The organism is Collinsella sp. CLA-JM-H32 (genome assembly GCF_040098165.1).
In the GTDB taxonomy this organism is placed as follows: Bacteria; Actinomycetota; Coriobacteriia; order Coriobacteriales; family Coriobacteriaceae; genus Collinsella.
Genome location: NZ_JBBNMZ010000014.1, coordinates 1 through 44,900 on the forward strand (window position 1 = coordinate 1; position 44,900 = coordinate 44,900).

Here is a 44,900-nt window from a genome sequence, read left to right on the forward strand (position 1 = left end):
CTAGTTGCGCGGTTTGGTAAAACTGCGCAGCCCTAGAGTTGACGTAAGCCCTCTTCCAGGCCGGTCTTGCTGTCGGTCTTCTCGTCGCGCATCTTGATGACGCGGGCGGGGACACCGGCCACGACGGCGCCGGCGGGGACGTCGTCGACGCATACGGCGCCGGCGGCAACAACAGCGCCCTTGCCCACGCGTACGCCCTCCAGGACCACGGCGTTGGCGCCGATCATGACGTCGTCTTCGATGATGACGGGCGTGGCGCTTGCGGGCTCAACGACGCCTGCCAACACGGTTCCAGCGCCGATGTGGCAGTTCTTGCCCACGGTGGCGCGGCCGCCCAGCACAGCGCCCATGTCGATCATGGAGCCTTCGCCAATGACGGAGCCGATGTTGATGATGGCGCCCATCATGATGACGGCGCGATCGCCAATCTCGACACGGTCGCGGATGATCGCGCCCGGCTCGATGCGGGCGTTGATACCCTTGAGGTCGAGCATGGGCACGGCGGAGTTGCGACAGTCGTTCTCTACGTCGTAGTAGTCGATGGAGTCGGCGTTGGCGTCGAGGATTGCCTTGAGCTCATCCCAGTCACCAAAGACGGTCTTGCCACGACGACCGCCGTAGACGTGCGCATTGCCCCACTGGACCTTCATGCCCGGCTTTTCGCGCACGTACAGTTTGACGGGCGTTTTCTTGGGCGCGGTTGCGATGTAGTTGATAATCTCCTGTGCATCCATCTCGGCTGCATTACTCATTTGCTGTCTCTCCTTTGAGTGGATCCGGTTGATACCTGGTTAGGCAAACATGACCTGGTCGAACGTATAGAAGCCAGGCTCGCGGGTGACGAGCTTCTGCGCGGCTGCCAGGGCGCCGTTGACGAAGATCTGACGGCTCGTGGCGCGGTGCGCGAGCGTGACCTCCTCGTCCTGGCCGAAAAAGCTTACCTCGTGCACGCCGGCGACGGTGCCGCCGCGCAGCGAGTGCATGCCGATCTCCTTGGGGTCGCGCGCGCCGCACATGCCCTCGCGGCCATAGACGGGGTGGTAGCCTGCCTCGGGCTCGGCTTCGACGACGGCGTCGAGCAACAACTTGGCAGTGCCGCTGGGGGCGTCGACCTTTTGATTATGGTGCGTCTCGACGATTTCGCAGTCAAAGCCGGGCAGCTCGCGCGTGGCCTGGGCAACCAGATGGCGCAGGGCGGCGATACCGATAGAGTAGTTGCCCGAGTGCATAACACGGGCGTTCTGACCCAGCTCGCGCAGGCGATCCACCTGCTCGGGCGTATAGCCCGTGGTGCCGGAAACGAGTGCGGCACCCGTGCGCTCGACATAGGCGACAACGGCATCGAAGGCCACGACGTTCGAGAAGTCGATGATTACATCGGCGGCCGGTGCGCTCTCGAGCTCGGACAAGTCGAAGCCGATCTGGGCGACGATGTCAAAAACGGGCTCTCCAGCGGTGTTGACAATGCCCTCGGCGGTGGTGCGGATGAGCGAGCCCATGCGGCCCGTTCCCATAATGACGGTCTTAATCAAGCAGACCAGCTCCTTTCAGAGCATCGGTAAGTGCGGAGCGCGTGTCGTCTGCCATGGGGCACAGCGGCATGCGGTAGTTTGCCTCGATCATACCCATCTGGGCGAGTGCTTCCTTGACGGGGATGGGGTTGACCTCGCTAAAGAGGGCATTGATGAGCGGCTGGCCGGCAATCTGGATATCGCGGGCGCGCTCCACGTCGCCGTCCAGATAGGCGCGGCACATGTCGTGCACGAGCTGCGGCTGAACGTCGGCCCACACGCTGATGGTGCCCGAAGCGCCCAGGCTCATGAGCGGCACGGTGAGGGCGTCCTCGCCCGAGTACATGCGGAAGTCGTCGGACAGCAGGTGGGCGATCTTGGCCGCGTAGGCGACGTTGCCCGAGGCTTCCTTAATACCCATGATGTTGGGATGTGCGGCCAGGCGCTCTACGTTGCGCTCGCTGATGCCGCAGCCGCAACGGCCGGGGATGTTGTACAGGATGCAGGGGATGTCCACGGCATCGGCGACGGTCTTAAAGTGCTGGTAGATGCCCTCTTCGTTGGACTTGTTGTAGTAGGGTGTAATGAGCAGCAGGCCGTCGGCGCCCAGGCCCTGGTAGGTGAGCGACTTGGTGAGCATGGTCTGCGTGGAGTTGGAGCCCGAGCCGGCGATGACGGGGATGCGTCCTGCAACTTGCTTGACCACTGCGGCGACAACGGAGTTGTCCTCGTCGTCGGTCATCGTGGCGCTCTCGCCGGTGGTGCCCAGGGTGAGGATGGCGTCGGTGCCGTTTTGCAGGTGGAAATCGATAAGGCGCTCGAGTGCGTCAAAGTCGACGCTGCCGTCCTTTTTAAACGGCGTAACAAGGGCGACGATTGAGCCCTCGAGATTGCGGATGTCCATGTTCTTCTCCTTCGCGTCCGCGATCTGGATGCGTTTGTTCCATTGAGCGGCGACTATCAGGCGCTCGTCTTGGGCGCGACGGCGGGCACTTTCGGCGCGCGACTTGGCCAGCAGCTCTCGGCCGCTCGGCAGCACGTCGAGCGTGGCAAAATAATCGCCCGGGCGCTCGGCGCGGCGGATGAGGTCTGCCGAGCCATCGGGGCGCAACAGGACCTCGGCGGAGCGCAGGCGGCCGTTGTAGTTGTAGCCCATAGAGTGGCCATGCGCGCCGGTGTCGTGAATCACGAGCAGGTCGCCCATGTCGATATGCGGAAGCTCGCGGTCGATGGCGAACTTGTCGTTGTTCTCGCACAGATTGCCCGTGATGTCGTAGGTGTCCGTGACGGGCGCTGTGGTCTTGTCGTCGCCACCCGGCTGGCCCATCACCGTAATGTGGTGGTAGGCGCCATACATGGCAGGACGAATCAGATCGACGGCGCTTGCGTCCACGCCGATATAGTCCTTGTAGATCTGCTTCTCGTGGATGGCCTTGGTGACCAGGCATCCGTAGGGGCCCATCATAAAGCGACCCATCTCGGTGCAGATCGCCACATCGCCCATGCCGGCGGGGACCAGAATCTCGTCGTAGGCTGCGTGTACGCCCTCACCGATGGCGTGAATGTCGTTAGCCTGCTGCTCGGGCAGGTAGGGGATACCCACACCGCCGGACAGATTGATGAAGGCGACATGTGCGCCGGTCTCGCGCTCCAAGCGCACGGCAAGCTCAAAGAGGATGCGCGCAAGCTTGGGGTAGTAGTCGTTGGTGACGGTGTTGCTGGCAAGGAATGCGTGGATGCCAAAGTCCTCGGCGCCCTTGGTCTTGAGCATGCGGAACGCCTCGAAGAGTTGTTCGGTGGTCATGCCGTATTTGGAGTCGCCCGGGTTGTCCATGATGCCGTTGGAAAGCTGGAACAGGCCGCCCGGATTAAAACGGCAACTGACCGTCTTGGGGATGGGGCCTGCGACACGCTCAAAGAACTCGATGTGGCTGATGTCGTCAAAGTTGACGATGGCACCCAGCTTGTCGGCGAGCTCAAAATCCGCCGCCGGCGTGTCGTTGGACGAGAACATGATGTCGTGTCCCGTGATGCCCAGCGAGCGGGCAATCATGAGCTCGGTATAGCTCGAGCAATCACAGCCGCAGCCGTATTCGTTGAGAATGGAGATGAGCGCCGGGTTGGGATTGGCCTTGACGGCAAAGTACTCCTTAAAGCCCGGGTTCCATGCAAAGGCGTCGCGCACCTCTTGCATGTTGCGGCGGATGCCTGCCTCGTCGTATAGATGAAACGGCGTGGGGAACTGCTCGACGATATGCTCGAGTGTCTCCTTGTCCACAAACGGCTGCTTGGCCGCATATGCCTCGTTGGGGGTCAATGCCATGTCCCGTAAACCTCGCTATCCAGACGGCGCCATCTGCGCATCGAATCCGCATAGCGTGGACCCAATGTCCGGATAGCGCTCCCGCATTGCTGCAGACAGTCCTGTGGGTGTTTCCCACAGGCCCACCAGGTTGTTCGTGCCCGAAAAGCCCAGTTCGGCGGGTTTCGCCTCCCCACGGGGTCAAAGCCTGCCGGCTCGCCCGCGGTTCTTCGTGCCCGCGCCTCTATCAAGTGGTAACGACCCTACCACGTTGCACTTTACCAAACAAGAGTATTCGTATATAACGTTTAAAAAATGCAGGGATATGCTGGAAACAAGTGCGCCACAATCCTGTATCACAATAAATTGCAACAGATGTGCCTCACGAAGGGATCCTCTATGACCGAGCTCCAAGAACTCCGTCGCTATCGCCGCGATCTCCATCGCATTCCGGAGCTCGATTTCGATCTTCCGCAGACTATCGCCTATATCGAGGGCGTGCTGGCACCGCTCACCTGCGAAGTGACCCATCCGTGCCCCAGCTGCGTCTGTGCTTTCTTCGACGCCGGCGTTGATGCCGCGCATGCCACGGCGATTCGCGCCGATATGGATGCGCTGCCCATCGCGGAGGCGACGGGAGCGGCCTTTGCCTCGACCCATCCCGGCAAGATGCACGCTTGCGGACATGATGGACACATGGCCATGGCACTTGCCGCCGCGACGTATGTCGACCGTACGATTCGCGAGCAGTCGGGCGCCATTAGGCGCAACGTTCTCTTTGTGTTCCAGCCGGCCGAGGAAACGACCGGTGGTGCCAAGACGGTATGCGAGAGCGGTGTGTTCGAGCGCTATGGGGCTGATCGCATTTTTGGCTTCCATGTGTGGCCCGATCTGCCTGCCGGCACGTTGGCGAGTTGTTCCGGTCCGCTGCTGGCGCGTTCGAGTGAGACACACATTCATATTCACGGGACGAGCATCCATATCGCTAAGACCTATGGCGTTCCGGTCGAGGAGTCGCACGATGCGGCGCTGGCGGCAGCGAAGTTTTTGGTTGCCGAGCGCGGGCTGATGGATGAGCTGGGTGCCGATGAGCCCTGCATTGGCAAGTTCGGCCTGCTGCAGGCAGGCACCGTCTGCAATGCGGTGGCGGGGGAGGCCCATGTTGCTGGTAGCTTGCGCGTGTTTACAGACGCTATGTTCGACCGTGCGCGCGAGGGCGTGCGCCGTGTGCTCGACGAAGCGTGCACCGCAACGGGCTGCACGTATGATCTCGACTTCGCCGAGGGCTATCCACCGGTCGATAACGACCCCGAGTTGTTTGCCAGCGTCGCGCCTGCCTTGCCCGGGCTGCAGCTTGTGGAGGAACCGCTGCTGATCGCCGAGGATTTCGCGTTCTATCAACGCCATCTGCCGGGCGTGTTTTTCCTGCTGGGCACGGGTATGCCAGAGGACCAAGACAACCCGAGTGATTCGGATGGCTGTCCCGCCTATGCCACAAGCGCTCTGCATACCGATAGCATGCTCTTCGACGAGGAAATCCTTCTCAAAGGCCTCGACGTCTACAAACGATTGCTTTTGCTTGACTAAGGCGCAAAGGACTATTTGTTCTAGAAAACACGAACAAACGTACGATATAATAGAGATGTAAGTCTATAGAAACGTTTGACGTTACTAACGTAAGGCGATACTATGATTGCATCGTATAAAGATGAGGATACCGAACGCTTTGCCATGGGTGTGCGGGTCAGGAGGTTCGTGCCCTTTGAGCGTGTTGCGTTGAGGAAGATTCGCCAACTGCAGGTTTGTGCTTCGCTTGATGATCTTCGCGTTCCACCGGGCAACCGCCTGGAAGCTTTGAAGGGCGATCGTGCCGGTCAATATAGCATCCGTGTTAACGAGCGCTATCGGGTCTGTTTTGAGTGGAGACAGGAGATGGCTTGGAATGTCGAAATCGTCGATTATCACAAGTGATGAGACTTCGGCCGATTTGCTGTCGCCGGTGACTCCTGGTGAGCTTCTCAAAGAGGAGTTTCTTGTTCCCATGGGCATTTCTCAATATCGCCTTGCGAAAGAGACTGGGATTCCGGCTCAGCGTATCGGGCAGATTGTCTTGGGAAAACGTCGCGTGACGGCCGACACCGACCTCCGTCTTTGCCGTTATTTTGGCCTGACGGATGGTTATTGGCTGCGCGCTCAGGTGGCGTTTGACCTTGAGGCCGAGAAAAGGCGGATCGAACCGGAACTCGACAAGATCGTTCCTGTTCAGCAGGCTATCGCACTGTAGTGCTCAAAGATGATGGGGGTGGCGCGGCGATGAGGCGACGCCGACAGTCTGCCGTATATAGTCCGGGTGGATGCGGGTGCGGTTTGCTGCTGCTTCCGGTCATCGCTGTGGGCATTGGCGTGATGTTTGTGCTTGCTGGGCTGGCTACGGCGGCACTCGTACTGTTTATCACTGCTATCGGCGTGACGATTTGGCTTTATCGCAGTCGTGAGCAGCGCCGCGCCGACGGTAAGACCAATGTAGGATGGATTGCCTTTTTGGTCATCGCCTACCTGCTGAGCATCAGCTATTTGGCCTTCTTTATTCTGTTGCTTGTGAGCACCTTTACCGGGGAATCCGTCACGGTGGGTTGATGCACTGCCAGCAGACGGTTGCGCAAAGTGCGTTTGCTCGGCGTTTGGATAACTGCATTGGCCGTTTACCGCAGCCTTAGCTCTCAGCTAATGAATTCAAGTTTAATCCTTCCTACGATGTGCTGTGTGCCGGCACGGTAGCCGGATCGTAGGAAGGATGCATGATGAAAAAGCTTGAAAACGAAGTGCTGCTGAGCCGTCGCGCTGCACTGGGCGCATTCGCCACCGTCGCCTTGGGGACTGCCGGTCTTCTTACCGGTTGTGGTAGCGATAAGGTGACCGTCACCGAGGACGCTGGCGATGGCGACAAGAGGGAAGAGGCGAAGAAGGAAGAGCAGTCTACGACTGACCTGGCGGTTGGTGCGACGGTGACCACGGCTGCCGGTCTTTCCGTCGTTGTCGATTCCGTCCAGCCCGGCCTCACAAATTATGACGGTTCGACCATGACGGGCATTCACGTCACGTACGTCAACAATGGTGATGAGGGCGCAGATTACAACATCTACGACTGGAAGGGCGAGGACGCCAACGGCGCTCAGCAGAATCAGGGTTACTACAGCGAGGGCTCCGATGAGCTGCAGTCTGGTACCCTTGCCGCTGGTGGCTCTGTGGCGGGCAATATCTACTTTGATGGCGATATCAAGAAGGCACTGTATTTTGCCAACATGTTTGATAAGTCTGCCACTGCAAGCTGGGTGTTGGCCTAGCATGTCGCTACCGTTGCGCCGTATGGGAGGTGAAGTCGTATGCCCGATAAAAAGCTGACTGACGAGTTACTCAATGAGCTTCTCGACGCGCCAAACATCGATGGCTATATCAAAGAACACGACTTTGCCGCCCCGTCGCTTTCGAACTACCTGAAGCAGCTACTGCAGGAAAAGGGCTTGGAGCGCTCGCGCGTGGTTCGTATGGCCGATCTCAATGAGACCTTTGGCTATCAGATTTTTACCGGTGCGCGGCATCCGAGCCGCAATAAGGTGCTGCAGATTGCCTTTGCGATGGCGCTGACGCTCAAAGAGACTAACCGTGCGCTGACGGCTGCCGGGGTAAGCGTCCTTAACTGCAAGGACCGCCGCGATGCGATTATCATCTTTTGCATCGATCGCGGGTGCAGCCTCCAAAAGGTCAACGAGGAGCTGTATCGCTTTGGCGAGGAGACGGTGAGTTAGCGGCTGATATCTGAGCCGGCGGAGCTGCCGAACAACGATGCAAACGAACGGGGCGCAGATGCCATGGGGTGTCTGCGCCCTGCGCTATGATGGAGGCTATGGATACTCAGAGCCCAACATATTCCGATGACGAGCTGACCGCAGCGCTTGCCGAGCACCTGGCGTCGCTCGATTGCGACGACAGCTATCGCATGGAGCGTGTACTTAAGCGCTCGTCCGTTGAAACAACCGAGCTCGTGTACTTTGAAGGAACCGGCGGTGGTTCGCTCGGTCCCTTTGTTCGTAAACGCATCGATGCTTCGGCTCAAATCGGCGGGGCATACGAGCGTCTGTTTGCCGCTCAGCGGGCAGGCAGGCGTTTTGAGCACCTGCCCAGAATCGTCGATTGTCGTCGTGTGGGCGACGAGCTCAACGTGGTTATGGAATACATCGAAGGGGAGACACTCGGGGCGCTGGTGGACCGTCTGGGAGCCACCCCCGATTATGCGCGTGAATTGTATCCTGCCCTATGCGATGCCGTGGGCGAGCTCCATGCCGGTTTTGCAATGGTGGGGGAGACGTCGGCGCCGGTGATCCATCGCGACCTCAAGCCGTCGAATATCATCGTGACAGGTGCCAACTATACGCCTGATGACGGCCTGACATTTTCATCGCTGGTGATTATCGACCTGGGGATCGCGCGCGTATGGCGCGATGGCGCCGATGCCGACACCGTCAAGTTTGGGACACGGCCCTATGCGCCGCCCGAGCAGTATGGGTTTGGGCAGACGAGTGTGCGCAGCGACGTCTACGCACTTGGCGCTCTGTTGTTCTTCTGCTTGACGGGAGTCGACCCTAAACCAGGGCTCGACATGCGCGAGCAATGTGAGGCATGCGGCATTCCCACTCCACTTGCCGATGCCGTCTGCATGTCGATGGCGCTCGACCCGGCCAAGCGTTTTGCGAGCGCGGAAGCGTTGGGACGGGCGACGCGCGCGGCATACGATCTAAGTCGCCCCGTGCGGCCTCCTGCGCCTGTGCTTGTCCGTACTCCGGCCTCGGAGACGGTGTTGACGCCCCAAGGGCTCCAGAACCCCACAGGGCTTCCTAGGCCTGCCGCCTCCACTGCATGCGGTCTGCTCTCTCGCGTTCCGGAGTCTCTGGGGCGCATTTGGAATACGCTCGTCTGCTTCTCGCTGCTTGTGTTCTTTGCCGGAAGTCACTTTGCCGTCTTTCACCCCACCGGAGCAAACCAAAGCTACCCGACGTGGCTTCTCATAATCGAGTATTTTTTCTTTGTCGATGGCCTTATGGTGCTTATGCATTTTGCGCTGCTCGATAAGCGCCGTCTTCGTCGGCGATTCGCACTGCTCGACAGCTATCGCGGCAAGAAGCTCGCGAAACTCTGGCTCAAGGCATTGGGTGTGCTGCTCCTATGCATGATCGTCATAGTCGCGGTTGCCAATGCGACCGGCGTCGTCGATACCTCCGCTACCTAAAAGAAAAGGGCCCCATTGGGGCCCTTTGCAGTTGCACTTAGATGCGGTTCATCTGAGCGGCGACTTTGTTGTACCAGTCCTGCCACGTGGGCGGGCAGTACTTTTTGGCCGCTGCCGGGGTAAGGGTGGAGCCGTAGTTGGCGCCCAGATAGGCAACGTGAGCGGAGATGCCCTCGCTCCAGCTGCCAAAGCTGCGCCAACCGCCGCCACGTGCACTCCAGCCCCAGGCGTTGTAAGAATTGGCGCAATAAGCACCCTTGGTGCTCTCGATGCAGGCGATGGCGGGGGACCAACGGGGGTCGACACCGGTATTCCAAGCGGCGACGGCAAAGTTATAGCCCTGGCCTGCCATGGGGGAGCCGGCGAGATAATTGTCGATGCGGCCTGTCCACTCATTAATGAACGAATCGTAATCGGAGTTACCAGTATTGGAGCTGTTCACCGTGGTGTCGATGGTGGTGTTGGCGTTGTTGGCCTGGCTGCTGGAATTGCTGCCGCTTACGCCCTCGCCCGAGAGCTTCTCGGCGGCAGCGGCCTTATCGGCCTCAAGCTTGGCAAGCTCGGCGGCATTTTCCTGCTCGGCTTTTGCCTGCGCCTCGCTGCGGAGCTGCTGGGCCTGCGCCAGCGCGTCCTCGGCGTTTTCCTGCTCTGCCTCAAGCTGAGACTTGGCCTGCTGGAGCTCGGCCTTGTTCTGCTCGAGTTCGGTTTGCATGTTATTGAGCTGTTCGATCTCGTCGACGCTCGAGCTCGTGATCTGGTTGGTGTATTTGCAGGTCGTGATGAACTCACCCAGGCTCTGCGCGTTGACCAGAAAGCTCACGATGGGATTGGTGCCCTTCTGATACTTGTACAGATCGCGCATGGCGGAGCTTGCCTTGGCCTGCTGCTCGGGAAGCTTAGCCTCGATTTCCTCGATGCTTGCCTCATTGGAGTCAATCTGCTTTTGCAGGTCATCGAGCTTGGTGCGGGCGTCGTTGTAGGCGCTCGTGGCGGCTTCGATCTTCTGCTGGGCTGCGGAAAGCTGGTCCTGCGTTGCCTGCGAGGCGGCATACGCCGCAACGGGGGAGAGCATCGGCGTGGCCGTCAGCGCAACGGCGAGCGCGGCGCTCGTGATGATACGAGCCGGCGTCGACGCAATGAGCGCTGCGGTGCGATGATTCGAATGCTGCATCCAGTCCCTCTGCAATCAATCGTAGGTTATGGTTCGAACGGTATTCTACTACTGCTTTCGACCTCAACTTGAACCTTAAAGGTCCCAAAGGGTCAAGTTGAACTTGAGGCTTTGGCTTTGACCTGCAGTTATGATGAATTGTTGAGAAACCATAGAGTTCAACTTTAACGTTACAGAGCCCTGTTTGAGAGGAGTTTTGGGCTGTAAAAGCTATCTCAACGTGGGGTTTTATAACTACAGCGTGCCCTTCTGGCGAGCCTGCTCAATCTCTTCGAGGGCTTCGGCGGGGGTGAACGAACAGGTGCCGTCGCCGAGTTTGACTACCCGGATATCGTCGCCGGTATGGACCTCTCCGCCCTTTAGTACCACGCCAAAAACGCCCTCGTGGGGAAAGATGCAGTCGCCGGCGAGATAGTAGATGGCACAGCGGGTGTGGCAGACCTTGCCGATCTGACTGATTTCGACCAGGACATCGTTGCCAATCTTGAGCTGCGTTCCCAGGGGGAGCGAGAGCAGGTTGATGCCCTGGGTTGTGAAGTTCTCGCCAAAGTCGCCCTCGTGCACATCGAGCCCGCGCGCCTGCGCCGTCTGGATAGACTCTGCAGCTAAAAAGGAAACCTGGCGGTGCCAATGCCCGGCGTGCGCATCGGAGGCGAGGCCAAACTGCTCGATGACGGTGTCGTGCCCGTCGGCGACGGGTGACTTACGCGTGCCTTTGTGCTCCGACGTGTTGATTGAGACGATACGGGCAGGCCCGTTGTAAGCATCGTTTGCGGTGCGTAGGGGAGCTGCCGTCTGGGCACGATCTGCAAGTTCGCGCTTGGCGGCGTCAATGATGGGGTTGTTGATCGGATGAGCCTGGGGCACGGTGCACCTTTCGACGGGGCGGGCTACATGTTGAATCCTACAACAATGGTAGGTTCATTGCCCATTGTCATACAACGGTGAGCGCCGTCTTCGTGCTGGCCTTCGTGCTGGACGATTACGTCGATTGCCATAGATACGGTGGAGCTTTGGGCGCCGGCGGCTTGGCACGCTAGAATAATTCAGTTGCGCAAAGACCGCCCATTGTGTGGGCAGTTCATGATAGGAAGTTTCCATGGCATTGCAATTTACAGAGCGCGAGTTCATTCCCGTGCTGCTCGGTGGCGACATCAACGCCTATTCGGTGGCGCGTGCCTTCTACGAGGAGTACCAGGTCAAGAGTCTGGTCTTTGGCAAGTATCAGACGGGTCCCGCGTACCGCAGCCAGATTATCGACTACACGCCCAACGTGGATATCGACACCATGCCCGTGATGCTCAAAACCGTCAACGGCATTGCCCAAGCGCATGCCGACAAGACGATTGTCCTTGTGGGCTGTGGCGACAACTATGTCGCTCTCGTGGCTCAAGCCAAGGATGCTCATGAGCTGGCGGATAACATCGTCGCTCCCTACGCGCCCTACAGCATGCTCGAGCAGTGCCAGAAGAAGGAGATCTTCTACGAGCTGTGCGAGAAGCATGGCGTGCCCTATCCGCACACGTTTACCTTTACCAAGGCGATGCTCAATGCCCAGGGTGAGGCGCCTGCCGAAGTGCTCGACCAGATCGATTTTCCTTACCCGATGATTCTGAAGCCTTCTGACGGCATCATGTGGTGGCAGCACGAGTTCGAGGGCCAGAAGAAGGCCTATGAGATTGCCGACCGCGCCGAGCTGGAACAGGTCATTCGCGATTCGTATGCCAGCGGCTACACCGACGACCTGATCTTGCAGGATCGCGTGCCCGGCAACGACGAGTACATGCGCGTGCTCACTAGCTATTCCGACCGCAACGGCAAGGTGCGCATGATGTGCCTGGGCCATGTGCTGCTCGAGGAGCATCAGCCCCACGGTGTCGGCAACCATGCCTGTATCATTACCGAGCCTAACGACGAACTCATGGGCGGCGTGCGCAAGCTGCTCGAGGACCTTCACTTTGTGGGCTATTCCAACTTTGACGTTAAGTACGACGAGCGCGACGGCTCGTTTAAGTTCTTCGATTTCAACACGCGCCAGGGTCGCAGCAACTACTACGTTACCAACAGCGGCTTTAACGTTGCCAAGTATGTGGTGGACGAGTATGTGTTCAACCGCCCGTTTGAGCCGGAGTTTGTGACGGCGCAGGACGAGGCCCTGTGGATGGTCGTCCCCATGGGCGTCGTCGACAAGTACGTCAAGGATCCCGAGCTGCGCGCTAAGGTGCATCGCCTGGACAAGGAAGGTAAGGGCGCCGACCCTTCGTTTATGAAGGGCGACTTTGTCTTTAACCGCTGGCTGCGCATGTGGCACACCAAGCTGCGCCACTTTAAGCTGTTCAAGACGTATTACAAGTAGATGAGTGCGGCGCCCGTCCGGTTTGCATCGGGCGGGCGCGGGTATGATACGCGCAATTGCGCAAGCGTCACCAAGGAGGCGGCGATGGAAAAGCTGGGAGTTATCGGCGGCATGGGCGCCGAGGCCACGTCGTATTACTACGACCAAGTGGTGCGTCATACGGCTGCTGCCTGCGATCAGGAACATATCGACATGGTGGTGCTCTCCAAGTCGACCATGCCCGACCGCACGCTGGCCATTAAGACCGGCGAGCATGCCAAGCTGCTGGCGACCATGAAAGAGTGTGCCCGGGCACTCGAGTCGCTGGGCTGTGCACACATTGCCATTCCTTGCAACACGTCACACTACTTCTATGACCAGATCCAGTCGTTTACGAAGGTGCCGATTATCCACATGCCGCGTGAGTCGGTGCGCTATGCTCTGGCCGGCGCGGTGATGGGGGAGTGCGAGTTCGACCCCAACCTGAGTATGCCGGCCGAGCCGGTGCGCAAGATCGGCATCATGGGCACCGATGGCACCGTGGGCGCGGGCGTCTACGGCCGCGAATGTAAGGCTGCGGGTGTTGAGGTCGTCTATCCCAGCGAGAAACGTCAGAACGATGTGATGTCGCTTATCTACGATGATGTGAAGGCCGGACGTGAGCCCGATATGGATAAGTTCGACCGCGTGATGTGGGAGTTCGCCCGTAGCGGCTGCGACCGCGTCATTCTGGCCTGCACCGAGCTATCGGTGCTGCAGAAGTACCGAGAGATGCCCGAGATCACCCTCGACGCCATGGACGTCCTGGTGCGTGAATCCATCATCCGTAGCGGCGCTCCCTACCGCCTCTAGCTTCCGACCCGCCAAAAAGGGGCAGGTTTATTTTGGTAGGTTTTATCTGGTGAAACAGTAAAGGCCCCGGCTCGTTTGGTGCGAGCCGAGGTCTTTTGCGTTGGGCGGTTGCTGTCGGTGGTGAACTAGAACAGGAAGCCGATGGCGATGAGGGCGATGCTGACGATGAGCACGGCGATGTCCAGGCCCTTGATGGGGTAGCGCTTGTACGAGCTGGCGCGCGTACGCAGATAGAAGCCGCGCTGTTCTGCCGCCAAGGCTGTGGCATCGGTCTTGCCCACGCTCGAGATGAGCAGTGGCACGCACAGTGGCAGCATGAGCTTAAGCTTCTTGATGGGGTTCTTGGTGTCGTACTCGACGCCGCGTGCGGTCTGCGCCTCCATGATGGCGTTCATCTCCTGACCAAACACCGGCACAAAGCGCAGCGCCGTGGTAAAGGTGAAGGCATAGCGATACGGCACGTGCAGCACCTCGACGCAGGCGTTGGCAAGGTCGTTGAGTTTGGTCACCATGAGCATGAGGATGAGCGGTAACGCCACACCCAGCAGGCGCAGGCAGGCCTTCGATCCTGTGATGAGGCCCGTGTCGGTGATAAAACCCCACACCACGTTGCCATCGCGCATAAAGGCCAGCTGGAGCACCAGCATGATAAGCGCGAGCGGAATCAGCAACTTGAGCAGCGAAAACAGACGGTCGACGACGCCGGCATAGGCACCCAGCGCAAGTGTGAGTGCCAAAAAGCCCAGCAGCGCCACGTAGGTGTCGGACAAGAAGATGCCGACGATGATGGCGGCGGCGAGGCCCAGTTTGACGACGGGATTCAGGCGATGCAGCAGCGTATCGCCCGGCATGTAGTCGATGACGTTAACCACGGTGGACCATCTCCTTGGTAATTCGAACGACATCGGTGACCTCGCTCACCTGCGCAAAAGCGGGCGAGACGGAAGATGCCAGACGGCGCGAGAGCTCGATAACCTGGGGAGGCTCCACGTAGGCACGCCGCATGAGATCGATGTTCGAGAATAGCTCGTGCGTGCGGCCGCGGTCGAGGATGCGACCGTCGGCCATTACCACAATGCGCTCGGCAAAATCCGAGACGACTTCCATATCGTGGCAGACCATGATAACGGCGCAACCGCGCTCGGCCATGGTGCGAACCGTTTCCATGACGGTCATGCACTCGCGGTAGTCAAGGCCGCTCGTGGGCTCGTCGAGCACGACGATCTTGGGCTCAACCACTACGACGGAGGCAAGCGCCACCATTTGTCGCTGGCCGCGCGAGAGCGAGAAGGGCGCCTCGTCGGCCGGCAAGCCAAAGCGGTCGATGACGAGCTGGGCGCGACGCAGCGCCTCGGCACGGTCCATGCCGCCAAGCTCCAGGCCAAAGGCGACCTCGTCGAGCACGGTGTCCTTGCAGATCTGACGGTCGGGGTTTTGGAAGAGCGTTGCGACCTCGCGGGCAATGCGGCTCGTGGGGACGGTTGCAGTATCCAGTCCCGTGACGCGCACGCTGCCCGAGGCGGGCTTGAGCAGGCCCGTGAGCAGCTTGGTGAGTGTGGTCTTGCCGGCACCGTTCTGGCCGACGATGCCCACGAGCTCGCCAGGATAGAGCGTCAGGCTAAGGTCGTGTACGGCGGCTCCGCCATTGGGATAGGCAAACTCAACATGGTCGAAGGTGAGTACGGGTTCGGCGTCCTTGGCATGAGGACGCAACGACGGTGCATGCGGGGAACCGGCGGGCGCCTGGGCTTCGATAGCCGCGTGTGCGGGGTCGACGATGCCTGAAATCAGGCGCTCGGCCTCATCGACATCCAAGCAGGGGGTACCGCTTACCAGGCCATCGGTTTCGAGGCTATTGAAGATACGCGTGACGCGAGGGCAGTCGACGCCGATGGCACGGAGCTCGTCGGTATGCGCGAAGACCTCGTGTGGCTCGCCCTGCAGCGCGATTTCGCCATGGTTGAGCACGAACACGCGGTTGCAGTACTCCGAGAGCAGGGCGACCTTTTGCTCAACGACGACGATGGTGATTCCAAGTGCGCGGTTTGCCTCACGCAGCGTCTCGAAGACCAGCGTGGAGCTGGCGGGGTCGAGTGCCGCGGTGGGCTCGTCGAGAACTAAGACGCGCGGACGCATGGCGAGGATGGCGGCGATGGCCACCTTTTGCTTCTGTCCGCCCGAGAGGGTGGCGATCTCGCGGTCGCGCAGGTCGCTGATGCCGACGGTCTCGAGCGTTTCGCTCACGCGCTGCTCGATCTGGTCGTGGGGAACGCCAAAGTTCTCGAGGCCAAAGAGCATCTCGTCCTCGACGACCGAGGCGACCATCTGCGTGTCGATATCCTGCAGCACACTGCCGACGATTTGCGACACGTCGGTGAGCGAGACCTCGCAGGTGTCGTGGCCGTCGACCATGACGGACCCAAAGAACGTGCCGGTGTAGTGGTGGGGCACGGCGCCCGACAGGCAGGCGGCAAGCGTGGACTTGCCGGCGCCCGAGGGCCCGATGATGCCGATGAAATCTCCCTTGTTCACGCTGAGCGAGATGTGGCTGAGCGCCTGCTCGGTCTGCGTGCCATAGGAGAACGAGACATCGTCGACGTTGATGATCGTTTCCATGGATACCTTTCGTAGTCATTGGGGACGTTCTTAAATGACCAGTCGTTTAAGAACGTCCCCAAAAGCTAGTCGTTTGGGACAGTCTTTGGTGGTGAAGCACGGAGACGGCTTTACGAGGGGCCCCAGGTTGGCGCGAAAGAGGAGCGAAGCGTACTTGGGTACGCGAGCGACGAATGAACGCCAAGATGGGGTGGCTCGTAAAGCCGAGCGGGTTAGTTGAGCCTAAGGGCCTTTTGGATGGGCAGGTAGAGGGCGCCGACCAGAATGGCGTTAAAGACGGCGGTCATGGCGACGACGGGCAGCATGGCGACGGCGAGCTCGCCTACCACGCCGAGCATGGCCATCTTGATGACCATGAAGATGACGCCGGAGACAAAGGTGGTCAGGAAGGTTGCGACAATAGCGATGGCGGGCTTGACCTGACCGTTCTTGCCGGCGGCGTTGACGATGCCGGCCATGAGCATGGCGGCGATGCCCTCGGCGGCAAAATCGACGAACGGCGAAGTGGTGGTGATCTGGATCACGGCAGCCGAGATGAGGCCAATGACGAGCGCCTGGCCGATGTTGGGACGAACGACCAGGATGGTGAGGCAGAAGGCCGAGATGATGAACTCGGGGCTGATCATGCCGCCCGAGATGCCCGAGATGGCCTTGCCGACGGTGAAGTTGAGGATGAAGCCGGCGGCGAGCAGGATGGCGAGCAGGACGAGGGCGCGGACATCGAGTTTGCCGCGGTCGGCGGTCTGGACGGTGCGGGGCTGGGCGGCGGTGGTGTTCTGAGACATGGTGAAAATCCTTTCGGAATGGGAGTGCAAGAGAAAAGCGGAGGCGCGTGATGCGAATGCGATCGGGCTCGAGATAGAAAAAGGCCCCCGGTCGAAACCGGAGGCCTTCCAATCACCTAGAGCGCAAAAACAGGCGTGAGGGACTCACTGTCGACCGATCGTATTCGCATCACGCCACCACCAGTTGTTGAGAGACTTCATCGTGTTCTTCATGTTGGTGGCTCCTTTCGTGATGCCGTGGCGCGGTCGCACCTAGTTGCTGTTGCGCTGCACTATAGCACAGCGAAGTGTGTGCGGGGAAATCTTTTTTGAAAAGATTTCAGGCGGGTTTCCCGTCGGTCAAAAGAGCGGGCTGAGCGGGCGAGGTGACTCATGTGCCCCGCCCGCTCAGCTAGGACATGAGGGTCTTAGGCCTTCTTGCGACGATAGATCACGTAGGCGCAGACACCGATGATGACGACGGCGCCAACGGCCATGGCGGCCATGTTGTTGCCCTCGGACTTCTCCTCGGTGACCTCTTCCTCTTCGGCCTCTGGCTCGGTCACGTCCTCATCGGAAAGGGCCTCGTCGGCGTAGGTGATGGATTCGACCAGGCAGTCGTTGCCGGCATCGTAGTCGCTCGGGACGAACTCCTCGGAGAAATCGCCCTCCTTGAGGTAGTCGCGCATCTCCTCGAGCATGGCCTTGCACTTAACATAGGTGTTCTTGGTTGCAGCCTTGCCGGCCTTGTTGGCCAGGGCGGTACGGGCCTCGGTGCCTTCTTCGGCCTGCATGGCCTCGTCGACGGTCAGGTTCTGCTCGATGAGTTCCTTCTGCAGGGCGTCGAGATAGGCGCGGACGCCGGTGGCGCAGTGGTCGCGGTTCTCATAGGCGAGCGTGTTGATGTCCATGAGGACGTAGTTGATGGAGTTCTTGGGCTCCTCGTTGTTCACGACGTCTTCCTCTTCGCAGTGATCGAAGGAGACATCCTGATCGCTGAAGTAGGGGCTGACCTCGGTGAGCAGTGCGGAGTAGAAGGGGATGGCGACGGAGAATTCGGCGTTGGAGAGCATCTCCCACTGAATGGTCGCGATCTCGGGGTCCATGCCCTGACGGATCTGGAAGGTGTGGATCTCGGTGTTGCGGTTGGAGCCGATGGCATAGGCGCCGTCGGTGTTGGCGTTGAGGCCGGCGACATTCTCGCCGCGAGCGGCGAAGGAACGAATCATCTCAAAGGTGTTCCAGTCGGACTTGCCGGGCTGGAAGAACAGCGGCTGCATCTCGTGGACCAGGGCGCCGGTCGTGGCGCGAGCCTCTTCGCGCTCGTCCTTGACGATCTCGTAGTCGGTGCCCTCGGCAAGCGGAGCCATGAAGTAATCACGACCCTGGATATAGCGCGACCACTGGTGCATACCGGCCTCGCTAATCTCCTCGCCGTAGGTCTTGGCGACGTCGAACTTGCCGTCGGCGTACTCGGCAAAGCCCTTCTCCTTAGGCATGGACTCGATGCCTTCGGAATGGAGACAGTTCTCGGTGTCATCGAGGTCGACGTTATAGGTGAGGTTGCCGATGTTGGGGTTGAGCGAGGCGATGTCATCGGCGAGCTTCATAGCAATCCACTGATGGCCGGAAAGCGCTGCAAACAGCCAGGTCTCGTTGTTGTCGGCGATGATGATCTGGTCGTTGGAGCAGACGCCCTGCTCGTCAATCAGGTTGCCGAGGAGCTCGACACCTTCGCGGGCCGTGGCACTCTCGCCCAGAATGACGCTGGCGTAGTTGTACTCGCCGATGCCGGTCTCCTCGGTGACGGGGTCGGCTTCCTCTGCCTTCTCGTTATAGGAGGTGCTCAGCGTGGCAGAGCAGGAAACGCCCTTCTCGTTGATGCCAGCCTCGGAATATGCGTCGTAACGATCTTCCCACTGAGAGGGGTTGTCGCGAACGAAGGTGTAGCGGTAGGTTGCGCCCTTGGACTTGTATTCAAAGCCGGACTCGACCGAGGTGTACTTGCTGCCGTCCTTGTGTGCGGGCTCGATGCCAAAGTGCTTGACGTAACGCGGGCCGAAGTCCTCGGAGCGGCCGTAGTACGTGTTGCCGTCTGCCGTGAGCTGGCTGCCCATGTAGATCTGGGTGCAAGCGAGCGCCGAAGTCGGCATAGCCATAATGGCCGCTGCTCCAAATGCAAGGCCGCAGCCAAGCTTCTTGAGCGTGTTGACAGGATGAGTAAACCTCATGATCCCTCCCAACTGTTGAAACCCCGCGAAATCGTACGGAGCTTCAGCTAATAAATACATCTACTAGCCTAAAGGAAGTTTAAAGAGTATTCATTCGACAATAGCTTTTACTCGATGAGCGTGAAGAAATATACGATGAGCGGATAATAATACTCATTATATGGCTTTAGTTAAATAAAGGCACCCTGCATTTACTATAGCTGAATAAAGCGCCAGACAGTGCTCAAAAAGGAAACTCTCCCGCTGTTTAGGATTTGCATAAACAACGGGAGAGTCGATAACTGGATGAATATCATACCAATGTGGATTTACTTCTTTCGGCGGTGAATCACATTGATGGCGTAACCGACGAGCATGGCCAAGACGATGACGATAAAGCCAATCAGGGGATTGTCGTTCATGGGGTCCTCCTATTTTCCGAGCGGTGAAAATTCGTCGACGATGAGATCGAGGCATTGCGGCAGTGCGCGGGCGCCAAAGACGCCGGAGTTGCTGGAGATGATCTCGCCATCGAACTGCATGCCCAGCGATGGCGTGCAGGTGATCTTGGCTTCCTTGGTCTGGATGATCTTAAACTGCGGACGGCCGAGCAATTTGCCAGCGGGGTCGAGCGCGGCGGTAATTACCGTGGGGAGCAGCTGCACCGTGCGTACGGGCTCAATAACGACGATGTCGACCATGCCGTCGTCCATGCGGCAGTTAGGGAATAGGTTGATGTCGTTTTGGATGACCGAGGTATTGCCTGCCATGCAGCAGATGCCGTCGAGCTCCTCGACAATGCCGTCGTGCTCAATGGTGAAGTGTGCCACCGTGGGGTTGGGCGTAGCGAGCGCGGAGAGGAAGTAGGCGATCTCGCCAATGTCGTTTTTGGTGGGAGCGGCCTTCATCATGATCTCGGCGTCGAAGCCCGAGCCGGCGATGATGATAAAGCCGTGGCGCTTCTCGTTACCGTTCTCGTCGAGCCAAAAGAGCTCACCCATGTCCACCTTGACCGTGCGGCCGGCGCGGCAAGCCTTGGCGAGTGCCGCCGCCTCGGGGGCATTGCCGATGTTGTTAAAGAACAGGCAAGCCGTGCCGGAGGGGAAGACGAGCGTAGGGACACCGCACCCGCGCATCTGGTCGAGCACGTTGGAGACGGTGCCGTCGCCACCCGAAACGACCACGCGATCGAACTCACGAACGTCCGCTACCGCGTCCTCGGGCTCCATGCCATCGCCGATAAAACGCATCACGACCTCGTCGCCGCCCTGTGCAAGGGCGTGCGTGAATGCGAAGATTTCATCGGAGCTGGGACCCGATGCCGGGTTGTGGATGATAAGGCAGCGCATACTTACGTTCCCGTTCTGTGACTAACCGAGTATAGTTGTAGAGCAATGCCGATATCCTACCCGTGTTTTTCGGGCCTAACCTTATTCGATGGGTTGATATGTACATTTCCACACATCAGGCTCTGGTCGACTTTTGCCAGCGCGCCCGCGAGTTCGACGCGATCGCCGTCGACACCGAGTTTTTGCGCGAGCGCACGTTTCATCCGCGCCTGTGCCTGGTCCAGATTGCCACCCCCGCCGAGAGTGTCGCGGTCGATCCTCTGGTGATCGACGACCTGTCGCCGCTTGCCGAGCTTATGGCTGACGAGGGCGTGGTCAAGGTGTTCCATGCTTGCTCTCAAGACATGGAGGTTATGCTCCATACCGTGGGCGCACTGCCGCGACCGATTTTTGACACGCAGGTTGCCGCCGCCTTTTTGGGCGAGCGCCAGCAGATCTCGTATGGTGCGCTCGTTCAGACGTTCTGCGGCGTATCACTTCCCAAGACCGAGTCGCTGACCGATTGGTCGCGCCGCCCGCTGAGCGACAAGCAGATCGAGTACGCGATCGATGACGTCAAGTACTTGATCGTCGCCTATACCGAGATGATGAGCCGTCTGCGCGAGCTGGGCCGCGTGGACTGGGTGCTCGATGAGTTGCGCCCTCTGGCCGACGAGTCGCACTACCGTGCCGATCGCCATGAGGCGTTCCGCAAGGTCAAGCGCATCAACTCGTGTAGCCGCCATCAGCTGGGCATTGCGCGCGAGCTTGCCGCCTGGCGTGAGGACCGCGCTGAGCGGCGCAACATCCCGCGCAAGTGGGTTATGTCCGATGATACGCTGCTAGCCCTGGTTAAGCGCAATCCCGTGCGTGTTGAGGAGTTCCGCAGCATTCGCGGCACCGACCAGCTGGGGGAGCGCGACGTGGATGGCGCGTTGATGGCCATCAAGCGCGGCGCGAGTTGCCCGCACGACCGCCTGCCGCTTATGGTGCGCGGGCATCGCCAAATCTCTCCGGAGCTGGAGAGCGTGACGGATCTCATGTACGCGCTCATTCGCCTGGTTGCCGAGCGCTCGGGCGTGGCGACCTCGGTCATTGCCTCGCGCGATGACCTGGCCGACTACATTGAGCATCCTGAGCAAAGTCCCCTGCGCGAAGGCTGGCGTTTTGAGCTTGTGGGTTCGCGTCTGGACGATCTGCTCTCGGGCAACATGGGACTCACCGTGAAGGACGGCAAAATCGAGCTCCTGTAGGGAAGCCTAGCCGCTTGAGTGGGTAGAATGCCTCCAACGTGTAACTCGATTCGGAGGAATTCGCATGCCCTATTACTATGGTTACGGCTTTGGCATCGACCCGCTGTACCTGCTGGTTGTCCTTGTTTGTACGGTGCTTGGTCTTGCGGCGCAGAGCTATATCAACTCGACGTACAAGACCTGGTCCAAGGTTCGCTCGGACGGCGACACGGGTGCTACGGTCGCTCGCCGCATGCTCGACGCCAACGGTTGCAACGCCGTGGGTATCAAGGGCGTGGCTGGCGAGCTTACCGACCACTACAACCCGCAGGATAACAACCTGTATCTCTCGGACGCCAACCGTTCGGGCGGGTCGGTCGCAAGCGTTGCCGTCGCCTGCCACGAGGCGGGCCATGCCGCCCAGCGTCAAAGCGGCTACGCCATGATGAAGGTGCGCACCGCCCTGGTTCCGGTCGTTAACTTTACCCAGAACACCTGGACCATCGTGTTGCTCTTGGGCCTGTTTATGAACATTGCCGGGCTCACGACCCTCGCGTTGATTTTCTTCTCGTTTAGCGTGCTGTTCCAGCTCGTTACGTTGCCGGTCGAGATTGACGCTAGCCGACGTGCCGTGGCGTACATCGAGCAGTCGGGTATGAGTTCCAAGCAGGTCAACGGCGCCAAGAAGGTGCTGACGGCGGCCGCGCTTACCTATGTGGCCGCAGCGCTGACTTCGATCATTCAGCTGCTCTACCTTATGGTTCGCTACAACAGAAACTCCGATCGATAACAAATTGGGTCGTTGGGCGCCGCGGGGATTCGTGTCCCCGCGGCGCTGTACTATGTGTTGGACTTGAATTTGCGCAGGGCCGGAGCCTTTGTGCACGATAACGAAAGGAGGCTGCGTGGCAGGCTGGAATCTAACCGGCAATGCCGTTTCCGCCGAGTTTGACGGTTCGGACGAGCAGGAGCGCAAGGAGCTCAGCGTGAGCCAGGCGGTGGAGATCGCCGCCGGTGCGCTCGATGCCATTCCGCAGCTGAGTGTCCTGGGCGAGGTCACGGGCTTCCGTGGCCCCAATGCCCGAAGCGGCCACTGCTATTTCCAGATCAAGGACGATTCGGCCGCCGTTGACTGCATCATTTGGAAGGGTGCCTATCTCAAGCGCACGTTCGATCTGCGCGACGGCATGCAGGTGAGCTTTAAGGGCAGCTTCAATCTCTATAAGGCTACGGGCCGCATGAGCTTTGTCGCTCGCTCGTTTTCGCTGGCGGGGGAGGGCCTGCTGCGTCAACAAGTGGCGCAACTGGCCGAAAAGCTACGCCGCGAGGGCCTGATGGACGAAGCGCGCAAGCGCCGCATCCCGGTGTTCTGCTCACGCGTGGCGGTCGTCACCTCGCTTTCGGGTGCCGTAATCGATGACGTCAAGCGCACATTGCGTCGTCGCAACCCGCTTGTCGAGCTCGTTTGCGTGGGGGCTAAAGTTCAAGGTGAGGGCGCGCCGGCAGAACTCATCGAGGGCTTGCGCCGCGCCGCTTCCATTACGCCAGCGCCCGACTGCATCTTGCTGGTGCGCGGCGGCGGCTCCTTTGAGGACCTCATGACCTTTAATGACGAGGAGCTTGCCCGCGCGGTGGCGGCTTGTCCCGTGCCCGTGGTGACCGGCATTGGCCATGAGCCCGATACCTCGATTTGCGACATGGTGAGCGACCGTCGCGCCTCCACGCCTACGGCGGCGGCCGAATCGGTGGCGCCGGCTATGACGGAGTTGGCCGATGTGCTCGAGGCGCGCTATCAACGTCTGGGTGCTGCGATGGCATCGATGATTGGGTCGGCCCAGGTCGACCTGGAGATGCTCGATCAGCGCGGTCGCCGTGCCTGGGATACCTATACGGCTCGCTTGGGCGATGCGCTCGATGCGGCTGCGTGCCGCCCGTGCCTCAACGACCCAACGTTTATGGTTGAGCGTCGCGAGTCTGAGCTTGCCCTGACGGCCGATCGTTTGTCCGGCGCCATAACGCGTTCGGTTGGGGCATTCCGCTCCAACTTTGAGCGTCTGCCCGAGCGCTTGATCGCAAGCACCTCAGGACTCGATGGCAAGCGCCATGCGCTCACGCTCGCAAGCTCCCGCCTGGAGCATCAGGGGCGCACGATGCTCAACAAGCCAGCATCCGACCTGGGCCGTGCGGCAGCCTCGCTCGATGCCCTGTCGCCGCTCAAGGTGCTTGCCCGTGGTTATTCCATCGCGTACAGCGATGATGGGGTGGCCACGAGCGCCAAGACCTTTAAGCCCGGTGACGCCATTCGCGTGCGCATGGCAGACGGCAACGTGGCGGCAACGGTCGATACGGTCGAGTAGGCCGCGTTTCATAGCGATAAACCTTTAGGAAAGGAAACAGATATGGCAGAGAAGACCCCGGTCGAGCAGCTTACGTACAAGCAGGCTTCACAGGAGTTGGAGCTCATCATCCGCAGCTTGGAGTCGGGTGATATGGAGCTCGAGGAGTCGCTTGAGAGCTATACCCGCGGCGTCGAGCTCCTCAAGAGCCTGCGTACCCGCTTGTCCGATGCCGAGCAGAAGGTCTCGGTGCTCCTGAAGGACGTCGACGGCAACGACGTGCTCGCCGACGGCGAAGCCGCCAACACCGACGACAACCTTTCGTTCTAACCATCCCGACCAAATATAATTACCTTGGTCTGTGAGAAAGGAACCAACCATGTGTGATTGCATCTTCTGCAAAATTGCCAACCACGAGATCCCCTCGACCGTCGTCTACGAGGATGACCAGGTCATCGCGTTCGACGACCTCAATCCCCAGGCGCCGGTCCACACGCTCGTGATCCCCAAGAAGCACTACAGTGACATCGCCGATAACGTGCCCGCCGAGACCATGGGCGCCATGGCCCACGCCATCCAGGAGGTCGCCAAGGCCAAGGGTCTGGAGGACGGTTTCCGCGTCATCTCCAACAAGGGCGTCAACGCCGGTCAGACCGTCATGCACTTCCACATGCACGTCCTCGGCGGCAAGAACCTGGGCGAGAACCTCATCTGAGGACGCACGGCCCGTCGCCTTGGCTGCCTTTGGAGTAACCTATGCAGTTTTCTCAACTCGAATACCTTCAAGCGGTAGCGAACTACGGCGGCGTGCGCAAAGCGGCTCGCGCCGTTCACGTGAGCCCACAGGCTGTCTCGTCGGCAATTAAGAAACTGGAGTCTGAGTATCAGATCGTTTTGCTCAATCGATCGGCGGGGGAGGCTGTTTTGTCTCCGGCGGGCAGAGAATTTGCGCGTCGTGCACGCGTGATCCTGGCACAAGTCGACGATCTCAAAAAGTACACCCAATCGGGGAACGGTGGCGTTTCGCCCGACGGCCACTTTCGTCTTTACGTCCCCTGTCTTCACGGGCGGGGGCGTCTTTTTTCCGAAAACTGGTACGACTCGTTTGAAAGCTCGCACCCTCAGATTCACCTTGATGTGTGGCATCAGCCAACGGCTACATGCTTTGAATCACTTGTGCTTGGCATTTCGGATGCGGCCATCTCATTTGAGGAACCAAGGGACAGTGTCCTTTCTTCGAAATACTTGGGTGAAAAGGAGCTCAAGGTTCTTTCATGCCCAGCTGGTCATCAATCTGTTGACGCTATGACCATTCGTGAGTTACTGGGCGGCAGGCTCGCTGTTCCCATTAATTTGTCACCCTGTCTCAATGCAATCAATCAATGCCCCGAAGCCCAGCTGGTTAATTTCCGCTTTCGCGATGTCGAATACGGAAACAGGGCGCAGACTGAGTTTCTTCAAGCCGGGGGATTGATATTGAGCTTTTCTGGCTCTTCTCTCGCATCAGATGGACTGGAAGTGAGCGAGTGTTCCATTGAAGGCTCGCATGACGTAGCCTTGCCCATCTACTTTTGCTATCGACAAAATGCCTGGACCGATCGACACCAGACGGTATTTCTTCACCTATTGCGTCACCTTGCTTCGTGAGGCCATTTGGCCTCGTGGCGTCAAGTGAATGTTGACGCCTTGTAACACATGACTGACGGCTCTGCCCTCATGCTTTTCCAAGATTCCGATTTTAGATTGCTGACTCTTGGAGGGCGGAGTATGAAAAACCGTACGGTTTTGCTTTATATGACGTTCGTTTTTCTGTCGAACTTCAGCACCATCTTGTATTTTCTGACGGTTTACCTTGAATTCGTCGGATTCTCGATGGTGGCGATTTCTAGCATGATGATTGCATATCAAGTGAGCAAGTTCATCCTTGAAGTTCCCACTGGCTATATTGCTGATAGGTTTGGACGAAAGACAAGCGGCCTCGTTGGCGTCGTGGGAATGCTTGGATACTACGCCGCCCTGCTTCTCGTCCGTTCTCCTCTGCTTTTAATCGGTGCGTTTGCTCTTAAAGGTTTTGCCGTTGCATGTGTGAGCGGATCCATCGAAGCGATTTACATTGACAGCGTCTCTCAGGACCAGCTCGTAAGACTTAATGTCGTTGAGCGATTTGTTTTCTATGCCTCTTATGCCATCTCCGCTTGCGTGGGCGGTTTCATTTCGTCTGTCGGTGCATATCTTATTGGTCTTTCGGCAGATACCATCGCAATGGTGTTGACGTTGGTTGTCGTTGTCTGCATTCCTGAGATGCAAAGAGGGAGCACTGCGGGGACACCTGAGCGTGGAATTAGCCCGAAGATGATCGGTGCTGCTATTGCGTGTAATGGCATTCTTCGTTCAGCGTTCATCATGGACTGTTCTCAGGCATTTGCTTTTGTCGCCCTGGAAGACTTTTTCTCACTGTTGCTTGCGGGTCGCGGAATGAATGCCGTCGCTTCGGGTGTGATCATTGCGGTCCAGCTCCTTGCCTCGGCCTCCATGGGGCTTATTGTGCCCAGTGTGATTGCTCATGTCGACAAGGGCCGTTTTGCGCGTATTTGCGGCATCGTGCGCCTTTCCCTGGCTGCTCTGTTTTTGATTCCCTTTACTCCGGTCTATTTGCTGCCCGTGTTCTATGTACTGCAGACGGTCGCGTACTCGTTATTTGCTCCAATTAAATACTCAATTTTTCAAAATGCTGTCGATTCTTCGATGCGCTGTTCACTGATTTCGGTCCAAAGCCAGATGGTGGCGGTGGGTGCCATCCTTTTCTATCTGTTCAATGCTGCGTTGAGCAGCATCGCGGGCATTCGAGTCGTATTGCTTGTTGCGCTCGGGATTTCTTCCCTGGTGTATATCCCCGCGCTATTTCGTCTTACAAGTCAAAGGCCATGAGTATTTAGGCACCGATAACTTATATATCAACGCAATAAACCCGAGCGCGAGGGCGTTTGGGTTTATTATTGAAGCGTATGTAACCTGGCGGCGCCACACCGCCTGTTAGTAGGGAGACACATGAACGTTCTGGTCGTCAACGCGGGATCTTCGACCCTTAAGTATCAGGTCATCGACACCAAGTCCCATAAGGTGTCCGCAAAGGGCTCCTGCGAGCGCGTCTGCTTTACCGGTGGTACCTTCACCCATGCTGCCAATGGCTCCAAGAAGGTGACCGAGAACATCGAGTTCCCCGACCACAAGGTCGCCATCGAGGTCGTCCTGAAGGACCTTGAGGCCAATGGCGTCAAGATCGAGGGCATCGGCCACCGTATCGTTCAGGGCGGTTGGTACTTTGGTGATTCCTCCCTCGTCGACGAGGACGTCCTCGCCAAGATTCGCGAGGTCGCCCCGCTGGCGCCGCTGCACAACAACCCCGAGGCCAACGTTATCGAGTACTGCCTGGAGCAGTATCCCGATCTGCCCAACGTCACGGTCTACGACACCGCTTTCCACTTCAACATGCCCGAGGTCGCCAAGACCTACGCCCTTCCCAAGGATGTTTGCGACAAGCTGCACATCCGTAAGTACGGCGCCCACGGCACCAGCTATCGCTACATCTCCAAGAAGGTCGCCGAGATGACCAACGGCGAGGCCCGCAAGGTCGTCGTGTGCCATATCGGCTCTGGCGCTTCCCTGTGCGCCATCGAGGACGGCAAGTGCATGGACACCACCATGGGCTTGACGCCGCTCGACGGCGTCATGATGGGCACCCGCTGCGGCTCCATCGATCCGGCTACCGTGTGCTACCTGCAGCGCGAGGGTGGCTACACCTTCGACGAGGTCGACGAGATGATGAACAAGAAGTCTGGCCTTTTGGCTGTGACCGGTGGCAAGACCAACGACTGCCGCAACGTTGAGGAGCTCGCCGCTGCTGGTGACCCCGAGGCTCAGCTCGCCTTCGATATGTTCGTCTACAAGATTGCCGCTAAGGCCGCCGAGATGGCCACCTCCATGTGCGGCATGGACACCCTGGTCTTTACCGCCGGCATCGGCGAGCACGCTCCGGCCGTTCGCGCTGGCGTGGCCGATCGTCTGGCCTTTATGGGCGTCAAGATGGATCACGCCCGTAATGCCCTGCGTGGCGACGGCGCTTGGTGCCTGTCCGCCAAGGATTCCAAGGTCAAGATTTTCGTCATCCCTACGGACGAGGAGTTCATGATCGCTTCCGACGTCGAGCGCATCGTCAACGGCAAGTAATTGCAAGAGGGGAGGGGCTGGACGACCGAGCGCCGTTCGGCCCCTCTTTTGCGCTCGTTGGGCGATATGCTGATATCTATTTATCAAGATATGATAACTTCTTATTAAAATGCGGCCGCCTTAAGGGGCCTGCGTCGACCGTATTGCACTGCGAAGGAGTCTCATGAACGTACTTGTTGTCAACGCCGGCAGCTCAAGCCTTAAATATCAGCTTTTGGATACCGATACCCGCAAGGTTTTCGCCAAGGGCAACTGCGAGCGTATCGGATCGGACATGGGCATCTTTGGCCACTCCGAGAACGGTGGCGCTAAGCAGACCGAGGAGGTCCCTTTCCCCGATCATCGCTCTGCTATCGCTCGCGTGCTCGAGGAGCTCGAGAAGACCGACTTTACGATTGATGGCATTGGGCATCGTATCGTTCAGGGCGGCTGGCACTTCGATGATTCCGCGGTTGTCGACGACGAGGTTATGGCCAAGATTCTTGAGGTGGCACCGCTTGCTCCGCTGCACAACTACGGCGAGGCCGCAGCGATTGAGTATTGCCGTGAGAAGTATCCGGAGCTGCCCAACGTGGCGGTCTTCGACACCTCGTTCCACATGACCATGCCCGAGGTTGCCTACACCTACGCGCTGCCCAAGGACGTTTGCGACAAGTACCACGTGCGCAAGTACGGCGCCCACGGCACGAGCCACCGCTATGAGTGGATGATGGCCAAGGAGATCCTGGGTTCGCGCTGCCACCGCCTGCTTTCGTGCCATCTGGGCAACGGTGCTTCGCTCGCTGCTATCGAGGACGGCGTGTGCCGCGACACCACGATGGGTCTCACGCCGCTCGATGGCCTGATGATGGGCACCCGTTGTGGTTCCATCGACCCGGCCACCGTGTGCTACCTGCAGCGCGAGGGCGGCTACAGCTACCAGGAAGTCGATGACATGATGAACAAGCAGTCTGGTCTGCTTGCCATCTCGGGCATCTCCAACGACGCCCGCGACATCCGCACGCGCGCCTCCGAGGGCGACGAGCGCTGCCTGCTCGCCTTCGATATGTTCGCCTATAAGGCCATGCAGCAGGCCGGTTCCATGATCGCTTCCATGGCGGGCGTGGACACCATTACCTTTACCGCCGGCATCGGCGAGAACGACTGGTCGATCCGCAAGGCCTTCTGCGACTGCTTTGAGTGGCTGGGCGTGCGCATCGACAACAACAAGAACCGCGAGGCCGTGGGCAACGGCCCACAGGTCATCAGCGCCGCCGGCTCTTCCGTCACGGTTATGGTCATCCCCACCGACGAGGAATACATGATCGCCCACGACGTCGAGCGCCTGACCAAGAACAACTAACGCGCGCATTTGCAAGTAAACGAAAGGCCTCCAGAGCAACAGCTCCGGAGGCCTTTTTACTAGCAGATGGACGGCGGAAACCCCATCCCATTTCGAGCGCAAATACTGGGACACGCTTTCCGGTTGAGGCACGTTGCGGAAAGTGCGACCCACAATAAAGCATAATTCCGTCCCACGGTTTCCCAAACAGGCCCCAAGCGGAAGCCACATCCCACAATCCGCCTCCAAACTGGGATGTAGTTTCCGGCACAACAACCGCCGAAGCCCACCGGCCTTTCAATCTCCAAAGTGATCATCATCAGCAACGCCTGCGCTCCCAGCAACGGCACCCATCCATTCAGATTTTCAGCTCCAGCTCGTAGCCAAGCCGCCGTCCACCCCGGATTCCCTGATTGCTACGTGGCGGCAGGGACCCTACAGGGTAAAGCTCTGAAAATATTCCGCAGGACGCATGAAACCCCCGCCGCACGAAGTGCGCAGCGGGGGTTTCATGCATGTCCGAGGACGTTTTCAGAGCTTTACCCTGTAGGGTCCCGAGGGGATATGTCCGCTACTCAGCCATCTGAGCCTGGACGGCGGTGATGGCCACGACACCCACGATGTCGTCAGCAGAGCAGCCGCGCGACAGATCGTTGACCGGCTTGGCGATGCCCTGCAGGATGGGGCCGTAGGCGTCGGCGCCGGCGAAGCGCTGGACCAGCTTGTAGCCGATGTTGCCGGCCTCGAGGTCGGGGAACACGAGCACGTTGGCCTTGCCGGCAACGGAGGAGCCGGGAGCCTTGAGCTGGGCGACGGTGGGGACAATAGCGGCATCGAGCTGCAGGTCGCCGTCGATGGCGAGCTCGGGAGCCTTCTCCTTGCAGAACTTCACAGCCTCCTGGACCTTCTTGGCGACCTCGCCGCCAGCGGAGCCCATGGTGGAGTAGGAGAGCATGGCCACGTGCGGCTCAACGTTGCCCATGAAGGTGGACCAGGAGTGAGCGGAGGCGATGGCGATCTCGGAGAGCTCGTCGGAGGACGGGTTGATGTTGAGGCCGCAGTCGGCGAAGATCAGCGTGCCGTCAGTGCCGAACTGCGGGGTGTCGGTGCACATCACGAAGAAGGCCGAGACCAGCTTGGTGCCCGGGGCGGTCTTGAGGATCTGAAGCGCGGGGCGCAGGGTGTCGGCGGTGGAGTGGCAGGCGCCGGAGACCAGGCCGTCGGCATCGCCCATCTTGACCATCATGGTGCCAAAGTAGGTGGCGTCCATCACCTGGGCGCGAGCCTGCTCGATGGTAACGCCCTTCTTGGCGCGGAGCTCGGCAAACTTCTGCGCGTACTCCTCGTGCTTCTCGGCATTGCGCGGGTCGATGACGGTAGCGCCGGGAACGTTGATCTCGTCGGGGTTGCCCAGGATGACGATCTTTGCCAGGCCCTCCTCGATGATTTTGGTGGCCGCGACGATAGTGCGCGGATCCTCGCCCTCGGGCAGGACGATCGTCTTAAGGTCGGCCTTGGCGGCAGACTTCATACGGTTTAGGAAATCGCTCATGTTACTCCTTACAAGCGTTTCGCTAAGCTCCAGGCACCCGGCTGTTCACGAATAAACCCGCTGCTAGCGGGTTTACCTTTCAATTATGTACGCCGCGGTGCTTGAGCTTTCCTTGTGTGGCAAGCTCATTATAGGACGCATTAGCGCTATAATCGCTCTGATAAATATGTCTCGAAGAATGTTCGAGAAAAGCCCAGCTAACGAGCCCGTGGCTTTTGACAAGGAGTATCGATGCAGATTACCTCAGGCCTGCCTGAAGGCTTTAACGCCGGCGCGTACGACATGATTGTCGTCGGTGCTGGATATGCCGGTGCCGTTTGCGCCCGCCGTCTTGCCGAGACCATCGGCTATCGTGTTGCCGTTTTGGAGCGCCGTAGCCACATTGCGGGCAATGCCTATGACTGCACTGACGAGGCCGGAATCCTGATCCACGAGTACGGTCCGCATATCTATCACACTTTTAACGAGCGCGTGCACAATTTCCTGTCGCGCTTTACCAAGTGGACGGATTATCAGCACAAGGTGCTCGCCAACATCAACGGTACCCTTATGCCCGTGCCCTTCAACCATGCGAGTCTCAAGCTCGCCTTTGGTGACGAGCGCGGCGAGGAGCTGTATCAGAAGCTCGTGGAGACCTTTGGCAAGGATGTCAAGGTGCCCATTATGGAGCTGCGTAAGAAGAACGACCCGGATCTTGCCGAGGTCGCCGATTACGTCTACGAGAACGTCTTTTTGCATTACACCATGAAGCAGTGGGGCCAGACGCCCGATCAGATCGATCCCTCGATCACCGGCCGCGTTCCCGTCTTTGTGGGCGATGATGACCGCTACTTCCCGCAAGCTCCCTTCCAGGGCATGCCGCAGGAGGGCTACACGGCGCTCTTTGAGCACATGCTCGACCACGACCTGATCGACGTGTTCTGCGACGTGGACGCCCGTGACCTCTTTGAAATCGACGAGACTACCGTCAAGATCGACGGCAAGGTCTATGGTGGCGAGATCGTCTACACCGGTCCGCTCGATGAGCTGTTCAATCTCGATCTGGGCGCGCTACCGTACCGCACGCTCGACATGAAGTTCGAGACGCTCGATATGGACCAGTTCCAGCCCGTGGGCACCGTCAACTACACCACGAGCGAGGACTACACGCGCATTACCGAGTTCAAGAACATGACCGGTCAGATCCTGCCCGGCAAGACCACCATCATGAAGGAGTATTCCAAGGCCTATACGCCCGGCTCGGGCGAGACGCCGTACTACGCCATTCTTGAGCCCGAGAACCGTGAGCTCTATGATCGCTATCTTGAGCGCGTCCAGAACCTGACGAACTTCCACCCGGTGGGTCGTCTGGCCGAGTATCGTTACTACGATATGGACGCTGTGACCAATTCCGCCCTCGATCTTTCGGATGAGATTATCGCCTGCCATGCATAAAGTCATAACATTCGGTATTCCCTCGTATAACGCCGCCAAGGACATGGACCATTGCATCACCTCCATCTTGGAGGGGAGCAATTACGCCACCGATATCGAGATTATCGTAGTGGACGACGGCTCCAAGGACGAGACGGCCGATAAGGCCGACGAGTGGGAGGCACGTTATCCCGGTATCATTCGCGCGGTGCACCAGGAGAACGGCGGCCACGGTATTGCCGTCCTTTCGGGTCTGCGCGAGGCACAGGGCACCTACTACAAGGTCGTCGACTCGGATGACTGGCTCGATGCTGCGGCTCTTTCGACTATGCTGTCGATTCTGCGTGGCTTTGAAGAGCGTGACCAGCGCGTTGACCTGTTTATCTCGAACTACGTGTACGAGAAGGTTTACGAGGGCACGCATACCGCTATTGGCTACAAATTTGCCCTGCCGCGCAAAAAGATCTTTTCCTGGGATCAGATCGGTCATTTCCGCCTGGACCAGAACCTACTCATGCACAGCCTGTGCTATCGCACGGATGTGCTGCGCGAGTCCAACCTTCCCATGCCGCCGCACACGTTCTATGTGGACAACATCTACGCCTACGTGCCGCTGCCGCGTTGCAAGACCATGTACTACGCCGACATCGACCTCTATCGCTACTTTATCGGTCGCGAGGGCCAGAGTGTCAACGAGGCCACGATGGTCAAGCGTCTGGACCAGCAGTTCCGTGTGACGCGCATCATGATGGAGTCGTACCACCTGTACAGCGATGTTGAGTCGTCGCGTCTGCGCTCGTACATGATGGGCTATTTCACCATGATGATGGCGATCTGCTCGGTGCTCACCAAGCTTTCCGAGGAAGATTGCGCCGACGAGCGCCTAAAGACGCTGTGGAATGATTTGAAGGCCTACGACGAGCGCATGTATCGTCGTGCCCGCTACGGCGTGGTCGGGTTCTTCACCAATCTGCGCGGACGGGCCGGAGACAAAACCACACTCGGCCTATACCGTCTTGCCTCAAAGATCTTCAAATTCAACTAGCTGCCGAGTAATCGCTGCTGATAGGTTGACTGGGCCCCTTGGCCTTTAGTTTGCTACTGCGAACAGTCCTGCTCGCACGGAAAGCACATTAAGTGCTTTCCGGCTCGTGCGGAACTTGTATCAAACTAAAGGCCAAGGGGCCTCTGCTATAAGAATCGATTGTCAGGTTATTTGAATTTGAAGATCTTCGACGCGCGGTACACAGGGGCCTGGGCTGAAAAAATATTAGTTGGTAGTCGGTCGGAGGCGGGCGGGCATTACGTTTGTCGCGAGTTCCGCATGCAAAGAAGGCCACTTAATGTGGCCTTCGTCTTGCATAGGACTGTAGAGCAGCAAACGTAATGCCCGCCCGCCTCCGACCGACGGTCGAGTGAGATTACTTCGCAGCACCTGGGATTCCGTGGGAGGTTTTGGCGGTTTTGGCTCCGTTTACGATGGCGGTTTCCAGGGCCCTTACGGCGAGCATGCCCAGCAGGTCTAGGGGAACGGCGGCGCTTGCCTGGGCGCCCAGTTTGCCGCTGGCGAGGGTGTAGATGGTGTCGCCGTCGTTGGTGGTGTGTGTGGGGCGGATGGCGTGTGCGTAGGCGTCTGCGGCCATCTGGGAGACCTTGGTGGCTTGTGCCTTAGTGAGTTCCACGTTGGTGACGATGCAGCTGATGGTGGTGTTGGTGCGGTCGAGCGGCATCTGCATGGATCCGGCGGCGGCAAAGGCTGCGAGTTCCATGTCGACGATCTGGTCGCTATCGGCCGCGGCGCGCATACCGGCGACCCACTCGCCGGTGAAGGGGTCGACAACGTTGCCGCAGGCGTTGACCGAGACCATGGCGCCCACCTTGATGGGGCCGAGTGCCACGGCGGCAGCTCCAAGGCCGGCCTTCATGCAGGTGGCGGGCCCCATGAGCTTACCCACGGTGGCGCCCGTGCCGGCGCCTACGTTGCCCTGTTCGAGCTTGGTGGGGGTGTGGTCGAGTGCTTCGCACACGGCGGCGATGCCGGCCTCAATGTCGGGGCGCACGGTGGGGTCGCCAAAGGCAAGGTCGAAGATGCAGCTGGAGCACACGATAGGCACCTGCGTGGGGCCGACGGGAAGGCCGATGCCGCGGCTCTCAAGCTCGCGAGCGACGCCGCTTGCAGCCTCGAGGCCAAAGGCCGATCCGCCCGAAAGGCAGACGGCGTGGACCTTGTCGACGGTGTTCTCAGGTCGCAGCAGGTCGGTTTCGCGCGAAGCGGGAGCACCGCCGCGAACGTCAACACCGCCGGTGGCGCCCTCGGGTGCCACGATTACGGTGCAACCGGTGCCGGCCTCCTCGTCCGTATAGTTGCCATAGCAAAAGCCATCGACATCGCAGACGTCAATGGCCTCGAGCAGTGTATCCATGTTTAACTCCTATCGGTTTTCCGCCGCGCCTTGTGCCCGGTCGGGATCCGTACGGTACGCCAAAATTGTAGGCGCCGGGGGATACCCAGCGCCAGATGCAATTACGAGAGTTTTTGAATCGCGCGCGCGACGCGGGCGATGGGTAGGCCCACCACGTTATAGAAGTCGCCCGAAATATCGTGCACGAGCATGCGTCCTCCTGTGCCCTGAATGCCGTAGGCGCCGGCCTTGTCCATGGGCTCACCCGAGGCGACGTAGTGCTCGATCTGCTCGTCGGTGAGCTCGTAGAACGTCACGTCGGTCACATCGACAAAGGACAGGCTTTCGGCGGCATGCGGGGCGGCCGTATCGCCTGCCTTAACGATGCAGACGCCGGTTGCGACCTGGTGCGTGCGGCCCGAAAGCTCACGGAGCATAGTGCGCGCCTCGTCCTCGGTTGCCGGCTTGCCCAGAATCATGCCGTCAAAGGTGACGATGGTGTCGGCCGCGACCGTCAGCTCATTGGGCTCGGCATACTCGGCAGCAACGGCAGCCGCCTTGGCGCGTGCCAAGCGCTCGACAAGCGTGAGCGGGGCCTCGCCATCAAAGGGCGTTTCGTCGATATCCGCGGGAATCACGCGAATGTTGTAGCCTGCCTCGCGCATCAGCTCTATGCGGCGCGGCGATTGCGAAGCCAAAATCATAGTTGGATGCCCTCGGCGACCTTCTCGACGGCCTTGTCGCCGGCGAGCGTGCGCAGCAGCTCCAATGCAAAGGGGAGGGACTGTGCCATGCCGCTGGCAGTGATGATGTTGCCGTCTTGCGTGACCTTCTCGCCGGTATAGGCGCCTTCGGGGAAGCTTTTCTCAAAGCCAGGGAAGCACGTGGCATGGCGCCCCTCGAGCAGGTCGAGCTCGCCCAGGATAAACGGGGCGGCGCAGATGGCGGCGACGTGCTTGGTTGCGGCGAACTCGCAGACCACGTCGCAGACGCGCTGATCTGCGCGCAGGTTGGTGGCACCGGGCAGGCCGCCGGGCAGCACGACGCAGTCGTACTCGTCAAAGTTGATCTCATCAAAGAGCGCATCGCAGGTCACGGGGATCTGCAGCGAGCTTACGACCTCGCGCGTGGGCATGATCGAGACGAGCGTGGCACGCACGCCGCTGCGACGCATGACATCGACCATGGTCAAGCATTCAATAGTTTCAAAGCCATCGGCGGCGAGAACGGCAACGCTGGGCATGAGGGTTCCTTTCATAGGCGGCATACAATTAGCCGTCTTATACCCCGAAGACCTCCGCTTGCCACGCTCGATTTCCCAATGATTTTCTGAGCAATGATTAAGCGGCTAGTTGCGCCTAAGGTGGACGACGGTCTCGCAGTGGAAGGTTTGTGGGAACAGGTCGACTGGCGTGATCTTTACGGGGGAGAAGGTGCCTTCTTCGACAAAGCGTTTGAGATCGCGCGCCAGGGTGGCCGGGTCGCAGCTCACGTAGGCGACATCGCGGGCACTCGTGCTGGCGATAAGGCCGATCGCCTCGGGGGCGAGGCCTGCGCGCGGCGGGTCGACCACCAAGATGTCGGCATCCTGGTCGGGGAACTCGCGCACCGCGTCTCCGCCAATGACGTCGACGTTATCAAGCTTGTTGATTTCCAGGTTACGGCGTAGATCGCGCACGGCGGGGCCGTAGGCCTCGACGGCAGCGACAAAGTCGCAGCGGCGGGCGAGCGGCAGGGTAAAGGTGCCGGCACCGCAGTACAGGTCCACGGCAAGCTCGTCTTCCTGCGGGTCGAGCGCTTCCATGACAAGATCGATCAAAATCTCGGCACCCTTGGTGTTGACCTGGAAAAAAGACGGGGCAGACAAGCGCATCTGATCCTCGGCGATATTCTCGGTCCATGAGCCCTCTCCGGCGAGCATTTCGACCTTGGAGACACGGCGGGCCTTCTTTTCGCCCTTGCTCATCACGCGTACGATGCTCGTAGGATGAGCGGCGTCCGCCAGCACGCGGGAGACCTGCGAGCGCGGAAAAGAGCCTGTGGGCGTCCAGAGTGCGACCTCGAGTGCCTTGGTGCGGCGCGATGCGCGAATGCCCACGCGTTCGAGCCCCAAGTCATGGCTGCCGCTTAGATAGTTGAGTGCGCCGACGACCGATTTGAGTGCCTTCGGGAAGCGCTTATCGAACAGCGGACACATATCGACGGTCACGATTTTGCTGGAGTCGACACCGTGCATGCCAAGGCGCACGCGACCGTTGACGACGGTCGGTTCGAGCTCGATTTTATTGCGGTAGCCCCAGTCGTCCTTGGTGTGGCAGATGGGCTGTACCAACTCATCTGCCAGCTCAGGAGCGAACTTGCCGATGCGCTCGAGCGTGGAGCGCAGGTTTTGCTCCTTGGCGGCGAGCTGTGCCGTGCGTGAGAGATTGCCCCACGAGCAGCCGCCGCAGATGCCCACGAAGGGGCAGGGAGGCTGAATGCGATTGGGGCTTGGCTCCAGAATCTCGGTGGTGCGGGCGCGCATGAATGACTTGCCGTCCTGTACGACCTCGGCCTCGACGGTGTCGCCTGCCACGGCACCCTGCACAAAGACGGCCTTGCCGTTGTCGGCGTGCGCCAGCCCGTCGGCGCCGTAGGTCATCGATTCTATAGTGAGCTTCATATTCCTGCCTGTCATTCGCGTTGTTGTTCGCACCATGGTAGCAGGGAAAAGCGCCCCGCATCCGAGGCTTTCCTCAAATGCGGGGCGCTTCTACAAACTGCTTCTACAAACGACTATTTCGTCTTGCCGGTAATGAGCGTCTTAAGACCCAGGCCGATCAGACCCAGGCCCATGCGCACGCGGCCGGGGCGATGGCGCTCGATGGCCTTGGTCTTGCCAGCGGGCTTATCGCGACGGGCGCTCGTCTCGGGTGCGGGCTTGGTGACCTGCGGATCGGGCTGAGGTGCAGGTGCAGGCTCGGGCTCAATGACGGTCGCCTGGACCTCTTGGACCTTGGGTGTGGCCGGCTGCGGCTCAGGAGCAGGGGCGGGCTTTGCCTCGGCGGCGGGCTCCGGAGTCGCAGTAGCGGGCTCGGGCGCTTTCTCCACGGCGGGCTCTGCGGCAGCCTCGGGCTCATTCACCGGGGGAGCTGCAACCGCTTCCGGTTTGGCAGCTGCCCCGTGTTCAACATCGGCCTGAATGGCCTCCTCGGCCACACGTTCCTTCTCCTGTGCGCGCTGCTGCGCGGCGGCCTCGGCGTTGCGATAGGCACGCTCCAGCAGGGCTTCCTGCGAGTTGAAGGGTTTCTCACCCTCTGCACGCTCCACGGGGACCCAGGTGCCGTCGCTCGTGAGGCTGCGGGCCTTCACGTTGTCGCGCAGCTGCATGCCCATGTACTCGTGCACCAGGGCGCGGCAGGTGGGGTCGAGCACGGGGAAGGCAATCTCCACGCGGTGCTCGGTGTTGCGCGTCATCATGTCTGCCGAGCTCAGGTAAATCATGTCCGAGTCCACGCCGAAAGCATAGACGCGCGCGTGCTCCAAAAAGCGTCCGACGATGGAGCGGACATGCACGTTCTCGGTCTTGCCCGGAACACCGGGCTTGAGGCACGAGATGCCTCGGATGATCATGTCTACGCGCACGCCGGCACACGATGCCTCGGCGATCTTGTCGATAACCTCGCGGTCGGTCAGCGAGTTGAGCTTAAAGAACACGCGGGCGGGCTCGCCGGCAAGGGCGCGCTGGATCTCGCGGTCAAGCCCGCGCATGATGAGCGGTTTCAGTCCGACGGGCGCCACACCCAGGAAGCGGTAGTCGCCGCGCAGGTTGCCCAGCGACAGGTTGCGGAAGAACAGGTTGGCGTCCTCGCCGATGCCGGGATGGGCTGTCATGAGCATAAAGTCGCTGTAGAGTTTGGCCGTCTTCTCGTTAAAGTTGCCGGTGCCCAAAAGCGTGAGGCGCGTTAGCGCCATGCCCTCGCGATAGGTGAGCTGGCAGATCTTTGAGTGGCATTTAAAGCCCTCGGAACCATAGATGACGGTGCAGCCGGCCTCTTCCAGGCGCTCGGCCCACTCGATGTTGTTCTGCTCGTCAAAGCGGGCACGAAGTTCCATGAGCACCGTGACCTCTTTGCCGTTCTCGGCAGCATCGATCAGCGACTCGCACAGGCGGCTCTGCTTGGCCACGCGGTAGAGCGTGATGCGCAGCGAGATGCACTCGGGGTCGTAGGCGGCCTCGTGCACCAGATCCAGGAAGGGGTTCATGGCCTCGTAGGGATAAAAGAGCAGCTTGTCGTGCTGCAGCACCTGCTCGCGGATGGAGCGGGTCATGTCGATGGTGGGATTGGGCTGCGGCCTAAACGGCGTAAAGAGCAGCTCGTTGCGCAGGTGCTCGGGAATCTTGCCCTCAATGCCAAAGACGTAGCCCAGGTCGAGCGGGATATCGCAGGTAAAGACAGAGCGGCGCGAAAGCTCGAGCGCCTTGCGGATGGTCTTGAGCGTTGCCTTCTCGAGCGACCCCGAGACCGCGAGCACTACCGGCTGCAGACGCAGGCGCTTCTTGAGGATGCGCTTCATGTGCTGGCGGTAGTCCTCTTCCTCTTCGACGCCCTCGCCGTCCGGATCGATGTCGGCGTTGCGGGTGACGCGGATCAGCGCACGATCCAGCGGCTTATAGGAGCCAAAGCAGCTGTCCAGGCAGGCGAGGATGACGTCCTCGAGCAAGATGTAGGAGTAGGTGCCGGTGGGCGAGGGGATCTCGACCACGCGGTTCATCGAGGTGGGAATCTCGATAAGGCCCAGCAGGCTCTCCTCGTCGGTGGCGCCGTCCAGACCACAGGCCAGATAGAGCGCGCCATTGCGTAGGTTGGGGAAGGGGTGGCGAGGATCGATGACCAGCGGCGAGATGACCGGCGACACGTAGGCCTGGAAGTAGCGGGTTACAAAGGTGCGCTCCTCGGGCGTAAGCGAATCGATGCGGGCGCGGTGAACGCCCAAGGTGTCGAGCTTGCCCTCGATGCTCTTAAAGATGGACTCCCAACGGGTAAGGAGCCCGGGCATTTCGGCCATGACAGCATCGACCTGTTCGGAGGCGGTCATATTGCTCTTGTTGTCGACAGGTTGCTTTTTGAGCTCTGCCAGATCGGACAGGCCGCCCACGCGCACCATGAGAAACTCGTCGAGGTTAGACTCGAAAATCGACACGAACTTTAGACGCTCGAACAGCGGAACGGTCTCATCGAAGGCTTCGTCAAGCACACGGTTGTCAAAGCGTAGCCAGCTGAGCTCTCGGTTCTGCGTGTACGAGAAGTCGCGAGGCGGTTTGCGCAGCTTTGCGGCGGCTTGCTTTTTTTCGATTTTGCTCGGCATATGCATCTGTCCGTTCAGTCCCCGCAGGGGACGGTAGCCTAACCCTATTCACTATTGTCTCAATTTAGTCGACTTGTGGCACGGACGTATTGTGCGAACGGTATCTTTACCTACTTCTTACGCTGACAAGTCATAGGACTGACGCCCTGCTCGTCTGCAAGCGGTCTATATCCTCACTCAACTGGTACGTAAGTGTGAATAAGAATGATGGATAGCTGAATATCATTGAATGCAGGCGGAAACGTAAACATCATCATTTATATACATAAAACCGATTTAGCTATGCAATTCTGAATCAAAAGTTTAGAGATGCAATTGCAAATAGTTTTTAGGAAAAAAGAGCGTTTACCTTAGAAAAGTTACTTTAGAACGCCGAAGTACATTATGGGGGAATCTCATGCGATATACCGTTCATCGCACTTTGTTGACCGTTCGGGGGCGAGGTGGAATTGCGGGTGGAATTTGGATATAACTAGAGCTGTCAGCAAGCAGCGTCCGCTATGGAAGGGCGCTGAGAGATTCGGCCGAAAGGCCCGAAAGAAAGGTAGGAGGCCATGACGAAAGGTCTGCACGTGCCTTCCGAGATCGGCAAGCTCAGGAAGGTCTGCCTGCACCGTCCCGGCGACGAGCTCCTCAACCTGCCGCCCGACGAGCTCGAGCGACTCCTGTTCGACGACGTCCCGTTCCTGGAGGTCGCGCAGCAGGAGCACGACACCTTCGCCCAGATCCTGAGGGACCAGGGCGTGGAGGTCCTCTATCTCGAGAACCTCGTCGCCGAGGTGTTCGACCAGGTCCCCGGCGCCCGCGCCGAGTTCACCGACCAGTACATCGCCGAGGCCGGCATCCGCGGCCAGCACATGCCGCAGATCGTCCGCGAGAAGCTGGACTCCATCGAGGACAACCTCGAGTTCGTCAAGAAGACCATGGCCGGCATGACCAAGTCCGAGATCGACATGCCCCTCACGGCCTCCACGACCCTCGACTCCCTGGTCAACTCCGAGTCCGAGTCCGACCTGATCATCGACCCGATGCCCAACCTCTACTTCACCCGCGACCCGTTCGCGGTCATCGGCGAGGGCGTCAACCTCAACCGCATGTACTCGGTCACCCGCAACCGCGAGACCCTGTACGGCAAGTACGTCTTCAAGTACCACCCCGACTACAAGGACGTCTCGCTGTACTTCCGCCGCGACTGCCAGTTCCACACCGAGGGCGGCGACGTGCTGAACATCAACGAGAAGACCCTCGCCGTCGGCATCTCCCAGCGCACCCAGGCCGCCGCGATCGACGTCATGGCCCAGAACATCTTCTGGAACTCCGACTCCAAGGTCGAGCGCATCCTGGCCTTCGACATCCCGGTCTCGCGCGCCTTCATGCACCTCGACACGGTCTTCACCCAGATCGACGTCGATAAGTTCACGATCCACCCCGCCATCATGGGCACCCTGCGCGTCTACGAGCTGACCGCCGGCAAGAACCCGGGCGACGTGAACATCCGCCTGATCGAGGACACCCTCGAGCACGTCCTGGAGGACGCCACCGGCGTCGACCAGGTCAAGCTGATCCCCTGCGGCGGCGGCGACCCGATCGCGGCCTCCCGCGAGCAGTGGAACGACGGCTCCAACACCCTGTGCGTCGAGCCCGGCAAGATCTGCGTCTACGCCCGCAACACCGTCACCAACGACGTGCTGTACAAGGAGGGCCTGGACCTTCTCGTCGTGCCCTCCGCCGAGCTCTCCCGCGGTCGCGGCGGCCCGCGCTGCATGAGCATGCCCTTCTGGCGCGAGGACCTCTAAGTCTTTCCGTTTCCGGTGCGGTCCCCCTACAACCGCACCGGTTTCGCCCGTCAAACGGGCAACACTAATACTTACGTAATTCATTTCTTCGAAAGGATTCGAACCATGGGTGTTAACCTCTCCGGCCGTAGCTTCCTCAAGCTCCTCGACCTCACCACCGAGGAGATCGAGTACCTGCTCAAGCTCTCCAAGAACTTCAAGGATATGAAGCGCGCTGGCGTTCCGCACCGCTATCTCGAGGGCAAGAACATCGTTCTGCTCTTCCAGAAGACCTCCACTCGTACCCGCTGCGCCTTCGAGGTCGGCGGCATGGATCTGGGCATGGGCGTCACCTACCTCGATCCGGGTTCGTCGCAGATGGGCAAGAAGGAGTCCATCGAGGACACTGCCCGTGTTCTCGGCCGCATGTATGACGGCATCGAGTTCCGTGGCTTTGCCCAGGACGACGTCGAGGAGCTCGCTGCTAAGTCCGGCGTGCCCGTGTGGAACGGCCTGACCACTGAGTGGCATCCCACCCAGATGCTCGCCGATATCCTGACCGTCCAGGAGAACTTCAACTACGACATCAAGGGCAAGACCCTCGTCTTCATGGGCGACTGCAAGAACAACGTTGCTCGCTCCCTCATGGTCGTCTGCTCCAAGCTCGGCATGAACTTCGTGGCCTGCGGCCCCGAGGAGTGCATGCCCGCTGACGATGTCATCGAGGCCTGCAAGCCCATCGCCGAGGCCAACGGCTGCACCATCAAGCTGACCACCGACGTCAAGGACGGCGTCACCGGTGCCGACGTTATCTACACCGACGTGTGGGTCTCTATGGGCGAGCCTGACGAGGTTTGGGCCGAGCGCATCGCTCAGCTCACCCCGTATCGTGTCACCTCCGAGGTCATGGCTATGGCCAACCCGGGTGCTATCTTCCTGCACTGCCTGCCCAGCTTCCACGACACCAACACCACGATTGGCGCCGAGAAGTGCGAGCAGTTCGGTATCACCGAGCAGGAGGTCACCGACGAGGTCTTCGAGAGCCCCGCTTCCAAGGTCTTCGACGAGGCCGAGAACCGCATGCACACCATCAAGGCTGTCATGTACGCCACGCTCAAGTAAGAGCATCTAGCATCTCGCTCGGGGTGTATTGCTGCACACCCCGAGCGGTTATGTCTGGTAAATATCTCGCGTCGGGCGGTGGGCACGGCACGGAAGATCCGCTTCGCGCGAGAAAGTTAAATGATTTATGAAGGGGGGATGAGAACCATGACTGAGACCGCTAAGAAAAAGCGCGGTATGCCTTCATCGTTCACCATTCTTCTTGCTCTGCTGGCAATTGTCGCAGTGATTACCGTTATCGTCTCCGGCACGTCCGGCGGCGCGGTTGCTGCAGCCCGCCTGAGCGATTTCTGCACCGCCCCGATTAAGGGCTTCGCTGACGCTCTGCCCGTCTGCCTCTTCGTTATGATCCTGGGCGGCTTCCTCGGCATGATGACCGAGACCGGCGCTCTGGACAACGGCATCGCCGTCCTGGTGCAGAAGCTTAAGGGCAACGAGATCATGATCATTCCCGTGCTTATGATCATCTTCTCCCTCGGTGGTACCACCTATGGTATGTGCGAGGAGACCGTTCCCTTCTACGCCCTGCTCGCCGCTACCATGATGGCCGCTGGCTTCGACCCTATGGTCGGTGCCGCCACCGTCCTGCTCGGTGCTGGCTGCGGCTGCCTGGGTTCCACGGTTAACCCGTTTGCCGTCGGTGCTGCCGTCGACGCTCTGACTGGCGTTGGCATTCAGGCCAACCAGACCATCATCATCGGCCTCGGTGCCGTCCTGTGGGTCGTTACCACTGCCATGTCCATCGTCTTCGTGATGAGCTACGCTAAGAAAGTCAAGGCTGACAAGGGCTCCACCATCCTGTCAATGCAGGAGCTCAAGGACGCCGAAGAGGCTCACGGCAAGGCTGCTTCCGAGGTTCACAAGGAGGTCAAGCTCACCGGTCGTCAGAAGGGTGTTCTGATCGCCTTCGCCTTCACCTTCGTCGTCATGATCGTCGGCTTCATCCCGCTGGCCGACCTTAACCAGGGCGTTGCCGACTTCTTCGACGCTGGCGCTGTCTACGACGCCGACGGTAACGCCGTCGTCCAGGGCTGGTCTGCCCTGATCACCGGCCTGCCCATTGGCCAGTGGTACTTCGACGAGGCTTCCACCTGGTTCTTCCTCATGGCTGTCCTGATCGGTATTATCGGCGGCCTGTCCGAGAAGCAGATCGTCAACACCTTCATCACCGGCGCTGCCGACATGATGTCCGTTGTTCTCGTCATCGCTCTCGCCCGTGGCATCTCCGTCCTCATGGCTAACACCGGTCTTGACAAGTATGTCCTTAACGCTGCTGCCGATGCCCTGGCTGGCCTGTCCGGCGTGATCTTCGCTCCCATGAGCTTCCTGGTCTACTTCGGCCTGTCCTTCCTGATCCCCTCGACCTCCGGTATGGCCACCGTCTCCATGCCCATCATGGGACCGCTGGCTGTTAAGCTCGGCTTCTCGCCCGAGGTCATGGTCATGATCTTCTCCGCCGCCATCGGTGTTGTGAACCTGTTCACCCCGACCTCTGGCGCCATCATGGGCGGTCTCGCCCTGGCCAAGATTGAGTGGACGACCTGGCTCAAGTTTGCCCTTAAGCTCATCGTCGCGCTCTCCGTCGTCTGCGCCATCATCCTGACCGTCGCCTGCGTGTTGATCTAAGTACCCAACGGGTACCCCACGGAAACCTTGACGATCCTGTAAAGGATCACCTGGTCATCGTCTGTCCGGTGGGGTCAACCCACCGGTAGACTCCTACCTTTAGCCCCCTCCCGTTCCGTGCGCGGGAGGGGGCGCTCTTGTGTTCCGGCGTTTTAACAAACGCCGGAACCAC

39 protein-coding genes and 1 riboswitch are annotated in these 44,900 nt (G+C 59.6%); of the genes, 23 read left to right on the forward strand and 16 right to left on the reverse strand.

Translation table 11 applies throughout. The annotated features are described in order from the left end of the window. Positions 1–32: 32 nt before the first annotated feature. From dapD to dapA, 3 genes are read right to left on the reverse strand one after another with little or no spacing between them, the layout of a single operon-like run. The gene (dapD, locus tag AAA021_RS08510) at positions 33–752 is read right to left on the reverse strand and encodes a 2,3,4,5-tetrahydropyridine-2,6-dicarboxylate N-acetyltransferase (RefSeq protein WP_349088879.1); all 720 of its coding nucleotides are present in this window, start codon (positions 750–752) and stop codon (positions 33–35) included. A gap of 39 nt (positions 753–791) precedes the next feature. Further along, on the reverse strand, positions 792–1,532 hold the full coding sequence (gene dapB / locus AAA021_RS08515) for a 4-hydroxy-tetrahydrodipicolinate reductase (RefSeq protein WP_349088880.1): 741 nt from the start codon (positions 1,530–1,532) through the stop codon (positions 792–794). After that, positions 1,525–3,834 (reverse strand): 4-hydroxy-tetrahydrodipicolinate synthase, encoded by a 2,310-nt coding sequence (gene dapA, locus AAA021_RS08520; protein ID WP_349088881.1) that lies wholly within the window; start codon positions 3,832–3,834, stop codon positions 1,525–1,527. Before dapA ends, dapB begins: the two co-directional genes overlap by 8 nt. Positions 3,835–3,899: 65 nt before the next feature. Beyond that, a riboswitch (Lysine riboswitch) is annotated at positions 3,900–4,068 on the reverse strand. A 144-nt stretch (positions 4,069–4,212) separates the two neighbouring features. On the opposite strand from dapA, the gene AAA021_RS08525 reads away from it, so the two are divergent. From AAA021_RS08525 to AAA021_RS08555, 7 genes are all read left to right on the forward strand, one after another. Continuing rightward, positions 4,213–5,400 carry an N-acetyldiaminopimelate deacetylase gene (locus AAA021_RS08525; RefSeq protein WP_349088883.1) on the forward strand — a complete coding sequence of 396 codons (1,188 nt, stop codon included), beginning with the start codon at positions 4,213–4,215 and terminating at the stop codon, positions 5,398–5,400. Positions 5,401–5,502: 102 nt separating this feature from the next. Beyond that, positions 5,503–5,784 carry a type II toxin-antitoxin system RelE/ParE family toxin gene (locus tag AAA021_RS08530; protein ID WP_006234335.1) on the forward strand — a complete coding sequence of 94 codons (282 nt, stop codon included), beginning with the start codon at positions 5,503–5,505 and terminating at the stop codon, positions 5,782–5,784. After that, positions 5,756–6,097 carry a HigA family addiction module antitoxin gene (locus AAA021_RS08535; protein WP_050766086.1) on the forward strand — a complete coding sequence of 114 codons (342 nt, stop codon included), beginning with the start codon at positions 5,756–5,758 and terminating at the stop codon, positions 6,095–6,097. Before AAA021_RS08530 ends, AAA021_RS08535 begins: the two co-directional genes overlap by 29 nt. A gap of 83 nt (positions 6,098–6,180) precedes the next feature. Then, positions 6,181–6,450, forward strand: a complete 270-nt coding sequence (locus AAA021_RS08540; protein WP_035137902.1) for a hypothetical protein — start codon at positions 6,181–6,183, stop codon at positions 6,448–6,450. Between the two features lie 164 nt (positions 6,451–6,614). Then, a complete protein-coding gene (locus AAA021_RS08545; RefSeq protein ID WP_349088884.1) occupies positions 6,615–7,157 on the forward strand; it encodes a DUF4352 domain-containing protein in 543 nt (180 codons plus the stop codon). Positions 7,158–7,196: 39 nt separating this feature from the next. Further along, the gene (locus tag AAA021_RS08550) at positions 7,197–7,619 is read left to right on the forward strand and encodes a hypothetical protein (RefSeq protein ID WP_022094127.1); all 423 of its coding nucleotides are present in this window, start codon (positions 7,197–7,199) and stop codon (positions 7,617–7,619) included. Positions 7,620–7,717: 98 nt separating this feature from the next. After that, a complete protein-coding gene (locus AAA021_RS08555) occupies positions 7,718–9,097 on the forward strand; it encodes a protein kinase (RefSeq protein WP_349088886.1) in 1,380 nt (459 codons plus the stop codon). A 37-nt stretch (positions 9,098–9,134) separates the two neighbouring features. Here AAA021_RS08555 and AAA021_RS08560 read toward each other — a convergent pair whose 3' ends face one another. Together AAA021_RS08560 and AAA021_RS08565 are read right to left on the reverse strand one after the other, a co-directional pair. Beyond that, positions 9,135–10,268, reverse strand: a complete 1,134-nt coding sequence (locus tag AAA021_RS08560) for a hypothetical protein (RefSeq protein WP_349088887.1) — start codon at positions 10,266–10,268, stop codon at positions 9,135–9,137. 234 nt (positions 10,269–10,502) lie between these two features. Then, on the reverse strand, positions 10,503–11,135 hold the full coding sequence (locus AAA021_RS08565; protein WP_349088888.1) for an MOSC domain-containing protein: 633 nt from the start codon (positions 11,133–11,135) through the stop codon (positions 10,503–10,505). Between the two features lie 232 nt (positions 11,136–11,367). Here AAA021_RS08565 and AAA021_RS08570 point away from each other — a divergent pair, with 232 nt between their 5' ends. Together AAA021_RS08570 and AAA021_RS08575 are read left to right on the forward strand one after the other, a co-directional pair. After that, complete coding sequence (locus AAA021_RS08570; RefSeq protein WP_035137907.1) at positions 11,368–12,624, forward strand: ATP-grasp enzyme; 1,257 nt, start codon at positions 11,368–11,370, stop codon at positions 12,622–12,624. Positions 12,625–12,708: 84 nt separating this feature from the next. Continuing rightward, positions 12,709–13,455: an aspartate/glutamate racemase family protein gene (locus AAA021_RS08575; RefSeq protein ID WP_349088889.1), complete on the forward strand. Its 747-nt coding sequence runs from the start codon at positions 12,709–12,711 to the stop codon at positions 13,453–13,455. A 125-nt stretch (positions 13,456–13,580) separates the two neighbouring features. On the opposite strand, the gene AAA021_RS08580 is transcribed toward AAA021_RS08575, so the two are convergent. From AAA021_RS08580 to AAA021_RS08600, 5 genes are all read right to left on the reverse strand, one after another. Then, the gene (locus AAA021_RS08580; protein ID WP_022094111.1) at positions 13,581–14,327 is read right to left on the reverse strand and encodes an energy-coupling factor transporter transmembrane component T; all 747 of its coding nucleotides are present in this window, start codon (positions 14,325–14,327) and stop codon (positions 13,581–13,583) included. Continuing rightward, positions 14,320–16,071, reverse strand: a complete 1,752-nt coding sequence (locus AAA021_RS08585) for an energy-coupling factor transporter ATPase (RefSeq protein ID WP_349088890.1) — start codon at positions 16,069–16,071, stop codon at positions 14,320–14,322. The genes AAA021_RS08580 and AAA021_RS08585 overlap by 8 nt, the downstream gene beginning before the upstream one ends. Before the next feature lie 212 nt (positions 16,072–16,283). Beyond that, a complete protein-coding gene (locus tag AAA021_RS08590) occupies positions 16,284–16,856 on the reverse strand; it encodes a hypothetical protein (protein WP_349088891.1) in 573 nt (190 codons plus the stop codon). Between the two features lie 407 nt (positions 16,857–17,263). Then, entirely contained in the window at positions 17,264–19,066 is a 1,803-nt protein-coding gene (locus AAA021_RS08595; protein ID WP_349088893.1) for a C69 family dipeptidase, read from the reverse strand. 410 nt (positions 19,067–19,476) lie between these two features. Beyond that, complete coding sequence (locus AAA021_RS08600; RefSeq protein WP_329737842.1) at positions 19,477–20,394, reverse strand: diacylglycerol kinase family protein; 918 nt, start codon at positions 20,392–20,394, stop codon at positions 19,477–19,479. A 98-nt stretch (positions 20,395–20,492) separates the two neighbouring features. Here AAA021_RS08600 and rnd point away from each other — a divergent pair, with 98 nt between their 5' ends. The 9 genes from rnd to AAA021_RS08645 all read left to right on the forward strand — a co-directional run bounded on the left by rnd (position 20,493) and on the right by AAA021_RS08645 (position 29,510). Next, positions 20,493–21,626: a ribonuclease D gene (gene rnd / locus AAA021_RS08605; protein WP_035137916.1), complete on the forward strand. Its 1,134-nt coding sequence runs from the start codon at positions 20,493–20,495 to the stop codon at positions 21,624–21,626. Positions 21,627–21,690: 64 nt separating this feature from the next. Continuing rightward, on the forward strand, positions 21,691–22,395 hold the full coding sequence (locus tag AAA021_RS08610; RefSeq protein ID WP_035137918.1) for a zinc metallopeptidase: 705 nt from the start codon (positions 21,691–21,693) through the stop codon (positions 22,393–22,395). A gap of 115 nt (positions 22,396–22,510) precedes the next feature. After that, positions 22,511–23,962 (forward strand): exodeoxyribonuclease VII large subunit, encoded by a 1,452-nt coding sequence (gene xseA, locus AAA021_RS08615; RefSeq protein ID WP_349088894.1) that lies wholly within the window; start codon positions 22,511–22,513, stop codon positions 23,960–23,962. A gap of 42 nt (positions 23,963–24,004) precedes the next feature. Further along, complete coding sequence (gene xseB / locus AAA021_RS08620; protein ID WP_006234311.1) at positions 24,005–24,271, forward strand: exodeoxyribonuclease VII small subunit; 267 nt, start codon at positions 24,005–24,007, stop codon at positions 24,269–24,271. A 49-nt stretch (positions 24,272–24,320) separates the two neighbouring features. Continuing rightward, a complete protein-coding gene (locus AAA021_RS08625; RefSeq protein ID WP_035137921.1) occupies positions 24,321–24,656 on the forward strand; it encodes a histidine triad nucleotide-binding protein in 336 nt (111 codons plus the stop codon). 41 nt (positions 24,657–24,697) lie between these two features. Beyond that, complete coding sequence (locus AAA021_RS08630) at positions 24,698–25,588, forward strand: LysR family transcriptional regulator (RefSeq protein ID WP_349088895.1); 891 nt, start codon at positions 24,698–24,700, stop codon at positions 25,586–25,588. 120 nt (positions 25,589–25,708) lie between these two features. Further along, entirely contained in the window at positions 25,709–26,869 is a 1,161-nt protein-coding gene (locus AAA021_RS08635; protein ID WP_349088896.1) for an MFS transporter, read from the forward strand. A gap of 120 nt (positions 26,870–26,989) precedes the next feature. After that, the gene (locus tag AAA021_RS08640) at positions 26,990–28,168 is read left to right on the forward strand and encodes an acetate kinase (RefSeq protein WP_006234305.1); all 1,179 of its coding nucleotides are present in this window, start codon (positions 26,990–26,992) and stop codon (positions 28,166–28,168) included. A gap of 163 nt (positions 28,169–28,331) precedes the next feature. Then, positions 28,332–29,510, forward strand: a complete 1,179-nt coding sequence (locus AAA021_RS08645) for an acetate kinase (RefSeq protein WP_138339777.1) — start codon at positions 28,332–28,334, stop codon at positions 29,508–29,510. 550 nt (positions 29,511–30,060) lie between these two features. On the opposite strand, the gene pta is transcribed toward AAA021_RS08645, so the two are convergent. Further along, entirely contained in the window at positions 30,061–31,041 is a 981-nt protein-coding gene (gene pta / locus AAA021_RS08650; protein WP_006234296.1) for a phosphate acetyltransferase, read from the reverse strand. A gap of 231 nt (positions 31,042–31,272) precedes the next feature. Here pta and glf point away from each other — a divergent pair, with 231 nt between their 5' ends. Together glf and AAA021_RS08660 are read left to right on the forward strand one after the other, a co-directional pair. After that, positions 31,273–32,475, forward strand: a complete 1,203-nt coding sequence (glf, locus tag AAA021_RS08655) for a UDP-galactopyranose mutase (protein WP_349088897.1) — start codon at positions 31,273–31,275, stop codon at positions 32,473–32,475. Next, entirely contained in the window at positions 32,468–33,499 is a 1,032-nt protein-coding gene (locus AAA021_RS08660) for a glycosyltransferase family 2 protein (RefSeq protein ID WP_006234294.1), read from the forward strand. Before glf ends, AAA021_RS08660 begins: the two co-directional genes overlap by 8 nt. A gap of 376 nt (positions 33,500–33,875) precedes the next feature. Here the strand turns inward: AAA021_RS08660 and AAA021_RS08665 are convergent, their stop codons facing one another. The 5 genes from AAA021_RS08665 to ppk1 all read right to left on the reverse strand — a co-directional run bounded on the left by AAA021_RS08665 (position 33,876) and on the right by ppk1 (position 40,205). After that, complete coding sequence (locus AAA021_RS08665) at positions 33,876–34,877, reverse strand: P1 family peptidase (RefSeq protein WP_349088898.1); 1,002 nt, start codon at positions 34,875–34,877, stop codon at positions 33,876–33,878. A 101-nt stretch (positions 34,878–34,978) separates the two neighbouring features. Continuing rightward, complete coding sequence (locus AAA021_RS08670) at positions 34,979–35,560, reverse strand: Maf family protein (RefSeq protein ID WP_349088899.1); 582 nt, start codon at positions 35,558–35,560, stop codon at positions 34,979–34,981. Then, the gene (locus AAA021_RS08675) at positions 35,557–36,099 is read right to left on the reverse strand and encodes a DJ-1 family glyoxalase III (RefSeq protein WP_349088900.1); all 543 of its coding nucleotides are present in this window, start codon (positions 36,097–36,099) and stop codon (positions 35,557–35,559) included. The genes AAA021_RS08670 and AAA021_RS08675 overlap by 4 nt, the downstream gene beginning before the upstream one ends. Positions 36,100–36,204: 105 nt before the next feature. Then, entirely contained in the window at positions 36,205–37,533 is a 1,329-nt protein-coding gene (gene rlmD, locus AAA021_RS08680; protein ID WP_349088901.1) for a 23S rRNA (uracil(1939)-C(5))-methyltransferase RlmD, read from the reverse strand. 98 nt (positions 37,534–37,631) lie between these two features. Further along, entirely contained in the window at positions 37,632–40,205 is a 2,574-nt protein-coding gene (ppk1, locus tag AAA021_RS08685) for a polyphosphate kinase 1 (protein WP_349088902.1), read from the reverse strand. 554 nt (positions 40,206–40,759) lie between these two features. On the opposite strand from ppk1, the gene arcA reads away from it, so the two are divergent. The 3 genes from arcA (at position 40,760) to AAA021_RS08700 (ending at position 44,728) form a co-directional block, all read left to right on the forward strand. Next, positions 40,760–42,001, forward strand: coding sequence for an arginine deiminase (gene arcA / locus AAA021_RS08690; RefSeq protein ID WP_349088903.1), 1,242 nt, complete (start codon positions 40,760–40,762; stop codon positions 41,999–42,001). A gap of 105 nt (positions 42,002–42,106) precedes the next feature. Then, a complete protein-coding gene (gene argF, locus AAA021_RS08695; RefSeq protein WP_006234279.1) occupies positions 42,107–43,102 on the forward strand; it encodes an ornithine carbamoyltransferase in 996 nt (331 codons plus the stop codon). A gap of 147 nt (positions 43,103–43,249) precedes the next feature. After that, positions 43,250–44,728 carry a YfcC family protein gene (locus AAA021_RS08700; RefSeq protein WP_349088904.1) on the forward strand — a complete coding sequence of 493 codons (1,479 nt, stop codon included), beginning with the start codon at positions 43,250–43,252 and terminating at the stop codon, positions 44,726–44,728. The last annotated feature ends 172 nt before the right edge of the window (positions 44,729–44,900 follow it).

Excerpts from the sequence above, each read along its gene's own strand:
- dapD (WP_349088879.1), bottom strand. The coding sequence starts at position 752 with ATGAGTAATGCAGCCGAGATGGATGCACAGGAGATTATCAACTACATC.
- dapA (WP_349088881.1), bottom strand. The coding sequence starts at position 3,834 with ATGGCATTGACCCCCAACGAGGCATATGCGGCCAAGCAGCCGTTTGTG.
- AAA021_RS08525 (WP_349088883.1), top strand. The coding sequence starts at position 4,213 with ATGACCGAGCTCCAAGAACTCCGTCGCTATCGCCGCGATCTCCATCGC.
- AAA021_RS08530 (WP_006234335.1), top strand. The coding sequence starts at position 5,503 with ATGATTGCATCGTATAAAGATGAGGATACCGAACGCTTTGCCATGGGT.
- AAA021_RS08535 (WP_050766086.1), top strand. The coding sequence starts at position 5,756 with ATGTCGAAATCGTCGATTATCACAAGTGATGAGACTTCGGCCGATTTG.
- AAA021_RS08545 (WP_349088884.1), top strand. The coding sequence starts at position 6,615 with ATGAAAAAGCTTGAAAACGAAGTGCTGCTGAGCCGTCGCGCTGCACTG.
- AAA021_RS08550 (WP_022094127.1), top strand. The coding sequence starts at position 7,197 with ATGCCCGATAAAAAGCTGACTGACGAGTTACTCAATGAGCTTCTCGAC.
- AAA021_RS08555 (WP_349088886.1), top strand. The coding sequence starts at position 7,718 with ATGGATACTCAGAGCCCAACATATTCCGATGACGAGCTGACCGCAGCG.
- AAA021_RS08560 (WP_349088887.1), bottom strand. The coding sequence starts at position 10,268 with ATGCAGCATTCGAATCATCGCACCGCAGCGCTCATTGCGTCGACGCCG.
- AAA021_RS08570 (WP_035137907.1), top strand. The coding sequence starts at position 11,368 with ATGGCATTGCAATTTACAGAGCGCGAGTTCATTCCCGTGCTGCTCGGT.
- AAA021_RS08575 (WP_349088889.1), top strand. The coding sequence starts at position 12,709 with ATGGAAAAGCTGGGAGTTATCGGCGGCATGGGCGCCGAGGCCACGTCG.
- AAA021_RS08585 (WP_349088890.1), bottom strand. The coding sequence starts at position 16,071 with ATGGAAACGATCATCAACGTCGACGATGTCTCGTTCTCCTATGGCACG.
- AAA021_RS08590 (WP_349088891.1), bottom strand. The coding sequence starts at position 16,856 with ATGTCTCAGAACACCACCGCCGCCCAGCCCCGCACCGTCCAGACCGCC.
- AAA021_RS08595 (WP_349088893.1), bottom strand. The coding sequence starts at position 19,066 with ATGAGGTTTACTCATCCTGTCAACACGCTCAAGAAGCTTGGCTGCGGC.
- AAA021_RS08600 (WP_329737842.1), bottom strand. The coding sequence starts at position 20,394 with ATGCGCTGCCTTATCATCCACAACCCGGCATCGGGTCCCAGCTCCGAT.
- rnd (WP_035137916.1), top strand. The coding sequence starts at position 20,493 with ATGTACATTTCCACACATCAGGCTCTGGTCGACTTTTGCCAGCGCGCC.
- AAA021_RS08610 (WP_035137918.1), top strand. The coding sequence starts at position 21,691 with ATGCCCTATTACTATGGTTACGGCTTTGGCATCGACCCGCTGTACCTG.
- xseB (WP_006234311.1), top strand. The coding sequence starts at position 24,005 with ATGGCAGAGAAGACCCCGGTCGAGCAGCTTACGTACAAGCAGGCTTCA.
- AAA021_RS08625 (WP_035137921.1), top strand. The coding sequence starts at position 24,321 with ATGTGTGATTGCATCTTCTGCAAAATTGCCAACCACGAGATCCCCTCG.
- AAA021_RS08630 (WP_349088895.1), top strand. The coding sequence starts at position 24,698 with ATGCAGTTTTCTCAACTCGAATACCTTCAAGCGGTAGCGAACTACGGC.
- AAA021_RS08635 (WP_349088896.1), top strand. The coding sequence starts at position 25,709 with ATGAAAAACCGTACGGTTTTGCTTTATATGACGTTCGTTTTTCTGTCG.
- AAA021_RS08640 (WP_006234305.1), top strand. The coding sequence starts at position 26,990 with ATGAACGTTCTGGTCGTCAACGCGGGATCTTCGACCCTTAAGTATCAG.
- AAA021_RS08645 (WP_138339777.1), top strand. The coding sequence starts at position 28,332 with ATGAACGTACTTGTTGTCAACGCCGGCAGCTCAAGCCTTAAATATCAG.
- pta (WP_006234296.1), bottom strand. The coding sequence starts at position 31,041 with ATGAGCGATTTCCTAAACCGTATGAAGTCTGCCGCCAAGGCCGACCTT.
- glf (WP_349088897.1), top strand. The coding sequence starts at position 31,273 with ATGCAGATTACCTCAGGCCTGCCTGAAGGCTTTAACGCCGGCGCGTAC.
- AAA021_RS08660 (WP_006234294.1), top strand. The coding sequence starts at position 32,468 with ATGCATAAAGTCATAACATTCGGTATTCCCTCGTATAACGCCGCCAAG.
- AAA021_RS08665 (WP_349088898.1), bottom strand. The coding sequence starts at position 34,877 with ATGGATACACTGCTCGAGGCCATTGACGTCTGCGATGTCGATGGCTTT.
- AAA021_RS08670 (WP_349088899.1), bottom strand. The coding sequence starts at position 35,560 with ATGATTTTGGCTTCGCAATCGCCGCGCCGCATAGAGCTGATGCGCGAG.
- AAA021_RS08675 (WP_349088900.1), bottom strand. The coding sequence starts at position 36,099 with ATGCCCAGCGTTGCCGTTCTCGCCGCCGATGGCTTTGAAACTATTGAA.
- rlmD (WP_349088901.1), bottom strand. The coding sequence starts at position 37,533 with ATGACAGGCAGGAATATGAAGCTCACTATAGAATCGATGACCTACGGC.
- ppk1 (WP_349088902.1), bottom strand. The coding sequence starts at position 40,205 with ATGCCGAGCAAAATCGAAAAAAAGCAAGCCGCCGCAAAGCTGCGCAAA.
- arcA (WP_349088903.1), top strand. The coding sequence starts at position 40,760 with ATGACGAAAGGTCTGCACGTGCCTTCCGAGATCGGCAAGCTCAGGAAG.
- argF (WP_006234279.1), top strand. The coding sequence starts at position 42,107 with ATGGGTGTTAACCTCTCCGGCCGTAGCTTCCTCAAGCTCCTCGACCTC.
- AAA021_RS08700 (WP_349088904.1), top strand. The coding sequence starts at position 43,250 with ATGACTGAGACCGCTAAGAAAAAGCGCGGTATGCCTTCATCGTTCACC.